The organism is Microbacterium sp. bgisy189 (assembly GCF_965345345.1).
Classification (GTDB): Bacteria; Actinomycetota; Actinomycetes; order Actinomycetales; family Microbacteriaceae; genus Microbacterium.
Genome location: NZ_CBDRMZ010000002.1, coordinates 114,821 through 171,886 on the forward strand (window position 1 = coordinate 114,821; position 57,066 = coordinate 171,886).

Below are 57,066 nucleotides of genomic sequence, written 5' to 3' on the forward strand. Positions count from 1 at the left end.
CCGTCCATTCGCCCCAGGAGGACCGGGATCAGATCGCCGGTCGGATCGCACACACCCACGGCGTGCGGGTGCACATCGTCCCCGCCCCGGATCGCATGAGCGCGGCCGAACGACTCGACCGCACCGCACGCAGCGCTGCACGACTGGTCGCACTACATGCCGACAGCAACACCGTCATCGGCGTCGCCTGGGGCGCGACGCTGTCGGCGCTGTCGCGACACCTGCCGCAGAAGCCGCTGCACGGCGCGCGCGTGGTCCAGCTCAACGGCGCCGCGAACGAGGCGACCTCGGGGGTCCCGTACTCATCCGGCATCCTCCACGGGTTCGCGCATGCATTCGGCGCAGCCGTCGACCTGTTCCCGGTACCGGCACTGTTCGACGACCCGCTGACCAAGCGCGCCATGTGGAGCGAACGGGCGGTGCGGAGCGTCCTCGACGTGCAGGCCCGCGCCGACCTGTTGGTGTTCGGTCTCGGCTCTCCCCAGGCGGAGGTGCCGTCGCACGTCTACGCGGGCGGCTACCTCTCGCGCCGCGACCTCGCTGAGCTCGCGGCGCAGGGTGTCGTCGGAGACTGCGCGACGGTGTTTTTCCGTGCGGACGGGTCGACACAGGACATTCCGTTGAACAATCGCTCGAGCGGACCGTCGTTCGACACGCTGCGCGCCGCGTCGCGACGGATCTGCGTCGTCTCGAGCGGTTCGAAAGTGCCTGCACTTCGCGGCGCGTTGGCGGCGCGACTGGTGACCGATCTCGTCATCGAGGAGTCCGCGGCGCGGATGCTGCTGCAATGACCACCCACCACCACGGCGGGGCACGCCGCCGGCAGGTCATGCGCGGTCATGGGAATGCCAGTGCGTCGGTGCTGTTGAGTACACTCGAGAGCATCAACGTGCTCCGGGGTCGGTGAGAATCCGAACCGGCGGTGACAGTCCGCGAGCCCACAGCCGAAAGGCCTCGGGTTGACCCGGTGGAAATCCGGGACCGACGGTGATGCGACGCGAGTCGCGAGTCCGGATGGGAGGAAGCACGGGCGGTATCTGCTGTGGCGGAGCCGCCCAGCGACGCCTTGCGCACCCGGAGCCTGACGACAGGAACAACGGATGAGCGCGACAGCGGCGGAGCAGACCGCGATGCGGCGCGCCCTCGAGATCGCGCACAACGGTCCGCGGGGCGTGAACCCGCAGGTGGGCGCCGTCATCCTCTCCCCCGCCGGCGACGTGCTGGCCGAGGGCTGGCATCGCGGCGCCGGCACCGCGCACGCCGAGGTCGACGCCCTGTCTCAGCTGGCGCCCGGCGCCGCTCGCGGCGCGACCGCAGTCGTGACGCTGGAGCCCTGTAACCACACCGGCCGCACCGGCCCCTGCGCGCAGGCGCTCATCGACGCCGGCGTCGCCCGTGTCGTCTATGCCATCGACGACCCCGGTGCGCTCTCGCACGGCGGCGCTACCCGGCTGCGTGACGCGGGTGTCGACGTCGACGCGGGGGTGCTCGCAGATGAGGCGACCGACCTGCTCGCGTCATGGTTGACCGTGCAGCGCCTCGGGCGACCGCACATCACCGTCAAATGGGCCCAGTCCCTCGACGGGCGCGCCGCCGCAGCCGACGGCACGAGCCAATGGATCACCGGGCCCGCAGCCCGGGCCGACGTGCACGAGCGCCGCGCGAACGCCGACGCGATCGTGGTGGGCACCGGCACCGTCCTCGCCGATGACCCGGCACTCACCGCCCGCCGCCCCGACGGCTCCCTGTTCGCGCACCAGCCGCAGCCCATCGTGCTCGGTGAGCGCGACGTGCCCGCCGGCGCTGCCATCCGCCGCCACCCGCTGCCGTTCGCCCGGTTGGCCGGCGACCTCGAAACCGACGTGCTGCCGCAGCTGCGCGCGCTCGGCATCCACCGCGTGTTCGTCGAGGGCGGGCCGACCATCGCGTCGGCCTTCGTCGCCGCCGGGCTCGTCGACGACCTGCTCGTCTACCTCGCCCCCACGCTCATCGGGGGCGAGCGCCTCGCACTCGGCGACCTCGGCGTTGCGACGATCGACGCGCAGCACCGACTCGACATCTCCGCCGTCGAGCGCCTCGGCGACGACCTGCTCATCGTGGCCCACCCGAAGGCCCCCTCAGACGAAGAAGCCCGCTCGGACGAAGAGGAGACCCCCTGATGTTCACCGGACTGGTCGAAGAGATCGGCACCGTGACGGCTGTCGAGCCGTCCGGCGACGGGGTGCGCCTGACCGTGCGCGCACCGAAGGCGGTCTCGGATGCCGCGCACGGCGACTCCATCTCGATCTCCGGCGTCTGCCTGACCGTCGTCGATCAGGGCGACGACTGGTTCACCGCCGACGTCATGAAGCAGACCCTCGACATGTCGACGCACGCCACGATCGCCCCGGGTTCGACGGTCAACGTCGAGCGGGCGATGACGGCGCACGCCCGCCTGGGCGGCCACATCGTGCAGGGCCACATCGACGGCACCGGCGACGTGCTCGACGTGCGCCCCGGTGCGCAGTGGCGTGTGCTGCGCGTCTCGGTGCCGCAGGACCTCGCACCGCTGGTCGTCGACAAGGGTTCGATCGCCCTCGACGGCGTATCGCTGACCGTCAGCGCGGCCAGCCCCGCGGCGGCCGTCCCGGCCTGGTTCGAAGTCTCGCTCATCCCCGAAACCCTCGCCGCGACGACGCTCGGCGAGCGCACGGTCGGCGACACCGTCAACCTCGAGACCGACATCCTGGCGCGCCACGTGCGACGCCTGCTCGAATTCACCCCGAACACCCCCGAAGGAGGCTCCCGATGAGCCTTTCCACCATTGAAGAAGCGCTCGACGCACTGCGCGAGGGCCGCCCCGTCATCGTCGCCGACAACGAAGACCGTGAAAACGAAGGCGACGTCGTGCTGTCGGCGCAGCTCGCGACACCCGAGTGGATCGCCTGGACGGTGCGCCACTCCAGCGGGTTCCTGTGCGCCCCGATGCCCACCGATTGGGCGGACAACCTCGACCTGCCGCCCATGGTCGAGGTCAACGAAGACGCACGCGGCACCGCGTACACCGTCAGCGTCGACGCCGCCGAGGGCGTGACGACGGGCATCAGCGCGTCGGACCGCGCCCGCACCCTCAACGTGCTCGCCGACCCCACCTCGACGCCCGCGAGCCTCATCCGCCCCGGGCACATCCTGCCGCTGCGGGCCGTCGACGGCGGCGTGCGCGAACGCGGCGGACACACTGAGGCGTCGGTCGAACTCATGAAGCTCGCCGGGCTCGAGCCGGTCGCCGTGATCGGCGAGGTCGTCGCCGAAGACGGCTCGATGATGCGCCTGCCGGGGCTGCAGGAACTCGGCGCCGCCGACGGCATCCCCGTCATCACCATCGAGCAGCTGATCGCCCACCTCGACGCGATCGACCCGCAGCCGGTCGCCCCGGCATCCGCCCACCGTCGCCGCGTGAGCCTGCGCGCGGAGGCGAAGGTGCCCACGGCGCACGGCACGTTCCGCTTCCTCGCGTACAAGGACCGCGTCACGGGCACCGACCACATCGCCGTCGTCTCGGGCGAGCTGACCGATGCGACCGCGCTCGTGCGTGTGCACTCGGAGTGCCTCACCGGCGAAGCGTTCGGCTCACAGAAGTGCGAGTGCGGACCGCAGCTCGACGCAGCCCTCGACGCCATCGACCGTGACGGCGGTGTCGTCATCTACATGCGCGGCCACGAGGGACGCGGCATCGGCCTCATCAACAAGCTGCGCGCCTACAGCCTGCAGGAGCGCGGCCTCGACACGGTCGACGCGAACCTCGCGCTGGGTCTGCCCGCAGATGCCCGCGACTACGCCGCGGCAGCCGGCATCCTCGCCGACCTCGGCATCGACAAGGTGCGTCTGCTCACCAACAACACCGACAAGGTCGACCAGCTGCGCGGCCTCGGTCTCGACGTCGTCGAGCAGGTGCCGCTGCTGGTCGGCGTCGGCCCCAACAACCACCAGTACCTGGCCACCAAGCGTGACCGCATGGGCCACATCATCGGCGCCGACGAACTCGAGAGCGCACTGGCTTCGACCAAGGAGAACAACGCATGAGCGGACACGGCGCACCCCGCACCGAACAGATCGACGCACAGGGCCTGAACGTCGTGGTCGTCGCCGGCCAGTGGCACGACGTCATCACCGACGGGCTGATCGCGGGGGCGACCCGCACCCTCGAGGCCGCCGGTGCGACCTGGCGTCTCGTGCGGGTGCCGGGCTCGTTCGAACTGCCCGTGGCCTGCAAGGCCGCGCTGGATGCCGGTGCCGACGCGACCGTCGCACTCGGCGTCATCATCCGCGGCGGCACGCCGCACTTCGAGTACGTGTCGGCTGCCGCGACCGACGGCCTCACCCGCGTCGCGATCGACACGGGCAAGCCGGTCGGGTTCGGCGTGCTCACCCTCGACGACGAGCGGCAGGGGCTCGACCGTGCAGGGCTCGAGGGCTCGAAGGAGGACAAGGGGGCCGAGGCGGCCGACGCCGCGCTGCGAACCGCACTCCTGCTGCGCGACCTGCGCGCCTGAGCCGCCTCGCTAGGCTCGCTGGCATGCGAGCTCCTGCGACCCGCTTCTTGACGACCGTTGTCCTCGCGGCCGGTTTCGCGTTGGCATCCGCCGCGCCCGCCGTGGCGGCACCCCCGCTCGACCTCGATGGTGAGCAGGTCATCGACGAGGCGGGCGTCCTCTCGGCGGCCGAGGTCGCCGACATCGAACGCGCGATCGACGACCTGTCGAGCTCGACCGGAACCGGCTTGTACGTCGCGATCGTCGATGACTTCGACGACCCCTCGAGCGGCCCGTCGTGGGCGGACGAGACCGCGTTCGAGAGCGAGTTGGGCACGGACGACATGCTGCTGGCGATCGCCGTTGACGACCGCAACGTCGCGTACTCGGTCGACGTCGACTTCGCACTCTCGAACGACCGCATCGACGATGTCATGTCGGACTCGCTCATCCCGCGATTGCGCAACGGCGAGTGGGCGGCCGGTGTCGTCGACTTCGCGGCGGCGCTCGACGAGGCACAGCAGCCGGGCCCGCCCTGGCTGCTGATCATCGGCGGCGGGACGGTCGGCATCATCGCGGGGATCTTCGGCATCCGCTGGCTCTCGCAGCGCGTTGCACGTGTGAAGCGTGCACGCGAACTCGAAGAAGAACTCGACGCCCTCGACGAACGCGCCGACGGCATGCTCGTCGACATCGACGACGCGATCCGCACGGGCGACCAAGAAGTGGGGTTCGCTGCAGCCCAGTTCGGCGATGCCGCAGCCGCGCCCTTCCGCGAAGCACTCGAACGCGCGCGGCGGCTCGTCGCCGAAGCGTTCGCAACGCAGCGCGATGTGCAGGACGACACGCTCTCACCCACGCGGCGTCGAGAACTGCTCGACGCGATCATCGCCCGGTGCACCGAGGCCGACGCCCTCCTCGACGAGCAGGACGCCGCGTTCGACGCACTGCGCGACCTCGAACGTCAGGCGCCCGAACTGCGCGGGCCGCTGCGCGAGCACGCCCAGCGCGCCGCCGCCGAGGTCGAGGCTGTCACGCAGGTGCGCGCGGACCTGCAGCGGCGCTTCGGCGATGCCGCCGTCGCGTCGGTCGAGGGCTCGGCGGAGCAGGCGGGGCGGCTGCGGTCGTTCGCACTCGTCGAGCTCGACCGCGCCGACGCGGCGCTTGCCGAGGGGCGAAGCGGCATCGCGGCCGTCTCTGTGCGCAGCGCCCAGCAGGCACTCGGACAGCTCGAGACGCTCACGACCGGCATCCGATCGCTCGCAGAGACCCTCATCGCCGCCGATGCGCGTCGCACCGCTGCGATCGCCGATGCCGAGTCCGACATCAGCGATGCGCGGGCGCTCGTCCTCGACGACGCCGGGCACGCAGCGCGCGTCCGCGACGCGGCGACGGCGGCGGAACGTGCGATCGCTGAGGCACGCGTCGCATCCCCCGATGCGGGCGTCGTCGCCGTCGAAACGGCGGATGCCGCCCTCGGCGCCGTCGTCGCAGACGTCGTGGGCGCCGCGCGCCTGCTCGATCGCGCGCACGCACAGTACGACCGGGTGCGCGAGTCTGCCCAGGCGGAGGTCAAGCGCGCAGCGCTGTACATCGACACGCGACGCGGCGTCATCGGCTCCCGCGCGCGCACGATGCTCGCGCGCGCCAATGCGCTGCTGGCATCCGCGGTCGCCTCCGCGGCGATGTCCGACCTGTCGAGCGCGTTCGTCTCGCTGCAGCAGGCCTCGGACGAAGCGTCCCGCGCGCTCACGGCGGCGCGGGACGACGTCGCACGCGACGACCCGCTGCCGGCGCAGCACGACGGCGACGACGGCGCATTCCTGGGCGGCATCTTCGGGTTCTCGTCCGGGTCGTCGGGTTCGTCGCGGGCGTCGCGCAGCGGGTGGAGCAGTTCGTCTCGCAGTCGGTCGTCGAGCTCGTCGCGCAGATCGTCGTCACGGTCATCGAGTTCGTCACGCCGGTCGGGCGGGTCGCGCAGCAGTTCGCGGCGGTCGGGCGGGCGCCGGTTCTGAACGCGTTCCTGTTGCGCGACTCCTGATCAGCGGTGACACGGAACTATGAACATCGTAAAGTCCCGACCATGAACACACTCGATGAGGCCGCCGTCGACGCAGCGGCATCCGAGCGCCCCTTCTCCGGCGTGGTCACCATCGACGTCGGCGACGAGCGGGTGTTCGAGAAGACCTACGGATTCGCCCACCGCGCCCTGCAGGTGCCGATCACCCCCGACATGCAATTCGGCCTGGCCAGCGGCAACAAGATGTTCACCGCGCTCGCCGTCATGCGACTCGTCGAAGAGGGGCATCTGCTGCCGGCGCAACGCGTCCGTGACATCCTCGGCGACGACCTTCCCCTGATCGACGACGCGGTGACGATCGAGCACCTGCTCACGCACACGTCAGGGATCGGCGACTACCTCGACGAGGAGGCCGACTGGGACGTCGACGACTACATCCTCCCGGTACCCGTCCACACGCTGACCACCGCGCACGCCTTCCTGCCAGTGCTAGACGGCTTTCCGCAGCGAGCCACGCCCGGCGACGGGTTCACGTACTGCAACGGCGGGTACATGGTGCTCGCGGTGGTGCTCGAACGAGTCACCGGCGAAGCGCACCACGACTCCGTCCGCCGCCTGGTGCTCGACCCTGCCGGGTTGGAGCACACCGGGTTCCTTCGACTCGACGAGTTGCCTGCGGGTGCCGCCGTGGGCTACGTCTACGATCACGGCGACCGCGCGAACACGTTGCACCTGCCCGCACTCGGGAACGGCGACGGGGGTGCGTTCGCGACCGCGTCGGACCTGCACCGGTTCTGGCGCGCCTTCTTCGCCGGGAAGATCGTTGCTCCCGCCACGGTCGAGCAGATGCTGCTTCCCCGATTCGAGGTGCCCGAGGAGGATGCGCGGTTCGGTCTCGGCGTCTGGCTGCATGCGACTGGGGCGGCGGCGTTCATGGAGGGCTACGACGCCGGCGTGTCGATGCGCTCGACCCACATCCCGGCGGCTGCGACCACCGCGACCGTACTGGGCAACAGCTCCGAGGGCGCATGGCCGGTGATCGGCGTCATGGAGGAGTGGGTGGCTGCCGAGCTGCGCCAGTGAGCCGCGCGGCAATGCCCCGCGGCGCCGCTTCAACCTTCAGTCAGACATAAGGTAGCCTTGCTGCATGGAAACCCTGCGTCTTGTCGTTCTGCTCGTCCACCTCATCGGCTTCGCGGTGCTGTTCGGCGCGTGGGCCGTGGAGGCCTTCGGCGGCAGCCGGAAGTTCACCCGTCTGCAGAGCCTCGGCATGACGATCGCCGCCGTCGCCGGGCTCGCACTTGCCGCCCCGTGGGGCATGGGCGACCGCGAGTTCGACTACACGAAGATCGCCGTGAAGCTCGTCGTCCTGCTCGTCATCGGAGCGATCCTCGGCATCGGCACGGCGCGCCAGAAGCGCGGCGCCTCGATCGCCCCCGCACTGTTCTGGTCGGTCGGCGCACTCACGCTCGTGAACGCGGGCATCGCCGTCCTCTGGCGCTGACTCGGCGTCAGTCCAAGAAGAGGGCGCGTAGCCGCTTCGTCGTGAACACGAGCCCCACGGCGATCATGACGACGTAGTACAGCACGTGCCAGAGCATGCCGATCTCGAGCACGCCGGTCGTGAGGCCCCGGACGAGCTCGACGCCGTGCCACAGCGGGAGCGCCTGCACGATCCACTGGATCGCCTCGGGGTAGACGGTGATCGGGTAGAACGTCGCCGAGAACAGGAACATCGGCAGCAGCACGAAGTTGATCCAGTCCATGTGCTGAAAGGTCTTCATGTAGCTCGTGATGGCCATACCGACGCTCGCGAACCCGAAGGCGATCAACAGCACCGCCGGGATGGCGAGGATCGCGGTCGGCGCGAGGTTGAGGCCGAGCACCTGCATGATGATCATGAACCCGGTCGCGTACAAGAGGCCGCGCAGCAGGGCGTACAGGATCTCGCCGAGGGCGACATCGAGCGGCCCGAGCGAGGTCGACAGCATCCCCTCGTAGAGCTTGCCGTAGTTGAGCTTGAAGAAGACGTTCCAGGTGGAGTCGTAGACGGCCCCGTTCATCGCCGAGACGGCAAGCAGCGCCGGGGCGATGTAGGCGGCGTACGGCACGTCGACGCCCTGCGAGGTCTGCACATCGCCGACGAGTGCACCCAGGCCGATCCCCATGGATGCCAGGTAGAACACCGGCTCGAAGAACCCCGACAGCACGACGATCCAGCTTGAGGAGCGCGCCGCGATGAGCCCGCGCTGCACGACGGCCCACGGGTTGCCCGCCCACAGGGCGCGCACGCCGCCGCGACGGGTGGTCGGCGCCTCGGTGACGGCGGTCATTTCGCGAGCCTCTCGATGAACACGCGGCGTCCCCAGAGGTAGCCGACGAGCGACAGCACGACGAGGTAGGCGATGTGCACGCCCATCATCACCGGGGCGACGTCGGTGCCGTAGGTGGCCACGCGGCCGAGTTCAGCGCCATGCCACAACGGCGAGACCCAGCCGATCCACTGCAGCCACACGGGCAGCGTCTCGAGCGGGTAGAACGTGCCCGAGAACAGGAACATCGGCATGAACAGGAACCGCTGCACGAGGGCGAACTGCCCCTTGTCGTCTTCGATCGAGCCGGCGTATGCCATCAGCGGAATACCGAAGGCGACACCGGCGCCGAGCCCCGCGAGGATCGACAGCCAGCCCGTCGCCGGATCGTCGACGGCGCCGAAGATCCAGATGAACAGGTAGTAGGCGCCGATAGCGACCAGCATGCGAGCGGTGGCGCCGAGGATGACGCCGTTGGCGATCTGCGGGCTCGACAGCGGCGAGGCGTTGAAGCCGTAGAAATAGCGGCGCCACTTGAACCCGGCCATCACCGGGTAGGTCATCTCCTCGCTGGCCACGGCGATCGCCGCGGTCACGAGCAGCGCCGGGGCGACGAAGGTGAGATAGTCGACCTCGACGCCGTGGGCGACGATGGGTGCGTCGATGAGCGCCGCGAGGCCGACCGCGAGGCCCAGCAGGTACATGATCGGCTGCCCGAGGGCGCCGACGACGATCGTCCAGCCGTAGGCGCGCATGGCGCGCACCATGTGCTCGGTGACATACCAGCTGCCGCGGCTGCGCGGCTTGCGTGCCCACTCGATCGCTTCGGCACGCAGCTCGTCGAGCGAGGGATGGGTGGTCGCGGTCTCACTCATTCGATCAGCGACCGTCCCGTCAGGCGCAGGAAGACGTCTTCCAGGCTGGAGCGGCGCACGAGGCTCGTGAGCGGGTGCAGCCCCGCCGCGGTCACCTGTTCGAGGGCTGCCTCGCCGTCGCGCGCGTAGACGAGGATGCGGTCGGGCAGCACTTCGATCCGGTCGCCGATGCCCTGCAGCTGCGCCGCCGCCTGGTCGTTGCGGTCGGAGCCGAAGCGCACCTCGAGCACTTCGCGGCTGGAGTGCTCGCGGATGAGGGAGGCGGGCGTGCCCTCGGCCATGATGCGGCCCTTGTCGACGACGATCAGCCGGTCGCACAGCTGCTCGGCCTCATCCATATAGTGCGTGGTCAGCACGAGGGTCGTGCCGCGTTCCTTGAGACGGAACAGTCGGTCCCACAGCACGTGGCGCGCCTGTGGGTCCAGCCCCGTGGTCGGCTCGTCGAGCAGCAGGATGCGCGGGTCGTTGATGAGGCCGCGGGCGATCGTGAGACGCCGCTTCATGCCGCCGGAGAGCTGGTCGACCTTGTTCTTGGCCTTCTCCTCGAGCTGGGCGAACGCGAGCAGCTCGTCGGCCTTACGGTGGCATTCGGCGGTCGGCAGCCCGAAGTACCGGCCGTAGATGAAGAGGTTCTCGCGCGCGTTCAGCTCGCCGTCGAGGTTGTCCTGCTGCGGCACGACGCCCAGGCGCGAACGGATCTCGGGCCCGTACTGATCGGGGTCGAGCCCCAGGATCTGCAGGTCGCCGGCCGTGGGCGTGGATACGGCGCCGATCATCTTCATCGTCGTGGACTTGCCCGCGCCGTTGGGACCGAGCAGGCCGAACGACTCCCCCGGAGCGACCTCGAACGACAAGCCGTCGACAGCGACGAAGTCGGGCTTGCCCTTCACCTTGTAGGTCTTGCGGAGGTCGCGCGCTGCGATCACTGGTTCTGGCACCGCGCCAGCCTATCCGTGCCGTGCGACACCATCCGCTGCCCACGCGCGGTGACGACTGCGCGAGCACCGGGCGGAGTTCGCCCGCGCCGAGGCGGATGCCGGAGTCGGCGGCCGGTGCGGCCGCGTTCGGTTCAGACGGGAGAAGATAGAGGGGGCACCGTCGCCGCCGCTTCACCCGTCTCGACACCAGGACGCCACCATGTCATCCGACACCCGCCGCCGCTCGCCGTTCCGCCGCCCGACGAAGGACGACGGGCCCCGCGCGAGCCTGCGCCAGCTGCTGCCGTTCGTGTTCGAACACAAGGGCGTGCTGATCGTGGTCGCGATCCTGTCGGTGCTCGAAGCCGTCGCGACCCTCGCGCAGCCGCTGCTGGTGGGCGAACTCATCGACCGCGTGCAGCGCGACATCGCGCTCGGCGCGCTGGTGTGGATCCTCGTCGCACTCGTCGTGGCATCCTCGCTCATCGGCGGCTACCAGCACTACCTGCTGCAGCGCACCGGCACCGCCGTCGTCTATTCGAGCCGGCGCCGCCTCATCGCCCGCCTGTTGCACCTGCCGGTGCAGGAGTACGACGCGCGCCGCACCGGCGACCTCGTCTCACGCGTGGGCACTGACACGACGCTGCTGTACGCCGTGCTCACGCAGGGCCTGGCCGATTCGATCGGCAACGTGCTCATTTTCGTCGGCGCGATCGTCGCGATGGCCCTCATCGATCCGCTGCTGCTCACGCTGATCCTCGTCGTCGTCGGCGCGTCGGTGGCCGTCGTCGGGGCTCTCAGCACCCGCATTCGCACCGCCACCGCGACCCAGCAGGAGAAAGTCGGCGACCTCGCCAGCGGCGTCGAGCGCGCGATCGGGTCGATCCGCACCATCCGGGCCTCCGGCGCCGCCCAGCGCGAGCAGGAGGCGATCGCCGCGACCGCGCACGACGCCTACGACGCCGGCGTCAAGGTCGCGAAGGCCTCGGCGTTCGTCGTGCCGGTCGCCGGCATCGCACTGCAGGTGTCGCTGCTCGTGGTGCTGGGCGTCGGTGGGTTCCGCGTCGCGTCGGGTGCCATCACGATCGCGAGCCTTGTGACCTTCGTGATGTTCCTGTTCTTCCTCATCCAGCCGCTCGGCTCGTTCTTCGGGGCGATCACCTCGGTGAGCCAGGCCCTCGGCGCGCTCGGCCGCATCCAAGAGGTGCTCGATCTGCCGACCGAGACCGACCGTGACGTCGAGCTCGCGGCATCCGTCCCCGCCGGCGATGCAACCGAGGCCGCAGCGATCGAGTTCGTCGATGTGCAGTTCTCGTACCCACAGGCCGTCGTCGACGCGCGGCGCACGGCGGCGAGCGCGGCACGCCACGCCCTCACCGACGCGCACGCGACACTGCCCGAGGGCATGGATGCCGAGACCGAAGCGGCCGTGCTCCGCGGCGTCTCGTTCCGTGTGCCGCGCGGGGCCCGTGTCGCACTGGTCGGACCGTCGGGCGCCGGCAAGTCGACGACCCTCGCCCTCATCGAGCGGTTCTACGACCCGACCGCCGGCGCCGTGCTCGTCGGTGGCACCGACGCGCGAGCCCTCGACCGCCTCGCCCTGCGCGCCCAGCTCGGCTACGTCGAGCAGGACGCCCCGACCCTCGCGGGCACGATCGCCGACAACCTGCGCCTCGCGTCGCCCACCGCGAGCGACGAGGACTGCGAACGCGTGCTGCGCGCCGTCAACCTCGGCGACGTGCTCGAACGCAGCGACCTCGGCCTGCGGGCACCCGTCGGCGAAGCGGGCGTCATGCTCTCGGGCGGCGAACGCCAGCGCCTCGCGATCGCTCGCGCGCTGTTGGCCGCTCCCCCGATCCTGCTGCTCGACGAGTCGACATCGTCACTCGACGGGCTCAACGAGCAGCGCATGCGCGAGGCGATCGACGCCGTCGCGACCGGCCGCACGCTCGTCGTGATCGCGCACCGCCTGTCGACCGTCGTCGACAGCGACCTGATCATCGTGCTCGACAAGGGGCGTGTTGTCGGCCAGGGAACGCACGACGAACTCGTCGCGAGCGTGCCGCTGTACCGCGACCTCGCCGTCCGCCAGCTGCTGGTGTGACCCGGCCGGTGCAGGCAGCGTTTCGTCTCGTCGCTCCGCTCCGCGCTCAACGACCGGATCGGGTCGCTCTGCTCGCTCGCTCGCTCAACGACCGGATCGGTGGTCGTTGAGCGAGCGAAGCGGGTCAGGCGGCGGGCTGGGCCAGCTTCAGGCGGTAGCGCAGCGCGGCGAGCTCTGCGTACAGCGGTGCGGGCACCTTGCCCTCGAAGGTGCGGTAGAACTCCTCGGTGAGGTCGGCCTCGCTCAACCACAGGGCGGGGTCGACGGCGAAGAGCTCGTCGAGATCCGACGCCGGCACCTCGATGCCGTCGAGGTTGAGGTCTTCGAGCTTCGGCAGACGACCGATCGGGCTGTCGACGGCGCCGACCTCACCGTCGATGCGACGGATGATCCAGTCGATGACGCGCGAGTTGTCACCGAACCCGGGCCACAGGAACCGACCGTCGGCGCCCTTGCGGAACCAGTTCACCTGGAAGACGCGGGGAGCCCGGTCGAAGCGCAGCTTCTGGCCGACCTTGAGCCAGTGGCCGAAGTAGTCGGCCATGTTGTAGCCGCAGAACGGGAGCATCGCGAAGGGGTCACGGCGCAGCTCGCCGACAGTGCCCTCCTGCGCTGCCGTCTTCTCAGACGAGATGTTCGAGCCGATGAAGACGCCGTGGGTCCAGTCGGTGGCCTCGACGACGAGCGGCACGTTGGTGGCGCGGCGGCCACCGAAGAGGATGGCATCCAGCGGCACCCCCTCGGGCGCATCCCAGTCGTCGGCGATCTGCGGGCACTGCCCGGCGCTGACCGTGAAGCGCGAGTTGGGGTGGGCAGCCGGGCGACCCGAGTCGGGGGTCCAGGCGTTGCCCTGCCAGTCGGTGAGCTCGGCGGGTGCCTCGTCGGTGAGCCCCTCCCACCACACGTCGCCGTCGGGGCGCAGTGCGACGTTCGTGAAGATCGTGTTGCCCCACAGGGTCTCGACCGCGGTCACATTGGTCGACTCGCCGGTGCCCGGCGCGACGCCGAAGAAGCCGGCCTCGGGGTTGATCGCCCACAGGCGTCCGTCTTCACCGGGACGCAGCCACGCGATGTCGTCACCGAGGGTCTCGACCTTCCATCCGGGGATGGTGGGGCGCAGCATCGCGAGGTTCGTCTTGCCGCAGGCCGACGGGAACGCTGCGGCCACGTGGTAGGCCTTGCCCTTCGGGTCGATGACGCGGATGAGCAGCATGTGCTCGGCCAGCCACCCCTCGTCGCGACCGATGACCGACGCGATGCGCAGTGCGAAGCACTTCTTGGCGAGGATCGCGTTGCCGCCGTAGCCCGAACCGAACGACCACACTTCGAGCGTCTCGGGAAAGTGCACGATGTACTTCTCGTCGTTGCACGGCCACGCCTCGTCGGCCTGACCGGGCTCAAGCGGGGCGCCGACCGAGTGGACCGTCTTCACCCACGGCTTGCCTGCCGCGATCTCTTCGAGCACGGCCGTGCCGACGCGGGTCATGATGCCGATGGATGCCACGGCGTACGCGCTGTCGGTGACCTGCACACCGATGTGCGAGAGGGGGCCGCCGACGGCGCCCATCGAGAAGGGGACGACGTACATCGTGCGACCGCGCATCGATCCGTCGAACAGCGGGGTGATGGTGCCGCGGATCTCGTCGGGCGCGATCCAGTTGTTGGTGGGGCCGGCGTCTTCTTCGCGCTCGGACGCGATGAAAGTGCGCCCCTCGGTGCGGGCGACATCGCTCGGGTGCGAACGCGCCAGGTACGAACCGGGACGCCACTCGGGGTTGAGCTTGATGAGCTTGCCCTCGTCGACCATCTCGCGCAGCAGCGCATCATTCTCGGCGCGCGAACCGTCGACCCAGTGGATGCGGTCGGGCTTGGTGAGCGCGGCGATCTCGTCGACCCAGTCGATCAGGGCGCGCAGCTCGTCGCCGTCGACGGCCGGGCGTGCGCCGAAGCCACGCGGGGTGGATGCACCGGCACCGGCAACGGGGTTGGGTCGGGTGAAGATGTCGGCGAGGGCCATGTCAGGTCTCCTTCATCGGCTGCGGTCGTGTTTCCACTTTGCGGCCCCTGCAATGACTCTTATCGAGCTCAGGCGCCATAAGAAGTCGGTTTCTTTCGATATGCTCAAGGAATGAGCCCCTCCGCCCTCGAACTCTCGACACTCGGTCACCGCATCCGCCACCACCGGGTGGGTCGGGGCTACACGCTCGATGAGCTCGGGGCGCTCGTCGGCGTCGCCGGCAGCCAGCTCAGCCTCATCGAGAACGGCAAGCGCGAACCCAAGCTCTCGCTCCTGCAAGCGATCGCGGGCGCGACCGGCACCGACGTCACCGACCTGCTGTCGACCGAGCCCCCGAACCGCCGCGCGGCCCTCGAGCTCGAACTCGAACGCGCACAGTCGAGCCAGGTCTTCCAGCGTCTCGGCATCCCCGCGGTCAAGGTCGGCAAGACGATGGCAGACGACACGATCGAATCGATCCTCGGGTTGCACCGCGAACTGCAGCGCCGCGAACGCGAGGCGATCGCGACACCCGAAGAGGCGCGACGCGCCAACACGGAGTTGCGACTGCGCATGCGCGCCCACAACAACTACCTGCCCGAGATCGAGAAGCTCGCCGAACAGCAGTTGCGCGCCGCTGGCCACACCACCGGCGCGCTTACCCACCGCACCGTCAGCATCATGGCCGAAAAGCTCGGTTTCGAGCTCATCTACGTCTCCGACCTGCCGCATTCGACGCGCTCGGTCACCGACCTCGAGAACGGCCGCATCTACCTGCCACCGGCATCCATCCCCGGCGGTCACGGTCTGCGTTCGATGGCGCTGCAGGCGATGGCCCACCGGCTGCTCGACCACACACCCCCGACCGACTACGCCGACTTCTTGCAGCAGCGCCTCGAGATCAACTACTTCGCCGCCTGCTGCCTCATGCCCGAGACCGCTTCGGTGGGGTTCCTCTCGCAGGCCAAGAAGGATCGCAACCTCGCCGTAGAGGACTTCCGCGATGCGTTCGGCGTGACCCACGAAGCAGCCGGCATGCGGATGACGAACCTCATCACCGAGCACCTCGACATCCCGCTGCACTTCTTGCGCGTCGACGGCTCGGGCGCGATCAATCGTGTGTACGAGAACGACGAACTGCCGCTGCCGATGGACGTCACCGGTTCGGTCGAGGGGCAGATCGTCTGCCGCCGATTCGCGGCGCGATCCGCGTTCAGCCAGCAGAACCGCACGACCGAGCACTACCAGTACACCGACACCCCCGCCGGCACGTTCTGGTGCTCGAGCCAGACCGGCAGCACCTCAGACGGAGAGTTCTCGATCACCGTCGGTGTGCCCTTCGACGATGCGCGTTGGTTCCGGGGCCGCGAGACCGGCAAGCGGGCGACCTCGACCTGCCCCGACCGTTCGTGCTGCCGCCGCCCCGACGCCGAGATGACGGCCCGCTGGGAGGGCAAGGCGTGGCCGAGCGCACGCGTGCACATGCAGATGTTCTCGCCGCTGCCTTCCGGCGCGTTCCCCGGCGTCGACGACGGCGAGGTCTACGCGTTCCTCGACCGACACGCCGAGTGATCAGCCTTCGAGGGTGACCTCGCGCCGCGTCGGCACGACCGTAGGGTGCGTGCCCGACATCGCTTCGAGCACCCGCACGACCTGCATCGAATAGCCGAACTCGTTGTCGTACCAGACGTAGAGGATGAGAGTGTCGCCCTCGGCGATCGTCGCGAGCCCGTCGACGATGCCGGCGCGGTGCGAGCCGACGAAGTCCGTCGAGACGATCTCGGGCGACTCGACGTAATCGATCTGCTGGCGCAGCTTCGAATGCAGGGACGCCCGACGCAGGAAGTCGTTCGCCTGCTCCTTCGTCGCCGGACGCTGCAGGGTCAGGTGGAGCACCGCGAGCGAGACGTCGGGTGTGGGCACGCGGATCGCACTGCCCGTGAGCTTTCCCTCGAGTTGCGGCAGCGCCTTGGCGACGGCCTTGGCGGCGCCCGTCTCGGTGATGACCATGTTGAGCACGGCGGAGCGGCCGCGACGGTCGCCCTTGTGGAAGTTATCGATGAGGTTCTGATCGTTGGTGAACGAGTGCACCGTCTCGACGTGCCCGCGCACGATGCCGTACGCCTCGTCGATCGCTGCGAGCACCGGTGTGATCGCGTTGGTCGTGCACGAGGCCGCCGAGAGGATGCGGTCATCGTCGGTGATCGTGTCGTGGTTGATGCCGTGCACGATGTTCTTGAGCGGACTCTTGCCGGGGGCCGTCAGCAGCACGCGTCGCACGCCGGTCGAGCGCAGATGCTGCGACAGGCCGGCTTCGTCACGCCAGCGCCCGGTGTTGTCGACGACGATCGCGTCGCGGATGCCGTAGGCGGTGTAGTCGATCGCGGCGGGGTCGTCTGCGTGGATGACCTGGATGCGGGTGCCGTTCGCGATGATCTGCTTCGCGTCTTCGTCGATGTCGACCGTGCCCGCGAAGCGGCCGTGCACCGAATCGCGCAGCAGCAGGCTCGCCCGCTTCATCAGGTCGTTTGCACCACCGGAGCGCACGACGATCGCGCGCAGACGCAGGCCGCGACCCGCGGTGCCGTGCCCGATGAGGATGCGGGCGAGCAGCCGGCCGATGCGCCCGAACCCGTAGAGCACGACGTCGACGCCCTCGCCCCGGTTCGCGTCGCCGTCGAGGACGCCCGCAAGCTCGACCCGAAGCCGAGCCTCGAGGTCGTCGTCCTCGCGCTGGTCGGCGATGATGCGGGCCACGTCGATCGACGCCGGCCCCGGCGCGACGGCGCGCAGCCCCTCGAGGACGCGCAGCGTGTCTTCGAGCGGCACGGCGGCGTGGCCGAGCTGCGCAACCCGCTCGTGCGCCTCGATGATGCCGGTGACCGACAGATTGATGAGCCGGTGCCCGTGCAACGAGGTGACCACCCCGCGATCGCGGTAGAGGGCGCCGATGTGCGGGATCATGCGCTCGGCGAGCTGCTCCCGGGCGACCCAGGCGGCGCGGTGTTCGTCGTACGTGCTCAATGCGGCTCCTTCGCCGTCGGCGCGCGGGGTGTGCGCACCGGGTTGGTGCTGTGTTCGGGGGTGTTCGTCGCCTGCCACCGCCCTGCGACACCTCGAGCGTACGCGCGCGCGGGCGTCGCAGACCCGACTTCAGGATGTCAAGAATCGGCGGAATTGCTCCAGCGCCGCCTCGACGGCATCTTCGTCGGCTGCGGTGCCTGCGAAGACCTCGGGGACGGGCGACAAGTGGGACGCCCGACCGCCGAGGAGTGCGACCATGTGCCGACGATCTCGCCGTCTGCGACGAGCCGCCGCGCAGGACGGGCATGTGGGGCAGGCCTCCGACAGGGTCAGAACGGGTTCGGCGTCAGCGTGTACTTCGTCTGCAGGTACTCGTGGATGCCCTCGGCGCCGCCCTCACGGCCGAGGCCCGACATCTTCCAGCCGCCGAACGGCGCCGCCGCGTTCGAGACGACGCCGACGTTGAGCCCCATCATCCCCGTCTGCAGTCGCTCGATCATGCGCTGCCCACGGGCCAGGTTCTCGGTGTAGACGTAGGACACGAGCCCGTACTCGGTGTCGTTGGCGAGACGCACCGCGTCGGCCTCATCGTCGAATGGCACGATCGCGAGCACCGGGCCGAAGATCTCCTCGCGGAGGATCTCGCTGCCGGCCTGCACGTCCGAGAGGACGGTGGCCTGATAGAACGATCCGTCGCCGTCAATCGCAGACCCGCCGGTGCGCAGCGTGGCGCCGCGGCCCACGGCATCCTGCACGAGTTGGTCGGCCTTCGTGACCGCGCGGTTGTCGATGAGCGGACCGATCGTCACGCCTTCTTCCGTGCCGCGGCCGGTGCGGAACGCCTCGACCCGCTCGGTGACGCGGCGCGCGAACTCGTCCGCCACCGAACGGTGCACGATGAAGCGGTTCGCGGCGGTGCAGGCCTGGCCGATGTTGCGGAACTTCGCCGCGATCGCACCGTCGACGGCTTTGTCGAGGTCGGCGTCGTCGAACACGACGAACGGGGCGTTGCCGCCGAGCTCCATCGAAGTGCGCAGCACGCCCTGCGCCGCCTTCTGCAGCAACTGCTGGCCGACCGGGGTGGAGCCGGTGAACGAGAGCTTGCGAAGCCGCGGGTCGGCGATGATCGCATCCGACAGCGGCCCCGACGACGCGGTCGTCACGACGTTGACGACACCGGCCGGAACACCTGCGTCTTCAAGGATCTTGGCGAAGAAGAGCGTCGTGAGCGGTGTCAGCGCGGCGGGCTTGACGACGACGGTGCAGCCTGCGGCGAGCGCCGGTGCGATCTTGCGCGTCGCCATCGCGAGCGGGAAGTTCCACGGGGTGATGAGGAAGCACGGCCCGACGGGGTGGTGGGTCACGATCATGCGACCGGTGCCTTCGGGGTTGGCCCCGTAGCGACCCTGCACATGGGCGGCTTCTTCGCTGAACCAGCGCAGGAACTCGCCACCGTATGCGACCTCGCCGCGCGCTTCTGCGAGGGGCTTGCCCATCTCGATGGTCATCAGCAGGGCGATGTCTTCTTTGCGCTGCTGCAGGAGGTCGAATGCGCGGCGCAGGATGTCGGCGCGCTGCCGCACGGGTGTGGCGGCCCAGTCGTCCTGCGCGGCAGCTGCGGCATCGAGTGCGGCGACGCCGTCTGCGACAGTCGCGCTGGCGATGCGCTTGATCTCGCTGCCCGTCGAGGGGTCGTCGACGCCGAGGGTCGCGCCGTCGGATGCCGCACGCCACTGCCCGCCGATGAACAGGCCGTCGGGCACGGCCGCCAGCAGGTCGGATTCGCGATTCTCGCTCATGGGACTCCCTCGTCGTCATCGGTGCCGCCGGCTGTCACACCGGGGTCTTCTCGAATCGTATATGATCCACGCTCTGCCGTCACGCGGTCCGCATCCTCGGCGAGACGGTGCGCGTGCCGATGCTCGCCATCGACGGCTCGCGTGTCGACTGGGAGGGCTGGTCGATGCGCGTGGACTTCAACGCCCGCGAGGGCTCGTCCTGCACGATGTGACCTTCGGCGTGCGCTCCGTGCTGTCGCGGGCGAGCGTGCCCGAGATGGTCGTGCCGTACGGCGACACCGGCAACACCCGTGGCGAGTCAGAAGGGCGGTGGATCGTCGGGTGACCGTGGCCCGGGTGGGTCGCTGGTGTCGGGTGTGAAGTGGACGCCGAGGACGGGTGGCCGGTCGATGTAGACCCTGCCAAGGGGGCTGGTCCATTCCAGGATCCCTCCGCCGTGTTGTCGGACTTTCCAGGCCGTGAACTGCTTCATGCTGTGGTGTCGTTGACACAAGTGCTCGAGGTTGCAGACCTCGGTGGGCCCGTCGTGGGCGTGGTCGATGGTGTGATCCTGTTCGCAGCGGACGGCGGGCTGCCGGCACCCGGGGAACCGGCAGTGCCGGTCACGGGCGCGGAGGTGCCGGTCGATCGCCGCGGTCCGGTGGTAGGTGTCACAGTGGAGCACGGCCCCGGTGACGGGGTGGGTGATGACCCGTTCCCACGGCCCTTCGATCACGGTGGCGAGTTCGCGGGCGGTGGCGGGGTCGATGGGTGCGTGTCCGACGAGGTCGGCGGGTGCCCGGTCGTCGCCGAGGAGGGTGAGCGCGGGGACCAGGATCTGCACTCTGCCGCGGAGCGCACCCAGCACCCCGGGCCCGTCGTCGGTGCGGGTCGGATCCGCCGCGGGTGCGCCGGTGAGCAGCAGGTCGGCGAACACGTCCGCACGGAGCTGGTCCATCGTCCGCGTGTCCGGCTCGACCGGTTCCGGCGCCTCCGCATCAGCCGCGCCGGGTTCGACGGCGAACACGTTCAGCGTCGGGCGCTTCGCGGCGTCCTTCACCGCGCGGGCTTGCTGGGTGAGGCGGTCGTAGATCCCATCGGCCAGCGCCGACGGGACGATCGAAGTGACTTCCGACATGCCGTCACCGATCGGGGTGACACACACCCGCCGGGTCTCCCGTGCGTCGACATGTCGCTCTTGCAGGGTGCGGGGATGGAGGCGTTCTGCGAGCAGCCGGAGCTCATCGCGGATCCGCCCAGGGGTCTCCTCGACAGCGCGTTGCACGGCGTGGGTCTCGAACGGTTCCCGTTCCCCGGCCGGGATCACAGACCCGGTCTCGGTGATCACCCGCACATGCCCCTGCGTGATCGTCCCGGTCTCCCATGCGGTCATCGTGACCGGGAACTGCTCGACCAGGTCGAGGGCCTGCCCGATCCTGGCTTGCACGGTCCGGTCCGTCACCCGCAACACCCCGGCCACCTCCGCCGCGATGCCCCGGAGCGCCATGTCATGATCCCGCACCCGCTGCGACGACCCCGCAGCCTGCTTCCGCGCCAGGTCACCGGCAGCGGCCAGCGCCCGGGTCTGCCGGGACAGCACCTCGGTCAGGATCGCCTGGGTCTTCTCGATCTCCGCGACGATCTCGGCCAGGACGGCGGTCTCCCCGTCGCTGAACCCGATCACCCCGTTCGAAGACATGTTCGAATCATGTCACGGACCTCCGACACTCACGCCACGCTATCCACAACGGATCTCGATACACCGCGGCTGCGCCACGGCACTCGATCACCGGGAATGTGCGGCTCCGCCGCGGCGCCGCCGGCGCGTTTCGCCGCGCTGCGCTCGCTCGGACCCCGAACACCGGGCGCACACACCCGACCAACCGGTATCCTCGAGGTGTCCGGCGGCGTCGCATCGCGGCCGGTGCTCGGAAAAGGGGCACACAGCCACGCCGCATCGGTGCGGCGGCGCGAGACACATACGGCATCCATCCGTCCTGTCTCGAAGGAGCTTCGCCATGCCCACCGTCTCTTCCCACGTCGCCCAGACCCTCGCCCTGCACCTCGACCACGTCTTCGGGGTGATGGGAAACGGCAACGCCTACTTCCTCGATGCGATCGAGCGCGAAACGGATGCCGCGTTCACGGCCGTCCGCCACGAAGCCGGTGGCGTCGTCGCCGCCGACGCCTACCACCGCGCGGGCGGCGGGCTGGCGGCTGCGACGGCCACCTACGGGGCCGGATTCACCAACACCTTGACCGCCCTCGCGGAGGCGGTACAGGCCCACGTGCCGCTCGTGCTCGTGGTCGGCGACGAACCCACCTCGGGCCCCCGGCCGTGGGATGTCGACCAGATCGCCCTGGCGGCCGCAGTCGGCGCCCGCACCTACACGGTGGGCCGAGCGGATGCCGCCGCGACCACCGTCATCGCGATCGAGCACGCGCTGTCGTACCGGGTGCCGACGGTGCTCGCGATCCCCTATGACGTGGCCGCCCTCGAAGCGGGACCGGTGCCGTCCGCACCCGCGCCGCGACTGCCTGCACCGCTGGCTCCGACGCCGTTCGCGCGCGCCGCCGTGGCCGAGTTGGCGCAGGCGCTGGCGTCGGCACAGCGCCCGTTCCTGCTCGCCGGACGCGGTGCATGGCGCGCCGACGCGGGCGAGGCCCTGGGCCGCCTCGCCGATGCGACCGGCGCGATCACCGCGACCACCGCGCTCGGACGGGGCTTGTTCCCCCGCGACGAGTTCGACCTGGGCGTGACCGGCGGGTTCGGGGCCGAGGGCGCGATGGAGCTCATCCGCACCGCCGACGTCGCCGTCGTGTTCGGTGCGTCACTGAACCAGTTCACGATGCGCTTCGGCGACCTGTTCGCGCCCGGCACCCGGGTCGTGCAAGTCGATGTGGCGCCGGCCGCGACCCACCCGCACGTCGGCGGGTATCTGCGCGGGGATGCGTCACTGGTGGCGGCCGCGCTGGTCGACGACCTGGCAGCCCTGGGAGCGACGCCGAGCGGCTGGCGCGAGCGTGTCGACATCGCGCCGCTGCGGGCGCGTGAGAACGGCGACGAGCTGGCATCCGATGGTCGCCTGGACCCGCGTTCGGTCGCGCAGCGCATCGGCGACCTGCTGCCCGAGGACCGCGTCGTGGTCTCGGACGGCGGGCATTTCATCGGCTGGGCGAACATGTACTGGCCCGTGGCGTCGCCGGAGCGCATGATGATGATCGGCACCGCGTACCAGTCGATCGGGCTCGGCTTCCCGTCGGTACCGGGCGCGGCGCTCGCGCAGCCCGAGTCGACGGTGGTGCTCACGACCGGCGACGGCGGCGGCCTCATGGCCCTCGCCGATCTGGAGTCCGCGGTCCGGGTGGCCGGCGGCCGGGGCATCGCGGTGGTGTGGAACGACCGTGCGTACGGCGCCGAGGTGAATCTCTACGGACTGAAGGGTCTCGCTCCCGAGCCGATGCTCATCCCCGAGGTCGACTTCGCCGGGCTCGCCCGCTCGGTCGGCGCCGAGGGCGTCGTCGTGCGCACCCTCGCCGACCTCGACGCCCTCGCCGCCTGGGCACAGCGCCCGGCATCCGAGCGCCGCTTTCTGCTGCTGGACTGCCGCATCTCGACCAGCGTGATCGCCCCGTACCAGCAGGAGATCATCCGCGTGAACTCCTGACGCACAGCGGCGGATGAATCGAGATCCCGAGACGAAACGCGTCAGCGTGCCGGCAGCAGAACGCCGGCGAAGAACCCGGCCAGCTCGGCCGTCGCGCTCAGCGGGAAGATCCCGGCGACGTACTGATCTGGGCGCACCACGACCACCGCGCCGTCGCGCGAGATGCCGCGCTCGGTGAAGATGTCACTCTCGTTCCAGCGGGCAGGGCCGGCGGCGAACACCTTCTCCCAGTCCATGAGCCCCAACGGCCCGGTGTGGGGGCGGAAGATCTCCGGCACAGCCATGTAGTCGACGTCGTCGTAGGCCTGCTGGTAGACGACCTTGACGTCGAGGACCGCGTCGATGTCACCGGATGCCGGGGTGTGGCGCCGCAGCGGCGAGTCCTCGCCGTGCTGCATCCATTCCGCCCAGTCCGCCAGTACCGAGGCCTCACCCGCACGTGGCGCGTCGGCGAAGGCGTAGACGCGCCAGCGACCGTCGGCGCGGGCGTGGTGGCCGAGCTGAACGGCGTTGCCGTCGGCGACGAAAGTCACCGGCGAGCTCTTGAACCGCTTGCCCAGCGGGAAGCCCGACGCGAGGTCTTGGTGCGTGGCATCCCCGACGATTGGCGACGGACCGTACTGCGTCATGAACCCCGAGGGGAACTCCGCGGTGGCGAGGTAATACGTCGCAAGGTCCTGCTCGGCGCTGATCTCCTCCGGCTTGCGGGCCATGAGCGAGGACCACTCACGGTCGAAGTCGATGAGCTGCTGCGCGACGGGTCGGCGCTCTGCCCCGTAGGTCGCCAGCAGCGATGCCGGGCTGCGGCCGGTGAGCACCGATCCGAGCTTCCAGCCGAGGTTGAAGCCGTCCTGCATCGACACATTCATGCCCTGGCCGGCCTTCGCACTGTGCGTGTGGCAGGCATCGCCGGTAAGGAACACCCGCGGGTCGCGGTCCGTTCCGGCATCCACGTCGTCGAATCCGTCGGTGACGCGGTGGCCGACCTCGTACACGCTGTGCCAGGCGACCTCCTTGACGTCGAGGGAGTACGGATGCAGGATCTCGTTCGCCTTGCGGATGATCTCCTCGATCGGCGTCTGCCGCACCCGGTGGCCGTCGTCGGCGGCGACCTCACCCAGGTCGACGTAGACCCGGCTGAGGTATCCGCCCTCGCGCGGGATGTGGAGGATGTTGCCCGCCTCGGCATTGATCGCGCACTTGATGCGCCAGTCGGGGAAGTCGGTGTCGACCATGACGTCCATGACGCCCCAGGCGTGCTGCGACACATCGCCGACGTGCACCCTGCCGATCGCCGCACGAACCCCGCTGCGCGCACCGTCGCACCCGGCGACGTATTTCGCCCGTACGGTGCGCTCCTGCCCAGAGCGCTCGCCTGCCGTGTACCGCACCTGCACCTCGACGGGGTACTCGCCATGCTCGTGCACCGTGAGGCCGACGAACTCGACGCCGTAGTCGGGGACGATGCGACCCGGCCCGTGCGCCGCCGCTTCGGCGAAGTAGTCCAGCACCCGCGCCTGGTTCACGATCAGGTGCGGGAACTCGCTGATGTCGTAGGCATAGTCGGCCGTGCGCGAGGTCCGCACGATCCGGGTCGGGTCGTCAGGATCGGCGCCCCAGAAGTTCATCCACCCGATGTTGTAGGCCTCGGCGACGATCCGTTCGGCGAACCCGAACGCCTGGAACGTCTCGACGCTGCGCGGCTGGATGCCGTCGGCCTGACCCAGTTCGAGCCGGCCGGCGCGCTTCTCGATGAGCCGCGTGGTGACCGTCGGATACTGCGACATCTGCGCGGCCAGCAGCATGCCGGCCGGGCCCGAACCGACGATGAGCACGTCGATCTCGTCGGGCAGGTCATTCGGACGGTCGATCCCCCCGGCTGCGGCGGGGAGCACCCGCGGGTCACGGGAGACGTAGCCGTGGTGGTGGAACTGCATCGTCGTCGATCCCTTCCCGAATCAAGCCTTCGCGAGCCCGTAGATGGGGCTCTTCGCCTGCTCGGCCTCGTGGTCGGGGCCCAGCGGGATGCCGCTGCGGTCCTTCAGGAGGAGTGTCGCGATCAGTCCCAGCGCGGTCATGCCCGCGAGGTACCAGGTGACGGCGTCGGTCGATCCGGTCTGCTGCACGAGCGCCTGCGCGATGGTGGGGGCGAAGGCACCGCCGAGGATCGCGCCGATCGCGTAGGAGATCGAGACGCCCGAGAACCGGATCGATGCGGGGAACAGCTCGGTGTACAGGGCCGCCTGTGGCCCGTAGGTGAAGCCGAGCCCGGCGGTGAGGATCACGAGTCCGAGGGTCAGCATCCCGATGTCGCCGGTGTTCACCAGCGGGAACAGGAGGAAGACGCCGACCAGCTGCAGCACCCAGCCGATGAGGTAGGTGTTGCGGCGTCCGATCTTGTCACCGGTCCACCCCGCGATCCAGGTGAAGACCAGCCACGAGACACCCGAGACGGTGACCGCACCGAGCACCTCGGCGTTGGGCAGCCCGACGGGCCCGGCCGGGTCGGTCGCGTAGCGCTGCACGAACCCGCCGGTGGTCATGTATCCCACGGCGTTGTTACCGGCGAACACGAGCGCGGCGATCAGCACCAGCAGGGCGTGCTTGCGGAACAACTCGACGATCGGCATCCGGGTCTGCTCGCGCCGCTCGGCGAGTTCGGCGAACACCGGGCTCTCCTCGACGCGGCGACGGACGTAGTACCCGACCAGAATCAGCACGACCGACAGCAGGAACGGGATGCGCCAGCCCCACTCGAGGAACCAGGCCTCACCGGGCAGGTTCACCAGCGCCATGACACCCGAGGCCAGCAGCAGACCCAGCGGCACGCCGATCTGCGGCGACGCGCCGTAGAGGCTGCGCTTGTTTTTCGGGGCGTGCTCGACGGCCATGAGGACCGCGCCGCCCCACTCTCCGCCGGCCGAGATGCCCTGCATGATGCGCAGCAGGATGAGCAGGATGGGGGCGGCCAAGCCGATCATCGCGTAGGTGGGGAGCAGGCCCACGAGCGTGGTCGCCACCCCCATGAGGACGAGGGTGAGCATGAGCACGACCCGGCGGCCGTACTTGTCGCCGAAGTGGCCCGCCAGGAACGCACCGAGCGGACGGAACAGGAAGCTGATGCCGACCGTGAAGAACGAGAGAATCTGCGCGAACCCGTCACCCGCGGGGGCGAAGAACAGCTGGCCGAACACCAGGCCCGCGGCGAACGCGTAGATGAAGAAGTCGTACCACTCGACGGTGGTGCCGACGACGGTCGCGAACACGACGCGGCGGCGGTCGGTGGGTGATGCGATCGTGCCGGTGGGCGTGAACCCGTCGGGGATGGCGGATGGGGATTGTGCGCTCATGGGGCGACTCCTGTGTCGAGATGACGTCGTTGTCCGGGAAGGCGATTCGGTCTTGCCCGTTGAGACACGATCATATACGATTTCGAATACACCGCAAGAGCGAGGGAGCTCATGACCACCGAGAACGACACCACGACGGACCCGCGTTTCGCCGCGCTCCCCTGCCGGCCCGGAAAAATCGTCGCCGTCCACCTCAGCTACGAATCGCGCGCCGACCAGCGCGGCCGTCGCCCCGCTGCGCCTTCCTACTTCTTCAAAGCATCGAGCTCGGTCGCTGCCTCCGGCGGCACCGTCGAGCGCCCGGCCGGCACCGAACTGCTCGCCTTCGAGGGCGAGATCGCACTGGTGATCGGCACCGCCGGCCGCCGCATCCCGCTCGCACAGGCGTGGGATCACGTCGGGTGGGTGACCGCAGCCAACGACCTCGGGCTCTACGACCTGCGCGCGAACGACAAAGGCTCGAACGTCCGCTCCAAGGGCGGTGACGGCTTCACCCCGATCGGCCCACAGCTGATCGATGCCCGCACCGTCGACCCGGCAGGGCTGCGCGTGCGCACGTGGGTCGGCGAGGAGCTCGTGCAGGACGACACCGCGGCCGGGCTCATCTTCCCGCTCGCACAGTTCGTCGCCGACCTCTCCCAGCACTTCACCCTCGAGCGCGGCGACATCATCCTGACCGGAACACCGGCCGGCTCCTCGGTCATCGTGCCCGGCGATGTCGTGACCGTCGAAGTCGACGACCCCGCCACCGGCGCCACCAGCGGACGCCTGGTCACCACCGTCGTCGAGGGCGCGGATGCCGCGTTCGACGCGTCCATCGGATCCCTCCCCACCGTCGACGACACGCAGCGCGCCGAGGCCTGGGGGTCGGCGCCTCCCGTCGATGACGTTTCGTCTCGCTCCGCTCGCTCAACGACCGGGAGCCTCTCCCCCGCGCTGCGCGAGAAGCTGGAGCGCGTGCCTGTCGCGGGACTGTCGGCCCAGCTGCGCAAGCGCGGCATCGACAACGTCACGATCGACGGCGTCCGACCGCTGCATCCGGATGCCAAGCTCATCGGCACCGCCAAGACCCTCCGGTTCGTCCCCAACCGCGAAGACCTGTTCCGCTCCCACGGCGGCGGCTACAACGCGCAGAAGCGCGCCTTCGACGCCGTCGGCGATGGCGAAGTCATCGTCATCGAGGCGCGCGGCGAGTCCGGCTCGGGCACCCTCGGCGACATCCTCGCGATCCGCGCACACGCGAACGGCGCGGCCGGCATCGTGACCGACGGCGGCGTGCGAGACGCCGATGCCGTCACGGCCGTCGGCATCCCCGTGTACACGTCGGGCGCCCACCCCGCAGTCCTCGGCCGCAAGCACGTGCCGTGGGACCACGACATCACGATCGCGTGCGGCGGAACGACCGTGCAGCCCGGCGACGTGATCGTCGGTGACGCAGACGGCGTCATCGTCATCCCGCCCACCCTCGTCGAAGAAGTGGTCGACGCGGCGCTCGCCCAGGAGGACGAGGACGCGTGGATCGCGGCACGCGTCGCGGAAGGCCACCCGGTGGACGGCCTGTTCCCGATGAACGCCGACTGGCGCGCACGCTACGAGCAGGAGACGGGAGCCGGCGCATGAGCGACACCCTGATCGGCAGCAAGTCGCAGGTCGCGTACGACTGGATCCGCGAGCGTATCGCACGCCACGAGTTCAGCCCCGGCTACCGCCTCGTGCTGGGTTCGATCGCCGACGAACTGCAGATGAGCGTCGTGCCGGTGCGCGAAGCCATCCGCCGCCTCGAAGCCGAGCATCTCGTCACGTTCGAGAAGAACGTGGGCGCCCGGGTATCCGTCGTCGACGAAGACCAGTACATCTACACGATGCAGACCCTCGGCCTGCTCGAGGGGTACGCGACCGGCCTCGCCGCGCCGCACGTCACCGCAGACGACCTGGCGCGCGCCACGAAGGTCAACGAGCGGATGCACCGACTGCTCGACCATTTCGACGCGCACGCGTACACCCAGCTGAACCAGCAGTTCCACAGCATCCTGTTCGCGCCGTGCCCGAATCCGCACATCCTCGACCTCGTCGACCGTGCGTGGTCGCGGCTGGCCGGCCTGCGCGATACGTCGTTCTCCCTGATCCCCGGGCGCCCGCAGCACTCGGTGGAGGAGCACGATCAGATCCTCGACCTCATCCGCGACGGCGCGGACCCGGTCGAGATCGAGCTGCTCACCCGTACCCACCGCATGCGCACGCTGGACGCGTTCCTTGCCGCGCGGCACCCCGACACCCACGACACCGACACCGACACCGACTCGGAGGCATCATGACCGACACCACCGCCCCGGCACTCGATCAGCGTCACGTGCCGGCCGACCTGCCCGAGCGCATCCAGCACTACATCGATGGCGCGTTCGTCGACTCGCTCGATGGCGACACGTTCGACGTGCTCGAGCCGGTCACCAACGAGGTGTACGTCACCGCCGCCGCCGGCAAGAAGGCCGACATCGAGCGGGCCGTCGCCGCCGCCAAGCGCGCGTTCGACGAGGGCCCGTGGCCGCGGATGCTGCCGCGCGAGCGCTCGCGCGTGCTGCACCGGATCGCAGACATCGTCGAGTCCCGCGACGCACGGCTGGCCGAGCTCGAGTCGTTCGACTCCGGTCTGCCGATCACGCAGGCCCTCGGCCAGGCCCGCCGCGCGGCCGAGAACTTCCGGTTCTTCGCCGACCTGATCGTCGCGCAGGCCGACGACACCTTCAAGGTGCCCGGCCGTCAGATCAACTACGTCAACCGCAAGCCGATCGGCGTCGCAGGACTCATCACGCCCTGGAACACGCCCTTCATGCTCGAGTCCTGGAAGCTCGGCCCGGCGCTCGCGACCGGCAACACCGTCGTGCTCAAGCCCGCCGAGTTCACGCCGCTGTCCGCGTCGCTGTGGGCCGGCATCTTCGAAGAGGCGGGCCTGCCCCAGGGCGTGTTCAACCTCGTGAACGGCCTCGGTGAAGACGCCGGCGACGCGCTCGTGAAGCACCCCGATGTGCCGCTGATCTCGTTCACCGGCGAGAGCCGCACCGGGCAGATCATCTTCGGCAACGCCGCGCCGTACCTCAAGGGCCTGTCGATGGAACTCGGCGGCAAGAGCCCGGCGATCGTCTTCGCCGACGCCGACCTGGATGCCGCGATCGACGCGACCATCTTCGGTGTCTTCTCGCTCAACGGCGAACGCTGCACCGCCGGCAGCCGCATCCTCGTGCAGCGCGACATCTACGACGAGTTCGTGGAGCGCTATGCCGCGCAGGCCCAGCGGGTGAAGGTCGGCTACCCGCACGACCCCGACACCGAAGTCGGCGCGCTCGTGCACCCCGAGCACTTCGCGAAGGTCATGAGCTACGTCGAGATCGGCAAGGGCGAGGGCCGCCTCGTCGCCGGCGGCGGCCAGCCCGAGGGCTTCGCGTTCGGCAACTTCGTCGCACCCACCGTGTTCGCCGACGTGTCGCCGGATGCCCGCATCTTCCAGGAGGAGATCTTCGGTCCGGTCGTCGCGATCACCCCGTTCGACACCGACGAGGAGGCACTGGCCCTCGCCAACAACACGAACTACGGCCTCGCCGCCTACGTGTGGACCAACGACCTCAAGCGCGCCCACAACTTCGCGCAGTCGATCGATGCCGGCATGGTCTGGCTCAACTCGAACAACGTGCGGGACCTCCGCACCCCGTTCGGCGGCGTGAAGGCGTCCGGCCTCGGCCACGAGGGCGGCTACCGCTCGATCGACTTCTACACCGACCAGCAGGCCGTGCACATCACGCTCGGCAAGGTCCACAACCCCACCTTCGGCAAGAACTGACCCGCGAGACGACGAGCAAGGACGCTGACATGACACACCGCGACGGCATGACCCTCACTTCCTCCGGGTTCTACGTGAGCCAGGAGGCCCCCATCGAGGCGGCGAACGCCTTCCCCACCCCGACGAGCCCGGCCCCCGACATCCTGCGGTGCGCCTACATGGAGCTGATCGTCACCGATCTGGCGGCATCCCGTCAGTTCTACGTCGACATCCTCGGGCTGTATGTGACGTCGGAGGACGACGAGGCGATCTACCTGCGGTCCACCGAGGAGTTCATCCACCACAACCTCGTGCTGCGCAAGGGGCCGGTCGCGGCCGTCGCAGCGTTTTCGTACCGCGTGCGCACGCCCGAAGACCTCGACACTGCGGTCGCGTTCTTCACCGAACTCGGATGCCGCGTCGAACGCCGCCCCGAGGGATTCACGAAGGGCATCGGCGACTCGGTGCGCGTCGAGGACCCGCTCGGCTTTCCGTACGAGTTCTTCCACCAGACCGAGCACGTGGAGCGGATGTCGTGGCGCTACGACGTGCACATCCCCGGCGAGCTGGTGCGGCTGGATCACTTCAACCAGATCACCCCCGATGTGCCGCGCGCCGTCAAGTACATGCAGGACCTCGGCTTCCGCGTCACCGAAGACATCCAGGACGAAGAAGGCACTGTCTACGCGGCATGGATGCGGCGCAAGCCCACCGTGCACGACACCGCCATGACCGGCGGCGACGGCCCGCGCATGCACCACGTGTGCTTCGCGACGCACGAGAAGCACAACATCCTCGCGATCTGCGACAAGCTCGGCGCCCTGCGCCGCTCCGACGCGATCGAGCGCGGGCCGGGCCGCCACGGCGTCTCCAACGCGTTCTACCTGTACCTGCGCGACCCCGACGGGCACCGCGTCGAGGTGTACACGCAGGACTACTACACCGGCGACCCCGACAACCCCGTCGTCACGTGGGACGTGCACGACAACCAGCGCCGCGACTGGTGGGGCAACCCCGTCGTGCCCAGCTGGTACACCGACGGCAGCCTCGTGCTCGACCTCGACGGCAACCCGCAGCCGGTCATCGCCCGCACCGACTCGTCGGAGATGGCGGTCACGATCGGCGCCGACGGCTTCAGCTACACCCGCCCCGACGACACGGAGGCGATGCCGGAGTGGAAGCAGGGCGAGTACAAGCTCGGCAACCAGCTCTGATCATGCTCGACCCGCAAACCATCGACACGATCGCGGCGGAACTCGCCGAGGCCGACCGCACGCACGGGATCATCCCGCGCATCACGGCGCGCTACCCCGAGGCGACCGTCGAGGACTCGTATGCGATCCAGGGGGTGTGGCGCGACCGCATGATCGAGTCCGGCCGCACCCTCGTCGGCCGTAAAATCGGGCTCACCTCGAAGGCGATGCAGCAGGCGACCGGCATCGCCGAACCCGACTACGGCGTCATGTTCGACGACACCGTCTGGCAGGACGGGGCGGAGATCCCCGTCGACCTGTTCTCGAATGTGCGCATCGAGGTCGAACTCGCCTTCGTGCTGAAGACACCGCTCGAGGGCCCCGACTGCACGTTGGCGGACGCCCTGGCCGCGACCGACTACGTGGTGCCGGCGCTGGAGATCCTCAACTCCCACATCGAGATGGAGGGTCGCACGATCGTCGACACGATCAGCGACAACGCGGCCTACGGGGGCATGGTGCTCGGCGCCACCCGCAAGCGCGTCGACGAGGTCGACCTGCCGTGGGTGCCGGGCGTGCTCAGCCGCAACGGGGAGATCGAGGAGACCGGCGTGGCGGCCGGCGTACTCGGCAATCCCGCCACCGGCGTGGCGTGGCTGGCGAACAAGTTCCACCAGCACGGTGCAAGACTCGAGGCGGGCGAGATCATCCTCGCCGGCTCGTTCACGCGACCCATGTGGGTGCAGCGCGGCGACACCGTCCACTGCGACTACGGACCGATGGGAACCATCACATGCCGCTTCGTCTGACCTTCCGCGATCGTCTCTCCGCCGCCGACCGCCCCCTGGCAGGGCTGTGGACGTGCTCCGGGTCACCGCTGGCGGCCGAGATCCTCGCCGGCGCCGGCATGGACTGGATGCTCATCGACATGGAGCACTCCCCCCTCGACCTGCAGACGGTGCTCGCGCAGCTGCAGGCGATCGCGGCGTACGACACCACACCCGTCGTGCGGGTGCCGGTCGGCGACGTCGCGACGATCAAGCAGGTGCTCGACCTCGGCGCGCAGAACATCCTCGTGCCGATGATCTCCACCGCCGAAGAGGCAGAAGCCGTCATACGGGCAGTGCGGTACCCGCCGCGCGGCGTGCGCGGTGTCGGCTCGGCGCTGGCCCGCTCGGCCCGGTGGAACCGCGTCGACGACTACCTCACGAACACGGACGCCTACGTGTCGGTCTTCGTGCAGGTCGAAACCGCCCAGGGCGTCGACAACGCCGAAGCCATCGCGGCGGTCGACGGTGTCGACGGCGTCTTCGTCGGCCCGAGCGACCTCGCAGCGTCCATGGGGCTGATCGGACAGCAGACGCATCCTGATGTCGTGGCCGCCGTGCGCCGCGCGTTCGACGGCATCCGCGCCGCCGGCACGCCCGCCGGGGTCAACGCCTTCGATCCTGCAGCCGCCGACGCGTACGTCGAGGCCGGCGCATCCTTCCTGCTGGTCGGCGCCGACGTCGCGATGCTGGCCCGCGCCTCAGAGGCGCTCGCCGCCCGCTGGATCCCCGCATCCGACAACAGCACCCGCGCATCGTACTGACGAGCCCGCCGCACGAACAACCCCGCGAATGATGCTCGGACGCCGTGCGAACCTAGGGACATGAAGCGCGACGTGCACAGCCGCATCACCCTGTCGATCAGCGAGCCCGCCGATCTCGTGTTCGCCATCGCCGTGGCGGATGCCTACGACCCCGGCTCGGAGCGGATCACCGCGACCGTCGACGGGCAGCCGGTCGCAGTGCGGGAGCTGCCCGATGCACACGGCGGCCGGCTGCACCGCGTTCAGCCCACGGCCGGAACACTCGAGGTCGTCTACGACGCTTCCGTTTCGAGCCCGGGCTCGCCGCAGATCACCACTCCGACCGATCTGCTGGTCGCCACCCGTCCCAGCCGCTACGCCGAGTCCGACCGACTCGCCGCGACGGCCTTCTCGGCGTTCGGCGACCTCGAGCCCGCACGCGAACTGCTGCTCGCCGTATCGTCCTGGGTCGGCACCCGCTTGACGTATGTGCCCGGCTCGTCGCTGCCCACCGACGGTGCGGTGGAGACCCTGCTGGCGCGTAAGGGCGTCTGCCGGGACTACGCGCACCTGTGCGTCGCGCTGCTGCGCGCCTGCGGCGTGCCGGCGCGGCTGGTCTCCGTCTACGCACCCGGACTGGATCCCATGGATTTCCACGCCGTCGCGGAGGCCTGGGTCGACGGCCGCTGGTGCGTCGTCGATGCCACTGCCCTTGCGCCCCGGCAGAGCCTGGTGCGCATCGCGACCGGTCGGGATGCCGCAGACACCGCGTTCCTGAACGTCATCTCCGGCCGGTGCGAGTTGATCGACATGGAGGTCACCGCCGTCGCCGACGAGCTGCCCACCGATGATCTGGACGAACTCGTCACCATCAGCTGACACGTCGACTCAGTGCGGCCACGCAAGTGCTGACGGTGCTGTCGGCGGCATCCGCCGCGCTCGGCTTCTTCGTCGTCCTCGGCTGACCCCGCTCGGGCCCTGCCGCAGGGCGGCGCGACGTGGCACAGTTGTGGCATGAAGTCGTGGATCGTCCGGTTCGTGTCGCTGTACGTGTTCAACGTCGTCGTGCTGCTGCTGATCGGGCTGCTCACGCCGGCGCGCGTCGGGTGGGCCGCCGTCGTCGCCGCACTCGTGCTGACGCTCATCGAGCTGTTCGTGACGCCGCTCATCAAGCGCATGTTCACGGCGTTCGCGCGCACCGACCGTCGCCGTACGAAGGTCGGAGAATGGCTCGTCCAGCTCGTCGTCGCCCTCGCGGTCGCCTTCGCAGTGTGGCTGCTCACGCTTTGGCTCACCCCGGTGAACGCGGGCGGCAGCTGGTTCTGGGCGTACATCCTGCCACCGGTGATCATCTCGATCGGCTGGCTCGTCTACGCCAAGGTCGTCGGCCGCGTCGAGACCGAGGCGGGTTCGCTGTACGACCGCGCCGAAGCCGGCATCCGCGGACGCAAGAGCACGCCGGCTGCGACCGCCCCCTCCGCCGCAGCGCGGGAGGGGCGCGCCGAGCTCAACGACGGCCTCACCGCCGAACAGCGCCGCATGCTCGACGAGCTCGGCGGCTGAGCGCATGACGAGGGTGTAACAAAGCGTCGCTCGCGGCGCCCCAGTGACGTCAGGACGCGAGAGGATGGATGCGGCGCGTCGCACCGCACCGGTCCGCGCCAGGATTCCGGAGGCCCACATGTCGCGCATCGTCCTGCGTACCGCCCTTGTCGCCGCGGCGGCGACCACCGCCCTGCTGCTCGCCGGCTGCGCCACCTCGACGCCCGCCGAGGACACCACGCCGACGCCCGGTGAGGCCGCGGCGCCCGCACTCGAAGGCCTCGTCACCGAGGGCAAGCTCACGATCGCCACGGGTGAGACCGCGTACTACCCGTACGTGATCGACGACGACCCGAGCTCGGGAGAGGGCTTCGAAGCCGCCGTCGCCTACGCCGTCGCCGACAAGCTCGGCTTCGCCGCCGACGACGTCGAGTGGGTGCGCACGAGCTTCGAATCCGCGATCGCGCCTGGGCCGAAGTCGTTCGACTTCAACATCCAGCAGTACACGATCACCGAAGAGCGGGAGCAGGCCGTCGACTTCTCGTCGCCGTACTACGCGTCGAGCCAGGCGGTCGTCGCGATCAAGGGCAGCGCCGCCGACGGCGCCGACTCGATCGCCGAACTGAAGGATCTGACGCTGGGCGCCATGACCGGCTCGACCAGTGCCACGACGCTCGCCGAGGCGATCGCGCCGAACGTGACCCCCAAGCTGTACGCGAGCAACGAGGATGCCGTCGCAGCCCTCCAGGCGAACCAGATCGACGCGATCGTGCTCGACCTCCCCACCGCCTACTATGCGACGGGCGTCTACATCGAGGACTCGTTCATCGTGGGCGAACTGCCCGCCGCCGGCGTCCCCGACGAGTGGGGTCTGCTGCTGGCCAAGGACTCCCCCCTCACCGACGCCGTCACCGCCGCCGTCGACGAGTTGCGCGAGGACGGCACGCTCGATGCCATCACCGAGGAATGGCTCGGATCGGGCCAGGGCGTGACCCTGCTCGAGTGACCGCGCTAGCGTTCCAGGGGTGACCACCGACATCGCGCGCGAACCCAGCGCGCTCGAGCTCGACCGCAGGCGCTTCCGACGTGGGCGCGAACGCCGCTCGGTGCTCATCGCCGTGGCATCCACCCTCGCCTTCGCGGCGATCGTGTGGGTGACGGTGATCAACACCGAGGGGTGGGCGAAGGTCCAGCAGACCTTCTTCGACCTCGACGTCGCACTGCAGGCGCTGCCGAAGGTGTGGGACGGGTTCCTCATCAACCTGCAGGTGCTCGGCATCTCGGTGTTCACGGTCGCCGCCGTGGCGCTCGCCGTCGCGCTGCTGCGCACACTGCGCGGGCCGGTGTTCTTTCCGCTGCGGGTGCTCGCCGCCGGGTACACCGACCTGTTCCGCGGCATCCCGTTCATCATCGTGCTGTACCTGGTCGGCTTCGGGCTGCCGACGGTGACGAACACCCGCATCCCCGAAGTGCTGCTGGGCGTCATCGCCGTCACCCTCACCTACTCGTCGTACGTGGCCGAGGTGATCCGCGCCGGCATCGAGGCGGTGCACCCGTCGCAATGGCTCGCCGCCCGCGCGCTCGGACTCGGCTACGTGCAGACGCTGCGGCGCGTCATCCTGCCGCAGGCGCTGCGCAAGATGACCCCGCCGCTCATGAACGACTTCATCTCGATGCAGAAGGATGTCGGACTCATCTCGATCCTGGGCGCGATCGACGCGATCGCGGGTGCCCGGTCGGTCACGTCGCTCACCTACAACTTCACGCCGTACGTCGTGGCGGCGGTGCTGTTCGTGCTGCTGGCGATCCCGACGATCCGCCTCACCGACTGGTACACGGCGCGACTTCGGGCACGCGAGCAGACGGGGGCGATCGTGTGAGTGCCGTGCTGCGGGCCGAGGGGCTGTGGAAGTCGTTCGGCGACAACGCCGTGCTGCGCGGGGTGGATGTCGCGCTCGACGCGCACGAGGTCGTCGCGCTCATCGGCGCAAGCGGGTCGGGCAAATCGACGCTGCTGCGTTGTCTCGGGCTGCTGGAGCCAATCGACGACGGACAGATCTGGCTCGGCGACGAGGACATCTCCGACCCGCGAATCGACGCGAACCGGGTGCGGGCACGGTTCGGGGCCGTGTTCCAGAGCTACAACCTCTTTCCGCACCTGTCGGTGCTCGCCAACGTCACCCTCGCGTCGCGGGTCGTGCACAAGCGGTCGAAGCAGGATGCCGAGGCCCGCGCGCTCGAGCTGCTCGACCGCATCGGACTCGCCGACTTCGCCAAGGCCCACCCCGATCGCCTCTCCGGCGGGCAGCAGCAGCGCGCCGCGATCGTGCGGGCGCTCGCGACCGACCCCGAAGTGCTGCTGCTCGACGAGATCACCTCGGCGCTCGACCCCGAACTCGTCGGCGAGGTGCTCGAACTCGTCCGTCAGCTCGCCGACGACGGCCGCACGATCCTGATGGCCACGCACGAAATGGCCTTCGCACGTGACGTCGCCGACCGTGTGGTGTTCCTCGATCAGGGCGTCATCGTCGAGCAGGGCACGCCTGCCGAGGTCTTCGGCGCACCGCGCGAGGCTCGCACCCGCGCCTTCCTCTCCCGCTTCACCGGCTGACACTGCGCAAGTCAACCTGTTGACTCACGGCGAGTCAACTGGTTTACTCATGGCATGGCCGACCGCATCACCGTCACGCTCCACGAACTCGTCGCCGAGCTCGACCTCTACGCCGACGACTACCTGCAGCGCCACCACGGCATCTCGTTCAATCTCTTCGAGACGCTCGCCGTGCTCGTCGAGAAGGCGCCGATCGACATCACGGGTCTCGCTCGCTGCCTGCGCATCACGAAGGCGGCCGTCAGCAAGCGCCTCCCCCACCTGATCAGCGACGGCTGGATCTCAGCATCCCCAGGTCAGGGCCGGCAGATCATCCTCGCGCCGTCCGAGCAGACGATCGCGCTCGTCCGCGACGCGGGCGGCGAGCTCGAGGCGCACTTCGCAGCGATGCTCGCCGACCCGCGCGTGACCGCCGCGCCCGGCGCGGTCTCGCCGACGACACTCAACAACCAGCTGTCGGCACTCACCGACATCGTGATCGAAAAGGGCCAACGCACATGAACACTCGCATCCTCGTCATCATCGGCACACCGCTGCCCGACACCTACAACCACGCGCTCGCCCACGCCTACGCGACCGCCGCGACCGGCGCCGGTGCCGACGTGCGGGTGATCGACCTGGCAACGGACCCGATCCCCGACCACCCGCGCAGTCGCGATCAGCTGCGTGCACCGCGCAGCGAAGCCGACCGGGCGCTCGACCCCGATGTCGCCCGTTACCTCGATGACGTGCGGTGGGCCGAACACATCGCGGTCTTCCATCCGCAGTGGTGGGGAACCGCGCCCGCCGCACTGAAGGCGTTCATCGACCGTGTGTTCCTCTCGGGAGCGGCATTCCGCTACCGCGAGGGCAGTGCCATCTCCGAGCGGCTGCTCACCGGCCGCACCGGACGCATGGTCATGACGATGGACTCGCCGCGCTGGTGGAACCGCCTCGTCTACCGCGGCGCAGCCGAAGCCGCACTCACTCGCGCGACCTTCCGATACTGCGGCGTCCGCACCCTCGGCATCACGCGGCTGAGCCCGATCCGCCTCGGCGACGAGCGCCGCCGGCGCGACTGGATCGACCAGCTCGCGCGCCTCGGCGCCCGCGACGGGGCCCGGCCGGCGCGCACTGCACCGCCGGCATCCACCTCAACCCCCGACACCGCCGCCGTCGGCGCACGCTGAGCGGGCCCGGCGCTCAGCCGGCGAGACGCTCGGCAGTCTCGACGACGTTCGCGACCAGCAGGGCGCGGGTCATCGGACCGACGCCGCCGGGGTTCGGCGACAGCCACCCGGCGACCTCTGCGACGGCGGGGTCGACGTCGCCGGCGAGCTTCGCCTTGCCCGACTCGGTCGTGCCGACGCGGGTCACACCGACGTCGAGCACGGCGGCACCGGGCTTGATCCACTCGGCCTGCACGAGGTGCGGCTGGCCGACGGCTGCGACGACGATGTCCGCGCGCGACACCTCGGCGGCGAGATCGGGCGTTCGGGAGTGGGTCAGGGTGACCGTGGCATCGGTACCCTTGCGGGTCAGCAGCAGCCCGAGCGGGCGGCCCACTGTGATGCCGCGCCCGATCACGGTCACGTGCTTGCCGGCGATCTCGACCCCGTGGCGCGTCAGCAGCTCGATGATGCCCGCGGGCGTGCACGGCAGGGGCGCCGCGACTGCGGTGCGCGGGTCGACGCCCAGCACGAGGCGGCCGAGGTTCGTCGGGTGCAGGCCGTCGGCATCCTTCGCGGGGTCGACGAGTTCGAGGATCGCGTTCTCGTCGACGCCCTTCGGCAGCGGCAGCTGCACGATGAACCCGGTCACGGCGGGGTCGGCGTTCATGCCGCGCACGGCATCCGCGATCTCGTCCTGCGTCGCAGTCGCGGGCAGCTCGACCGAGATCGACGCGACACCGACCTCGGCGCAGTCGCGGTGCTTGCCCGTGACGTACGAGCGGGATGCCGGGTCGTCGCCGACCAGCAGCGTGCCGAGCCCGGGAACGATCCCCCGCTCGGCGAGCGCGGCCACGCGAACCCGCAGTTCGTCCTTGATGGCCGCCGCGGTCGCGACGCCGTCGAGCTTCTGAGCCGTCATGTCGTTCCTTCTCTCTGAGCCGAATCCCGCGAGAGAACACCTGCGCGCCGAGAGATCGGGTGAAACCCGTCGCCTCGGCGGCCTGATGTTCTCTCGCGGTCCAGTCGCGGGTTACTGCTGCAGGTCGGGGTACAGCGGGAAGGCGGATGCCAGGGCGTCGACGCGGGCACGCAGTGCGTCAAGGTCAGCACCGGGCTGCAGCGCGAGCGCGATGACGTCGGCGACCTCGGTGAATTCGGCGTCGCCGAACCCGCGGGTCGCGAGCGCGGGCGTGCCGATGCGCAGGCCCGAGGTGACCATCGGCGGGCGCGGGTCATTGGGCACGGCGTTGCGGTTGACGGTGATGTGGATCTCGTGCAGCAGGTCTTCGGCCTGCTTGCCGTCGATCTCGGCGTCGCGCAGGTCGACGAGCACGAGGTGCACGTCGGTGCCGCCGGAGCGCACCGCGATGCCGGCGCCGGCGACGTCGGGCTGTGCGAGGCGCTCAGCGAGAATCGCCGCACCGCGCACGACGCGCTCCTGACGCTCCTTGAACTCCGGCGTGCCGGCGAGCTTGAAGGCGGTCGCCTTCGCGGCGATCACGTGCATGAGCGGGCCGCCCTGCTGACCCGGGAAGACGGCCGTGTTGATCCCCTTCGCGATGTCGGCATCGTTGGTGAGGATGAAGCCCGAGCGCGGGCCGCCGATCGTCTTGTGCACGGTCGAGCTCACGACGTGGGCGTGCGGCACGGGCGAGGGGTGCAGGCCCGCGGCGACGAGCCCGGCGAAGTGTGCCATGTCGACCCACAGCAACGCACCGACCTCGTCGGCGATGGCACGGAACGCGGCGAAGTCGAGCTGGCGGGGGTAGGCCGACCAGCCGGCGATGATGACCTTCGGCTTGTGCTCGATGGCGAGGCTGCGCACCTCGTCCATGTCGATGACGCTCGTCTCGGGGTTCACGCCGTACGCGACGATGTTGTAGAGACGGCCCGAGAAGTTGATCTTCATGCCGTGGGTGAGGTGGCCGCCGTGGTCGAGCGAGAGACCGAGCAGCGTGTCGCCGGGGCGGGCGATCGCGTGCAGCACGGCAGCATTGGCCGAGGCGCCGGAGTGGGGCTGGACGTTGGCGAACTCGGCGCCGAACAGGTCCTTGGCGCGGGCGATCGCGAGCTCTTCGGCGACGTCGACCTCTTCGCAGCCGCCGTAGTAGCGACGGCCGGGGTAGCCCTCGGCGTACTTGTTGGTGAGCACCGAGCCCTGCGACTGCAGCACCGAGACGGGTACGAAGTTCTCGGACGCGATCATCTCGAGGAAGGTGCGCTGGCGGTTCAGCTCGCGCTCGAGCACCTCGGCGATCTCGGGGTCGACCTCGGACAGCGGGGCGTTGAAGTGGGGATCGGTCACGTTCTCTCCTGACGACGGGTTTGAGGATGCAGGTGCCGTCGCGCGCGGCGGCGTCTCGAACCCGACCCAGGCGTGCGGTCGAATGCCGTGTCGGTCGCTCCCCGGTGGTGGCCCACCTCAACGCCAGTCGCGACGGGTTCGAGCATACCGGATCGACCGCCGCTCTCACCGGTCGATCGAGCCCGCCACACCCGGCCCGCTGTGGCGGCGGAGCGGCATTGCGTTCACCGCGCTGCCCGTGGTGGACTGGGCGACCGAATGACGACACTCATCCATTCCGTCCGCCTCGTCGACGACGGCGCCGAGCACGACGACGCGTGGATCGCGTTCGACGGCGGTGTCGTCGCGGCTCGCGGCATGGGTGACGGATGGCGCACGAACCGCGCGGATGCCGTGGTCGACGGCGCCGGTCTCGTGCTGACGCCGGGGTTCATCGACATCCACACGCACGGAGGCGGGGGCGCGGCGTTCGACGATGGCGCGGACGCGATCGCCGTCGCTCGCGACCTGCATCGCACCCACGGCACGACCCGTTCGGTGATCTCGCTCGTGACGGCCTCGATCGAGCACCTCAGCGAACGCGTTGCGCTGATCGCCGACCTCGCCGAACGCGACCACACGATTCTCGGCAGCCACCTGGAGGGCCCGTTCCTCGAGCCGGCCTTCAGGGGTGCGCACACCGAAGCGCTGCTGCGGGCGCCGGACGCCGATGCGATCTCGCGCCTGCTCGACGCCGGCCGCGGCACGATCCGGCAGGTCACGCTCGCACCCGAACGCGACGGCGCGATGGATGCCATCGGCCGATTGGTCGCGGCGGGCACCGCCGTCGCGGTCGGTCACACCGCAGCGACGGCAGCGCAAGCCCGTGCCGCGTTCGACGCCGGCGCGACGCTGCTGACCCATGCGTTCAACGCGATGCCCGGCATCCATCACCGGGCGCCGGGACCGGTCGTCGCGGCGATGTCGGATGCCCGCGTGACCCTCGAACTCATCGCCGACGGCGTGCACGTGCACCCCGATGTCATGACGCTCGCCTTCGCGGGCGCGCCCGGCCGCATCGCACTGGTCACCGATGCGATGGCCGCCGCCGGCGCGGCAGACGGGGCGTATACGCTCGGCGGGCTCGCCGTCACGGTCGCCGATGGCACGGCCCGGCTCGCCGACAGCGGTGCGATCGCCGGGTCGACGCTCACGCAGGATGCCGCATTGCGTCGCATCGTCGAGATCGGCGTGCCACTGCCCGATGCCGTCGCCGCCGTGACCGCGGTACCCTCGCGCGCGATCGGTGTCGAGGACCGGTTCGGTTCGCTCGCCGTGGGCCGCGCGGCCGATGCCGTGCTGCTCGACGGACGCCTCGCCGTGCGTACCGTGTGGGTGGACGGCGCGCGCGTCTGACGGCGGTCCGTCTGCTGCCTGCGGAGTGAGCCGTAGACTGGAAGACATGGCAGATCTGCCCCACGTCTCCCCCGCGAAACCTGCCGAACCGCTCCCCGCAGACGCGCAGCCGGCCGGAACCCGGCCTGCGCTGACCGCGGTCGACCTGCTCGCCTTCCTGTGCGAACTGTTCGCGTTCTTCACGTTCGCCGTCTGGGGCTTCACGGCGTGGCCGTTCCCGTGGAACATCGTCGTCGGCATCGGCGCGCCCATCGTCGCGATCCTCGTCTGGGCGCTGTTCGTCTCGCCGCGCGCGGTCATTCCCGTGCACCCCTTCGTGCGGGCCCTCGTCGAACTGCTCGTCTACGCCGCCGCCACGATCGTGTGGTGGTCGGCCGGTCAGGCATGGATCGGCATCGCGTTCGCCGTCGTCGCCGTCACGGTCGGCCTCATCGCCGGTCGACGCCGCCTCACCGCATGAGCGACGACGCGATCCTCACCCTCCTGCGCGAGGCGCTGAGCGACCGCGTCGACACCACGCCGGCGACCCTCGACGCCGCGCGCGCCGACAAGTCGGGCCATGCGGCGGCGGGCGCTCCGCTGGCGGTCGTGCACGCGCGCTCCATCGACGACGTGCAGCACACGATGCGCATCGCCCACCGCACCGGCACACCTGTCGTCACGCGCGGCGCCGGTACGGGCCTCGCCGGCGGCGCCAACGCCGGGGCGGGCGAGATCGCACTGTCGGTGCGCGGCATGGACCGCATCCTCGAGGTGCGGCCCGATGATCTGCTCGCCGTCGTCGAACCCGGCATCATCAACGCCGACCTCAACAACGTCCTGGCGGCAGACGGGCTGTGGTGGGCACCCGATCCCGCCAGCCGCGCGATCTCGACGGTGGGCGGCAACATCGCCACCGGCGCGGGCGGTCTGCTGTGCGCGAAGTACGGCGTCGTGCGCGATGCGGTCCTCGGCGTCGACGTCGTGCTCGCCGACGGCACGCTGGTGCGGTTCGGGCACCGCAGCGTCAAGGGAGTCACGGGGCTCGATCTGACGTCGCTCATGATCGGATCCGAAGGCACCCTCGGCGTCATCGTCGGCGCCACCCTCAAGCTGCGCCGACGCGTGCCGGGCCATGCGCGCACGCTCACGGCCACGTTCCCAGACGTGCGCGCAGCAGCCGTCGCCTCCGCCGCCGTCACCGCGTCGGGCGTGCAGCCGGCGATCATGGAGCTGATGGATGCCGCATCCCTCGCCGCCGTCCACGCATTGCTCGAACTCCCCGCGCCGACGCCGGGCGAAGCCCAACTGACCGTGCAGACCGACGGTCCCGCAGCGGATGCCGAGGCTGAGTCGATCGCCGCGACCCTCGCCGCGGCGGGCGGGCTCGTGCGACTGGCCGCCGACCAAGCCGAGGGCGAGCGGCTGCTCGCGATCCGACGCTCCATGCACCCGGCGATGGAGACGCTCGGCACGACGCTCATCGAAGACGTCTCGGTGCCGCGCAGCATGCTGCCGGCGATGTTCGACGAGATCGCGCGCGTCGAACGCGAGCACGGCCTGCCGATCCCCACGGTCTGTCACGCCGGCGACGGCAACCTGCACCCGAACTTCGTCTTCGACGGCCCCGACGTGCCCGAAGAGGTGTGGCACGCAGCCGATGACCTGTTCCGGTCCGCGCTGCGCCTCGGCGGCACCCTCACGGGCGAACACGGCATCGGCGTGCTGAAGCGCCGCTGGCTCGCTGACGAACTCGGCGATGACCAGTGGCGCCTGCAGCGCGAGATCACGCGGGTGTTCGACCCGACCGGCATCCTCAATCCCGGCAAGGTCTTCACACACTGAACGGGATCAGCCGTTGAGGATGGCCTCGATCGCGGCGTCCAACTCGGTCGCGATCTCGGTGACGTCGCCGCCCTGCGCGATCTTCACGAGCGCGTCCGGGATCAGCTGGGCCTTCTCGACCTCACCCCAGTTGGGGCTGGCCGGGGTGCCCTTCGAGTTGGCCAGTGCCGCCGCCTGCGCCTGAGCCGACGGGGTGTCGGGCAGGAACTCGGCGGCCGAGACGGTCGCGGGGACCAGACCCTGCGCGGCCATCAGCTTCTGGTACCCCTCGGAGAGCATGATCTTCATCGCTGCCTTGGCCTTGCCCTGCGAGTCGCTCTTGAAGGGGATGGCGATGGTCGAGCCGCCCGCCAAGATCGGAGCCGTCTCGCCGGCGCTCGCGCCGGGCAGTGCGAAGGCGTTCAGGTCCTTGGCGTAGGTGTCGGGGCAGCCCTTCGAGACCTCTTCGCCGGCGGCCTCGTCGCCCCACGGCCATGCACCGGTCAGGTTGCCCTCGGCCCATGCGGGGCTGGAGAGGAAACCGACCTCGCCGGCGCAGAACGCGATGTTGCCGAGGCGCTCGTTGCCGTCGACGGGCGCGACGGAGGCGTTCTCGTACACGTCCTGCAGCATCTCGAGGCCCTTGACGGACTCGGCGCTGGAGAGCTGCGCATCCCAGGTCTCGCCGTCCTGCACGGCGATCTCGCCGCCGCCTGCCCACACGTAGGGAAGCGCGTTGTACCAGTCCTTGCCCGGGGCGAAGATGCCCGAGACGGTGTCGGACTTGAGCTCCTTGCCCTTCGCGACGTACTCCTCGAGGGTCGTCGGCAGGGTGTCGCCGACGACCTGCGGAGTGTAGAAGATGACACGGCCGCTTGCGTAGTATGGCGCCGCGTAGAAGGACCCGTCGAGGGTGCCGGCGTCGACCAGGCCACTCAGCAGGTCGTCGCCACCGAGTTCTTCCTTGATGTCGGTGAGGTCGAGCAGCAGACCGGCGTCTGCGAAGCCGATGGCCTGCGTGTTGCGGAACTCGACGACGTCGGGTGCGTCGTTGGACGAAAGGGCTGCCGTGTAGGTGTTGTCGGTGTCGTCCCAGGTCTTCTCTTCGATCGTGAGGGCCCAGCCCTCGTTCGCGGCTTCGAAGGTCTCCTTGAGGTAGTCACGGGCGGTGTCGGGGGTGTCGGATCCGACCAGCCAGACCGTGAGCTCACCGGTTGCCGCGTCGGTCTTTTCCGGGGCAGCGTTGCCCCCGGTCGAACAACCCGCGAACACGACAGCCGATGCGCCGAGCAGCGCGAACGCTCCCAGCTTCTTGTTCATGGTGGATCCTTTGTTCTTCTTGGTTCCCCAGGGGACGCACCCATCCGGCCGACGCAACCATTCGCCCCACTTCACGAGGGGTGTTTGTAAGACTGTTACATGCAGGCGGCAGGATCGTAGCCGGATCGAGTCCATTTCTCGGCATTCGCACGGTTGCGCTCCTCTACCATGGATGGAGCACAGAGACCGGGTGGGGGTGGTGTCAGTGACCGATGTGGTCGCGAAGCAGTCAGGGAATGCAGCCGAGTCGTCTGCATCTGAACCTTCGAAGGTCATGTGGGCTCCCACCGAGCCGCGCCCCGCCTCGAAGAAGCGCCTCGCGCTGGGCATCGGCATCCCCGCGGCCGTCCTCGTCGCCGGTGCCGTCGCGGCCTCACTCGTGCTCATCGCACCCGGCACCGCCGTCGCAGGCGTGCCGATCGGCTTCTTGACGCCCGGCGCCGCGACGGAGGCCATCGAGAACCGTCTCGCGCAGACCGAAATCACCCTCGGCGAAGGCGGCCCCACCGTCACCGGTGCGGAACTGGGCGCGACCGTCGACGCGGAAGCCCTCGCTGCGGCCGCGTTCGATGAGAACCCTATGTGGAACCTGACGTCGTGGTTCGGTGAGTCGTCGGCCGTTGAGGTCACAGTCGATCCCGAAGTCGCCACGGCCGCCCTTCGCACGGCCGCGCCCGACACCTACACGGCGCCGACGCCCGCGACCGTCGCATTCGAGGGCAAGACCTACGGCGTCACCGAGGCCGTCGACGGTGCGGGCATCGACGTCGACGCTGTTGCGGCTGCACTGCAGGATGCGTTCGCAGCCGGCGAGTCCGCGACGACCATCGAGGTCACGCTGGCGCCCGTCGCCTCCCCCACGACGACCGAGAAGGCGCAGGCGACCGCCGACCACCTGAACAGTCTGCTCAAGACCATCGGCTTTTACGTCGACGACGAGCGCACGGTGCCGATCTCGGCCGAGCGCGCCGCGACCTGGTTCACGATCGACACCGACGACGAGGGCGATTTCACGATCGCCGCCGACGAGGCGGAGATCCAGAAGGTCGTCGACACGCTGCCCGAGAAGGTCAACCAGGACCCGAAGAACGCGAACGTCATCGTCAACGCCGCGGGCACCGTACTGCGCACCAACCTCGAGGGGCAGGACGGCCGTGTCCTCGGCGCGACCGCCGGCGTTGCCGCCGCGTTTGCGACGCAGCTCACCGGCGGCGGCGACGCCGCATACGCACTGCCGGTGGAGGTGAGCCCGCACACCACGACCGAGGTCGCCCGACTGCTCGAGGTCGACATCAGCGAGCAGCGTCTGTACCTCAAGGAGAACGGGGCGGTCATCGACAGCTGGCTCGTCTCCACCGGGCGATACGGTGCCGACACCGTGTACGGGCGCTACAACATCGGCTGGAAGACCCCGATCCAGGACATGACCGGTACGGCGGCGGACTCCGGCAAGAAGTACATCCAGGAGGATGTGCGCTGGGCGATGTACTTCAACGGCGATCAGGCCTTCCACGGCGTGTACTGGCACAGCAATTGGGGCAATCGGATGAGCGCGGGATGCGTCGGCATGCCAGAGTGGCGCGCCGAGCAGATCTACGGTTGGGCCCCCGAAGGCACCGACGTGTGGATCCACGACTGACTCACCGTTCTAGAACGCTTTAGTCCCAGTGGACGCGGCGACTAGGCTCGGTGCATGCCGCGCTTCGACCTGTCCCCCGCCGAACTCACAACGTACGCACCACAGGTTCGCGAACCGGGCGATTTCGACGCGTTCTGGACCGATACGCTCGCAACGTCCCGCGCCGCCGCCGACGCACCGGTGATCACCCGCATCGACGCACCGTTCACGACGCTCGACGTCTTCGATGTGACGTTCTCAGGTTTCGCGGGCGACCCGGTCAAGGCGTGGCTCACGCTCCCCCGCGGCGTCGACGGTCCGCTACCGGCGGTCGTCGAGTACAACGGTTACGGCGGCGGCCGCGGCCTCCCCGTCGAACGCATCGGCTGGTCGTCCTCCGGCTATGCGCACCTGTTCATGGACACACGCGGCCAAGGGTCGATGTGGGGCTCAGGCGGCGAGACACCCGACCCGCACGGTACGGGGGCATCAGCATCCGGGTTCATGACACGGGGCATCGACGATCCCGCCGACTACTACTACCGGCGGGTGTACACCGATGCCGCCCTGGCCGTCGATGCGGTGCGATCGCTGGATGCCGTCGACGCTTCCAGAGTCGCTGTGACCGGCGGCAGCCAGGGCGGCGGCATCGCGATCGCCGCAGCGGGGCTCTCTGAGGGTTTGATCGCCGCGATGCCGGATGTGCCGTTCCTGTGCCACTTCGAGCGCGCTGTCGGACTCACCGACCGCGACCCGTACCAGGAGGTCGTGCGCTACCTGTCGGTGCACCGGGGCGCTGAGGAGCGTGTCTTCGAGACGCTGTCGTACTTCGACGGCGTGAACCTCGCACGTCGCGCGACAGCGGCCGGCCTGTTCTCTGTGGCCCTCATGGATCCGATCTGTCCGCCGTCGACCGTGTACGCGGCCTTCAACGCGTTCGGGGGCGCTGACAAGGCGATCGAGGTGTACGCCCACAACGAGCACGAGGGTGGCCAGTCCTACCAGTGGCTCGCGCAGACAGCGTTCCTCGGCGCGCGCGTCTGACTCAGATCGGGGCGGTCGAGCCCCGCACCCGCAGCGACGGGGTGGAGTCGAGGAATGCACCGGCATCCGCGCCGTCGATGACGTCGAACAGTCGGCGGGCGGCGTGCGCGCCGAAGGCGACGACGTCATGGCTGAGCGCCGTCAGGCGCGGCAGCGTGTGGTCGCACAGCACGGAGTCGTCCCACGCGATGATCGAGAGGTCTTCGGGCACACGCCTGCCCATCTCGAGCGCGACGTTCAGTCCCGCGACGGCCATGATGTCGTTGTCGTAGATGAACGCGGTGGGCGCATCGTCGCCGCTGCCGAGGGCTTCGCGGGTCACGCGTGCACCTTCGGGCATCGTGTAGTCGGTGCGCAGCACATCGGCCCGCAGCCCGCGCGCGGTCATTTCGGCGAGGAACGCCTCATTGCGGATGTGCGTGTGCGCGAGCAGCGCCAGACCCGACACGTGCGCGATGCGCCGGTGGCCGAGGCCGGCGAGGTGACCGACGGCTTCTCGCATGGATGCCGCATCGTCGGTCCACACGCACGTGAGACCGTCGGCGACACTCGGGTCGCCGACCACGACGGTCGGCAGGGCGCCGGGTTCGCCCGCCAGCGCCACGCGCGGGTCGTCGAGGGTCAGATCGACGAGCATGACACCGTCGACCTGGCGCGACCGGCGCCACTTCTCGATCGTCGCCAGTTCGCGCTCGCGAGAGGGCACCACCTGCAGCAGCAGACCGTACGAACGGCGCGAGAGCTCGGATTCGAGGCCCGCGAGAAACTGCATGTAGAACGACTCGACGCCCAGGTTGTGGGGGTCGCGAGAGAGCACCATGCCGAACGTGTCGTTGCTCGCACCCGCGAGCGAGCGCGCGGCGCTCGCCGGCGCCCAGCCCAGCTCGTCGGCCACCTGGAGCACGCGCTTGCGCGTCTGCTCCGAGACGCCCTTGCGGCCGTTGAGCGCGAACGACACGGCGCCGATCGAGACCCCCGCCCGTGCGGCGATGTCGCTGATGGTGACGCGGCGTGAACTCACCCGTTCAGCGTATATCCGCCACTCGGAACCGGCGGTCGATCGGGTGCGGATGCCGCGCGTCAGGCGGAACGCCCGGCATCCGCTGTCTGTGAATCAGTGGGCGTCGGCGACCGCGATCTGCGCGTGCAGCGGGTGCGCGTCCTCCAGTTCGGGCAGTGTGGCGGCGCCGTCGAGGCCCGTGCCCTGCGGCACGCGGATCTCGACCTCGGGCCACGACTCCCCCATGAGCTCTTCGAACCGCGAGCGGATGACGGGCGAGCGGAACACGCCGCCGACCATGCCGACGACACGGCCCTCACGGGAGTCCTCCGGGTCGGTGACACGCGACAACCCCGTGCTCACCGACAGCGCCAGTTCGCGTGCGGCCCGCAGGCTGATCTGCGCGGCGGCGGCGTCGGTGGCGGCGAGTTCGGTCACCGCCGCGGCGAACGACGCCACGATCCGCACCCGCTCGGGGTCGGACTGCAGCGCGATGTACGCCTGCTCGATGTCGGGCCACTGCTCCTTCACCACGCCGGTCAGTGCCGTCGGCGAGATGCGGCCGTCGTAGGCGCGCATCGCGGCGTCGAGCGCTTCGCGTCCGATCCAGTACGCGCTTCCGGCGTCGCCCATGATGTTGCCCCACCCATCGATCCGCGCGACGCGACGCGCGCCGACCGCGAGGGTGACCACGCCGGTGCCGGCCGCGACGACGGCGCCACGCGCGTCGCCGAGCGAACCGAGAAAGCTCGTCACCGAGTCGTGTGTGAGCAGCACGCGACGGGCCCCGAGGCCCGCCGTCAGCCGCAGCAGGGTGGCGGCATCGGCGTCGGCCGAGGTGAGCCCCGAGACGCCGACCGAGATGACGTCGAATCGCTGATCGATGTCGCCATGGAGGGCATGGGCGACCGACGCGAGCTGCGGCATGAGCGGCTCGTGGGTGCGCACCCCAGGGTAGGTGAGCTCGACCGGCGCACCGCCGGTGCGCGTGAGACGGATCTTCGTGCCGGTCTGGCCGGCATCGACGGCGAGCGACGCGGTCATGCGCGAGCCTGCCACTGCGTGTACTGCTCGATCAGGTAGGGCGCGGCCGGCTTGCCGTAGGGGCAATAGTCGTCGTTGCCCGCGGCATCCTCACGTGCATAGAGGTTCGCCGGCCAGTCCCACAGCATCAGTCCGTCGACCCAGTCGCGGGCGCGGACGGCGCGGAACATCTCGCGGTAGTACGTGAGCTGCTCCTGGCCGGACGGGTCGCCGACGAGATTCCAGTCGTTCGGAAGCTGGGCCGAGCCCTCGCGCGAGGGGCAGCCGGCCTCCATGAAGAAGAACGGCTTGCCCGATGCCTCGACCACCGGGGCGATGCGGTCCAGCTGCGCATCCCACGTGTGAACCGGGTAGTACCCGCTCGACGAGATGACATCGACCGCGTCCCACCAGGTGACGCGGTCCTCCTGATACTTGTCGCAGTTGTAGGTGATGAGCCCCGAGTAGACCTCGCGCACCTTCGAGATCAGGGCACGCCAGTGCGCCTCCTGACCGTCGGCGCGCACCATCTCGCAGCCGATGCAGAGCATCTCGCAGCCCTCCGCCTCCGCGATGCGGGCGGCGTGCAGGATGAACTCGGTGTACGACGCGAACCACTGCGTCCAGCTCGGCTCGCCGGGCACGTCCCAGTCGAAGAAGCCGATGAAGGCGCGCCAGGTGCCGTCTTCGACGTTCACGACCGGCTTGAGGCAGACCTTCATGCCGAGCGCCTTCGCCTCGCGGATCGCCCACACGATCTCGTCGTCGGTCACGGTCGGCTCGTCGCGGAACCCGATCTCGGTCGAGAACGCGGTGGCCTGCAGCGCCGAGTAGGCGATCGCCGTCCACGACACCGCGTGCTCGGACATGAGGCGCATCGAGTCCGCGGCGGCGGGTGTCGCCCACTCACCGCGGGTGCCGACCCACCCCCACGTCATGCCGCAGACGGGTCCGCCGGCCACACCGTTCATGCCGTCACCACCAGGTCGTTGCCCGAGCGCGCCACGCCGGATGCCAGCACCTGCTCAGCGGTCAGCGATGAGAGCCCGGTGACCCGGAACACGTGCTGCTCACCAGGGAGCAGCGTGATCAGCCCGCCGTCGACGACCGCCGTCGGTGCGATCTTGTCGACCAGCAACGTGAGGTCGCGCACGACGGCGCCTGCCGTGACCTGCACGTCGAACCCGTCGCCGACAGCGACGACCTCGGCGGACAGCGCAGGGTCGGCCAGCGCCGAATCGCGCGGTTCGCCGTGGAACCAGAAGCCGCGCACATCGATCGCGTCGACGACGACCAGTTCGGAGCCCGCTTGGTCGGGCTGTGCGAGTGTCAGCGGCACGCGCACCGTCTCGCGCGCGGCGACGGTCAGATCGACCGTGGTGCGCTCGAGTTCGGTGCCGTCGTAGGCGACGCGGCGAGCGACGAGCTCACCGCTCCATGCTTCGTCGGTGTCGTTGCCGACCGCGGCGAACAGGGCATCCGCCGAGCCATCGTCGCCACTGGGCAGCACGGTGACGGTGCGCGGCGCGAAGGCGTTGCGGATCGCGTGCAGGAGCGGCTTCTCGCGCCCCTCCCCGTCGATCGCAGCCCACGACGTGACCGGCCAGCAGTCGTTGATCTGCCAGACGACGGCGCCCGAGGTGTGCGGCGCGTGGCCGCGGAACCAGTCGAGTGCACACGTGACGGCGTTCGCCTGGTTGAGCTGCATGGCCCAGTGCCAGTCCTCCATCACCTCGGGCACGCGGTAGTGCCCGACGAGACCGCTGGTGAGCTTGGAGTTGCCGTCGATCGCCTTCTGGTGCACGACCATGCCCGGCGATTCGGGCGTGAGCGGGTCGTCGCTGATCGAGCCGGTGAGGGTCGTCCAGGTCGGCGGGCCCTGCCAACCGAACTCGGCGACGAAGCGCGGCTTCTGGTCGCGGTAGGTCGGCCAGTCGAGTCGGTTCCACTGCTCCCACAGGTGCATCGTGCCGTGGTCGACCTCGTTGGGGTGCCGGCCCTCGCCCGGGCTGAACGGGCTGCCGGGCGCGTACGGCACGTGCGGTGCGATCTCGCCCACGAGCGCGGGGAACAGCTCGTAGTAGTAGTACGCGCCCCACGACTTGCCGTCGAGCACCTTCTTCCAGCCCCAGTCCTCGTAGCCCCACAGGTTCTCGTTGTTGCCGGTGAGCAGCACGAGGGAGGCACGGTGACCGAGGCGGGCGATGTTCTCGCGCGCTTCGGCTTCGATCTCGCCGCGCAGCGGCTCGTCTTCGGAGTACGCGGCGCAGGCGAAGAGGAAGTCCTGCCAGGTGAGCAGGCCGAGCTCGTCGCACGCGTCGTAGAAGTCCTCGGACTCGTAGATGCCGCCGCCCCACACGCGGATGAGGTTGAGGTTGGCATCCTTCGCCTGCTGCAGACGGTGACGGTAGCGGGCGGCGTCGACACGTGTCGGGAACGCGTCGTCGGGAATCCAGTTGACGCCCTTCACGAACACGGGGCGGTCGTTGACCTCGAGCTGGAAGGGGGTGCCGGCCGCATCGGGCTCGGTGTTCCACCGCACGGTGCGGAAGCCGACGCGGCGGGTGGCCTCATCTACGGTTGCGGATGCCGCGTCCAGGCGAACGGCGACGTCGTACAGCGGCTGCGCGCCGTGCCCCGCGGGCCACCAGCGGTCGACGGCCTCGAGTTCGACGGTCGCCTCGGCGGTCGTGGCACCTGCCGGAAGCGTCACTTCGGCGGAGGTGCCTGCGACGTCCAGCACGAGCGTGAGCTCGGCATCCGTGATGCGCTCGACAGTGACGGATGCCGTGACCCGGCCGCCGTCACCGGTGGGCATCGCGACGACACGCACGTCTGCGAGTCGTGCCGTGTTCCAGGACTCGAGGCGCACACCACGCCACAGCCCGCTCGTGAAGGTCGCGATGCCCCAGTCCCAGCCGAAGCTGCACGCCGACTTGCGGATGGCGTCGTAGGGCAGCGGGTACGGACGCGGCCGGGTGCCGAGTTCGAGGCTCTGCGCGTTCGCGTGCCGCACGGGGCTGCGGAACGCGACCGTGAGGGTGTGCGCCCCTACGGTGAGCGCGTCGGCTGCGTCGATGCGGTACGAGCGGTGCTGGTTGGCGACCTCGGCGATCGGCGAGCCGTCGAGGAGGACGGTCGCGACGGTGTCGATGCCGTCGAAGACGAGCTGCATCCGCTCGGCGCGGTCGGCCTCGGTGATCTCGAACGACGTCTCATACGTCCAGTCGACGAGCCCGATCCATGCCAGCGCCGACTCGTTGTCGTCGAGGTACGGGTCGGGGATGAGGCCTGCGGCCAGCAGGTCGAGGTGCACGACGCCCGGCACGGTGGCCGGCACGGTCTGCTCGATCTGGGTGGGGCCGCCCGCTGCGCGGACGCTCCACCCGGTGTGCAGGTCGCGGCTGCGCACGGCGAGGGGTGCGATGGCGGGGGCGCTCACTTGACCGCTCCAGCCACGAGGCCCTTGTAGATCCAGCGCTGCAGGAACAGGAAGGCGATGACGGTCGGCACGATGACGAGGATCGTCGCAGCGGTGATGAGCTCCCACTGCGCGCCGAACGGTCCCTTGAACCGGTAGAGCGCGGTCGAGATGAGGTTCTCGGACTGCAGGTAGAGCGAGGGGAGGTAGAACTCGTTGTAGATGGCGATTCCCTTGATGATGACGACGGTCGCGATGGCGGGCTTGAGCAGCGGCAGCACCACTCGCCAGTAGATCGTCCAGCGGTTGGCACCGTCGATCATGGCGGCCTCGTCGAGCGAGACCGGGATCGACTGCATGAACTGAATGAAGATGTAGATGGCGATGATGTCGGTGCCCATGAACAGCAGCACGAGGGCAGCCTTCGTGTTGTAGAGCCCGAGACCGCTGATGAGCTGGAAGGTGGCGACCTGGCTGGTGACGCTGGGGATCAGCGTGGCGATGAGGAACATCACCATGATGAGCTTCTTGCCGCGGAAGTTGAACCGGTCGATGGCGTAGGCGGCCATCGTGCCGATCAGGATCGTTCCGGTCAGCGAGATCACGAGGATGATCGTGGTGTTGATGAAGCCGCCGACCATGTCACTCTTCTGCGCGGCTTCAATGAAGTTCGCGAAGTTGAGCCAGTTCTGGGGCGGGTCGAGCGGACCGGAGTTGGCGTACTCCTCCTTGGTCTTGAAGCTCGCGAAGAGCACGACCGACAGCGGCAGCAGGACGACCAGCGCCGCTCCGATGAGGGACGCGTACTTCAGGACGTTTCCGAGTGTGCGGTTCACGACAGGTCCACCTTCTCGTCGGGGAACACCTTGCGCTGGATCCAGGTGACGACCAGCACGATCGCGAGCAGGACGACGGCCATGGCTGAGGCCAACCCCACCTGCCGGAAGTTGAAGGCGGTCTGCAGGGTCTGGATCACGAACGTCGCGGTGCCGTTTGCGCCGGTGGTCATGATGTAGGGCACTTCGAACACGGACAGGCTGCCGGCGACGGCGAGGATGAACGAGAGGCCGATGATGCGGCGGATGCCGGGGAAGATGATGTGGCGGAACTGCTGCCAGCGGGTCGCACCGTCGAGCTCTGCGGCTTCGTAGAGCTCGGACGGGATCGACTGGATCGCACCGAGGAACAGGACGAAGTTGAGGCCCGTGTAGCGCCAGACCGACGTCGCAGCCAGCGAGTAGTTCGCGATCGAGGCGTCACCGATCCACTGCGGTGTCTCGGCCATGCCGAACCAGCCGAGCACGGTGTCGAGCGTTCCACCGGGCTGGAAGAGATAGAGGAAGACGAACCCGATGGCGACACCGTTGATCAGGTACGGGAAGAAGATGACGCCGCGGAAGAAGTTCGAGAACCGGGTGTTGAAGCTGAGCAGCGTCGCGAAGTAGAGGGCGATCGCCATCTGCACGAACGAGCCGATGAAGTAGTAGAGGCTCACGAAGAACACCGAGAAGATGTCGGGGTTCGTGAAGACTTCGATGTAGTTGTCGAGCCCGACGAAGTCGTCGACGGCGCCGAATCCGGTCCAGTTGTTGAGGCTGTACCAGATCATGTTGGCGGCCGGCAGGTAGGTCAGCAGCAGGAGCAGACCGAAGGCGGCGGCGATGAACAGGTACGGCGTGAGCGTGGCGAACAGGCTGCGGCCGGCCGGGCCCGCCGAGCCGCGTCGGCGGCTGCGGCGCGTGGTCGCCTGCGCGGCTGCCCCGGGAAGGGCGCCTGGGGTGCCGCTCGAAACGGATCCCGCGGTGACGGACATGGTGGTTCTCCTCTGTGTTCCGGCTGGGCCGGGGTGCCACGAGCGGAAGCGCGTGGCTGGGTGCCGTGCGGCGGCGGTCCGGGGGGCGCCGCCGCCGCACAGGCGGGGGATGTCAGCCTGCGAGCTCGCTCACGGCCGCGCCCCAGGCGTCGTTCAGCGACGAGAAGAAGGACTCCTTGTCGCCGTCGGCCTGACCGCGCGCGGTGTCGACGAGCTTCTGACGGTAGATGTTGCCCCAGATGTCGACCTGAGACTTGTCGGCGACGTTGTTGAACAGCGCCTCCTCACCGGCGACGGCCGGCTCGGACTCGATCAGCTCAACACCACCCTCGGACAGCGAGCTGAGGTTCGCGGGCAGGTCAGCAGCCTTGATTGCCGAGATCATGCCCTGCGACTCGGTGAAGCCCGAGTCCTCGACGAGCCAGTTCAGCCACGCGCGGGCGGCTTCCTTGTTCGACGAGTTCTTGTTGATGGCGAGGTTGTAGTCGCCGCCGATGGTGGCGTACTGCTTGCCGTCCTCAGCGGTGGCCGGGAAGGCCATGAAGCCCACGTTGTCAGCCGACTCACCGGCGGCCTCTGCCGCGGCGGCGAACTGCGAGATCGCCCACGAACCGAGCACCATGGTGCCGATCTTGCCGGTCGCGAAGTCGTTCTTCGACTGCTCCCAGTTCGTGGTGAGCGGGTCGGCCTCACTCAGGCCCTCCGAGACGATGTCGAACAGCAGCGAGTCGATCGCGTAGATGTCGCTGCCCTCGGTCCACGGCGACTCGTCATGGGCCATCTCGTTCTGCGCGGCCGCGTTGCCGGTGACCGCCCCGATGTTCGATGACCACTGGCCACCCAGCGGCCAGCCGTCCTTGTAGTTGGTGTAGTACGGCGTGGCGTCGGTGTTGTCGGCGATGGCCTGCAGCGCGTCGAGGAACTCGTCGTGCGTGGTCGGCAGTTCGGTGATGCCGGCCTCTTCGAAGACCGCCTTGTTGTACAGCACGCCGTTGGCGTTGCCGCCGAGCGCGATGCCGTACTGGGTACCGTCGAAGCTCGCCGGGGCCTGGAAGCGGTACGTGTCCGCCAGCTCGTCCACCGAACCGAGGGGCTCGAAGAAGTCGGCGAACTGGTCAGAGGGCACGTTCGGGATGAGCAGCACGTCGCCGTAGCCGTTCGGCGTGCTCATGCGGGTCTTGACGTCGTCGGCGTAGTTCGTGATGCCTTCGATCTTGACGTTGACCTCGGGGAACTCCTTCTGGAACTCCGCGACGTACTCGTCCCAGGTGCCGTCCGTCTCGAGGTCGGTGCGGTTGGTGAGGAACGTGATGTCGCCGGACACGGTGCCGTCGTCGTCAGCCTCGGGCGAGGTGCCGCCTGAGCAGGACGCCAGCGCCATGGTCGTTGCCGCGGCGATAGCGACAAGGCCGATGACCGCCTTGCGTGATGCCATGTGATTACTCCCTTGTATGTGTGACCCCGTCGTTGCGGTTCGAGTCCCTCGCCGCCGGGGGTTGGATGACAGCGTAGGACAGGACATGCGGAATTGTAAAGCGCTTTAGTCAGATCTGTCCTATGCTGTCTCTCACGACGGCTCCTGATATCCCGAGATATCCCGGGATTGGGCCCCAGCGCGGCCGTCAGAACCAGAGCAGATGTCCGCTCGATGTCCTTCGTGGTCATCCCGCGGACATCGAGCATCACAACGCAGTGAGGAGCAGGGATTGAGCGTTCAGCAGCGGGCGACATTGGCCGACGTTGCGGCACTCGCGGGAGTGAGCCCCAAGACCGTGTCGCGGGTGTTCAACCAGCGCGATCTGGTCGGCCCCGAGACGGTCGAGCGCGTCCTCGCGTCCGCCAAGCGGCTGCGATTCCGCCCCAACACGCTCGCCCGGGGGCTGCGCCGGGG

Annotated in this window: 50 protein-coding genes and 2 riboswitches (2 of these 52 only partly in view); of the genes, 30 read left to right on the top strand and 20 right to left on the bottom strand. The window is 69.4% G+C overall.

From position 1 onward, the window contains the following. The 8 genes from ACSF8R_RS03580 to ACSF8R_RS03615 form a co-directional block, all read left to right on the top strand. Positions 1-791, top strand: partial view of a sugar-binding transcriptional regulator gene (locus ACSF8R_RS03580; RefSeq protein ID WP_434810490.1) — the 3' portion only. Its footprint begins 160 nt before the window's first position; only the last 791 of its 951 coding nucleotides appear in the window; the start codon falls outside the window, past its left edge; its stop codon occupies positions 789-791. Positions 792-886: 95 nt separating this feature from the next. Beyond that, positions 887-1,031, top strand: a riboswitch (FMN riboswitch). Positions 1,032-1,100: 69 nt separating this feature from the next. After that, entirely contained in the window at positions 1,101-2,159 is a 1,059-nt protein-coding gene (ribD, locus tag ACSF8R_RS03585) for a bifunctional diaminohydroxyphosphoribosylaminopyrimidine deaminase/5-amino-6-(5-phosphoribosylamino)uracil reductase RibD (protein ID WP_434810491.1), read from the top strand. Continuing rightward, positions 2,159-2,791 (top strand): riboflavin synthase, encoded by a 633-nt coding sequence (locus tag ACSF8R_RS03590; RefSeq protein WP_434810492.1) that lies wholly within the window; start codon positions 2,159-2,161, stop codon positions 2,789-2,791. The genes ribD and ACSF8R_RS03590 overlap by 1 nt, the downstream gene beginning before the upstream one ends. After that, positions 2,788-4,062: a GTP cyclohydrolase II gene (ribA, locus tag ACSF8R_RS03595; RefSeq protein ID WP_434810493.1), complete on the top strand. Its 1,275-nt coding sequence runs from the start codon at positions 2,788-2,790 to the stop codon at positions 4,060-4,062. The genes ACSF8R_RS03590 and ribA overlap by 4 nt, the downstream gene beginning before the upstream one ends. Beyond that, a complete protein-coding gene (gene ribH / locus ACSF8R_RS03600) occupies positions 4,059-4,532 on the top strand; it encodes a 6,7-dimethyl-8-ribityllumazine synthase (RefSeq protein ID WP_434810494.1) in 474 nt (157 codons plus the stop codon). Before ribA ends, ribH begins: the two co-directional genes overlap by 4 nt. Before the next feature lie 23 nt (positions 4,533-4,555). After that, positions 4,556-6,526 (top strand): TPM domain-containing protein, encoded by a 1,971-nt coding sequence (locus tag ACSF8R_RS03605; RefSeq protein ID WP_434810495.1) that lies wholly within the window; start codon positions 4,556-4,558, stop codon positions 6,524-6,526. Between the two features lie 68 nt (positions 6,527-6,594). Further along, a complete protein-coding gene (locus ACSF8R_RS03610) occupies positions 6,595-7,614 on the top strand; it encodes a serine hydrolase domain-containing protein (protein WP_434810496.1) in 1,020 nt (339 codons plus the stop codon). Positions 7,615-7,678: 64 nt separating this feature from the next. Beyond that, positions 7,679-8,035 (top strand): Fe-S protein, encoded by a 357-nt coding sequence (locus ACSF8R_RS03615; RefSeq protein WP_434810497.1) that lies wholly within the window; start codon positions 7,679-7,681, stop codon positions 8,033-8,035. 7 nt (positions 8,036-8,042) lie between these two features. Here the strand turns inward: ACSF8R_RS03615 and ACSF8R_RS03620 are convergent, their stop codons facing one another. Genes ACSF8R_RS03620 through ACSF8R_RS03630 form a run of 3 tightly spaced genes read right to left on the bottom strand, consistent with a single transcriptional unit; the run spans position 8,043 to position 10,656 of the window. Beyond that, complete coding sequence (locus ACSF8R_RS03620) at positions 8,043-8,864, bottom strand: ABC transporter permease (protein ID WP_434810498.1); 822 nt, start codon at positions 8,862-8,864, stop codon at positions 8,043-8,045. After that, complete coding sequence (locus ACSF8R_RS03625; RefSeq protein WP_434810499.1) at positions 8,861-9,718, bottom strand: ABC transporter permease; 858 nt, start codon at positions 9,716-9,718, stop codon at positions 8,861-8,863. Before ACSF8R_RS03625 ends, ACSF8R_RS03620 begins: the two co-directional genes overlap by 4 nt. Beyond that, positions 9,715-10,656, bottom strand: coding sequence for an ABC transporter ATP-binding protein (locus ACSF8R_RS03630; protein ID WP_434810500.1), 942 nt, complete (start codon positions 10,654-10,656; stop codon positions 9,715-9,717). Before ACSF8R_RS03630 ends, ACSF8R_RS03625 begins: the two co-directional genes overlap by 4 nt. A 199-nt stretch (positions 10,657-10,855) precedes the next feature. Between ACSF8R_RS03630 and ACSF8R_RS03635 the strand changes: the two genes are divergently transcribed. Next, positions 10,856-12,739: an ABC transporter ATP-binding protein gene (locus ACSF8R_RS03635; protein ID WP_434810501.1), complete on the top strand. Its 1,884-nt coding sequence runs from the start codon at positions 10,856-10,858 to the stop codon at positions 12,737-12,739. A gap of 124 nt (positions 12,740-12,863) precedes the next feature. Here the strand turns inward: ACSF8R_RS03635 and ACSF8R_RS03640 are convergent, their stop codons facing one another. Next, positions 12,864-14,756 (bottom strand): phosphoenolpyruvate carboxykinase (GTP), encoded by a 1,893-nt coding sequence (locus tag ACSF8R_RS03640; protein WP_434810502.1) that lies wholly within the window; start codon positions 14,754-14,756, stop codon positions 12,864-12,866. Between the two features lie 111 nt (positions 14,757-14,867). Between ACSF8R_RS03640 and ACSF8R_RS03645 the strand changes: the two genes are divergently transcribed. Next, positions 14,868-16,307 carry a helix-turn-helix domain-containing protein gene (locus tag ACSF8R_RS03645; RefSeq protein WP_434810503.1) on the top strand — a complete coding sequence of 480 codons (1,440 nt, stop codon included), beginning with the start codon at positions 14,868-14,870 and terminating at the stop codon, positions 16,305-16,307. Here the strand turns inward: ACSF8R_RS03645 and ACSF8R_RS03650 are convergent, their stop codons facing one another. The 4 genes from ACSF8R_RS03650 to ACSF8R_RS03665 all read right to left on the bottom strand — a co-directional run bounded on the left by ACSF8R_RS03650 (position 16,308) and on the right by ACSF8R_RS03665 (position 21,236). Continuing rightward, complete coding sequence (locus ACSF8R_RS03650) at positions 16,308-17,759, bottom strand: glyceraldehyde-3-phosphate dehydrogenase (RefSeq protein ID WP_434810504.1); 1,452 nt, start codon at positions 17,757-17,759, stop codon at positions 16,308-16,310. It abuts the gene before it with no gap. 129 nt (positions 17,760-17,888) lie between these two features. Continuing rightward, positions 17,889-18,017 (bottom strand): hypothetical protein, encoded by a 129-nt coding sequence (locus tag ACSF8R_RS03655; RefSeq protein ID WP_434810505.1) that lies wholly within the window; start codon positions 18,015-18,017, stop codon positions 17,889-17,891. 71 nt (positions 18,018-18,088) lie between these two features. Beyond that, on the bottom strand, positions 18,089-19,558 hold the full coding sequence (locus tag ACSF8R_RS03660; protein WP_434810506.1) for an NAD-dependent succinate-semialdehyde dehydrogenase: 1,470 nt from the start codon (positions 19,556-19,558) through the stop codon (positions 18,089-18,091). A gap of 298 nt (positions 19,559-19,856) precedes the next feature. Beyond that, a complete protein-coding gene (locus ACSF8R_RS03665; protein WP_434810507.1) occupies positions 19,857-21,236 on the bottom strand; it encodes a DUF222 domain-containing protein in 1,380 nt (459 codons plus the stop codon). A 319-nt stretch (positions 21,237-21,555) separates the two neighbouring features. On the opposite strand from ACSF8R_RS03665, the gene ACSF8R_RS03670 reads away from it, so the two are divergent. Next, positions 21,556-23,205 carry a thiamine pyrophosphate-binding protein gene (locus ACSF8R_RS03670; RefSeq protein WP_434810508.1) on the top strand — a complete coding sequence of 550 codons (1,650 nt, stop codon included), beginning with the start codon at positions 21,556-21,558 and terminating at the stop codon, positions 23,203-23,205. Positions 23,206-23,246: 41 nt separating this feature from the next. Here the strand turns inward: ACSF8R_RS03670 and ACSF8R_RS03675 are convergent, their stop codons facing one another. Together ACSF8R_RS03675 and ACSF8R_RS03680 are read right to left on the bottom strand one after the other, a co-directional pair. Further along, complete coding sequence (locus tag ACSF8R_RS03675) at positions 23,247-25,142, bottom strand: FAD-dependent monooxygenase (protein WP_434810509.1); 1,896 nt, start codon at positions 25,140-25,142, stop codon at positions 23,247-23,249. Between the two features lie 21 nt (positions 25,143-25,163). Further along, positions 25,164-26,555, bottom strand: coding sequence for an MFS transporter (locus ACSF8R_RS03680; RefSeq protein WP_434810510.1), 1,392 nt, complete (start codon positions 26,553-26,555; stop codon positions 25,164-25,166). A 111-nt stretch (positions 26,556-26,666) separates the two neighbouring features. On the opposite strand from ACSF8R_RS03680, the gene ACSF8R_RS03685 reads away from it, so the two are divergent. The 13 genes from ACSF8R_RS03685 to ACSF8R_RS03745 all read left to right on the top strand — a co-directional run bounded on the left by ACSF8R_RS03685 (position 26,667) and on the right by ACSF8R_RS03745 (position 38,451). After that, positions 26,667-28,175 carry a fumarylacetoacetate hydrolase family protein gene (locus ACSF8R_RS03685; RefSeq protein ID WP_434810511.1) on the top strand — a complete coding sequence of 503 codons (1,509 nt, stop codon included), beginning with the start codon at positions 26,667-26,669 and terminating at the stop codon, positions 28,173-28,175. After that, positions 28,172-28,870 (top strand): GntR family transcriptional regulator, encoded by a 699-nt coding sequence (locus ACSF8R_RS03690; RefSeq protein WP_434810512.1) that lies wholly within the window; start codon positions 28,172-28,174, stop codon positions 28,868-28,870. Before ACSF8R_RS03685 ends, ACSF8R_RS03690 begins: the two co-directional genes overlap by 4 nt. After that, entirely contained in the window at positions 28,867-30,387 is a 1,521-nt protein-coding gene (gene hpaE / locus ACSF8R_RS03695) for a 5-carboxymethyl-2-hydroxymuconate semialdehyde dehydrogenase (protein WP_434810513.1), read from the top strand. The genes ACSF8R_RS03690 and hpaE overlap by 4 nt, the downstream gene beginning before the upstream one ends. 29 nt (positions 30,388-30,416) lie before the next feature. Then, the gene (hpaD, locus tag ACSF8R_RS03700; RefSeq protein WP_434810514.1) at positions 30,417-31,580 is read left to right on the top strand and encodes a 3,4-dihydroxyphenylacetate 2,3-dioxygenase; all 1,164 of its coding nucleotides are present in this window, start codon (positions 30,417-30,419) and stop codon (positions 31,578-31,580) included. 2 nt (positions 31,581-31,582) lie between these two features. Further along, positions 31,583-32,368, top strand: a complete 786-nt coding sequence (locus ACSF8R_RS03705) for a fumarylacetoacetate hydrolase family protein (RefSeq protein ID WP_434810515.1) — start codon at positions 31,583-31,585, stop codon at positions 32,366-32,368. After that, a complete protein-coding gene (locus ACSF8R_RS03710) occupies positions 32,353-33,150 on the top strand; it encodes an HpcH/HpaI aldolase family protein (protein ID WP_434810516.1) in 798 nt (265 codons plus the stop codon). Before ACSF8R_RS03705 ends, ACSF8R_RS03710 begins: the two co-directional genes overlap by 16 nt. 60 nt (positions 33,151-33,210) lie before the next feature. After that, positions 33,211-34,008, top strand: a complete 798-nt coding sequence (locus tag ACSF8R_RS03715; protein WP_434810517.1) for a transglutaminase-like domain-containing protein — start codon at positions 33,211-33,213, stop codon at positions 34,006-34,008. A gap of 135 nt (positions 34,009-34,143) precedes the next feature. Continuing rightward, positions 34,144-34,692 (top strand): hypothetical protein, encoded by a 549-nt coding sequence (locus tag ACSF8R_RS03720; RefSeq protein ID WP_434810518.1) that lies wholly within the window; start codon positions 34,144-34,146, stop codon positions 34,690-34,692. A gap of 118 nt (positions 34,693-34,810) precedes the next feature. Continuing rightward, positions 34,811-35,677 carry an ABC transporter substrate-binding protein gene (locus tag ACSF8R_RS03725; RefSeq protein WP_434810519.1) on the top strand — a complete coding sequence of 289 codons (867 nt, stop codon included), beginning with the start codon at positions 34,811-34,813 and terminating at the stop codon, positions 35,675-35,677. A gap of 19 nt (positions 35,678-35,696) precedes the next feature. After that, positions 35,697-36,551: an amino acid ABC transporter permease gene (locus ACSF8R_RS03730; RefSeq protein ID WP_434810520.1), complete on the top strand. Its 855-nt coding sequence runs from the start codon at positions 35,697-35,699 to the stop codon at positions 36,549-36,551. Next, complete coding sequence (locus ACSF8R_RS03735) at positions 36,548-37,282, top strand: amino acid ABC transporter ATP-binding protein (protein ID WP_434810521.1); 735 nt, start codon at positions 36,548-36,550, stop codon at positions 37,280-37,282. Before ACSF8R_RS03730 ends, ACSF8R_RS03735 begins: the two co-directional genes overlap by 4 nt. Before the next feature lie 54 nt (positions 37,283-37,336). After that, entirely contained in the window at positions 37,337-37,783 is a 447-nt protein-coding gene (locus tag ACSF8R_RS03740; RefSeq protein ID WP_434810522.1) for a MarR family winged helix-turn-helix transcriptional regulator, read from the top strand. Further along, complete coding sequence (locus ACSF8R_RS03745) at positions 37,780-38,451, top strand: NAD(P)H-dependent oxidoreductase (protein WP_434810523.1); 672 nt, start codon at positions 37,780-37,782, stop codon at positions 38,449-38,451. Before ACSF8R_RS03740 ends, ACSF8R_RS03745 begins: the two co-directional genes overlap by 4 nt. Positions 38,452-38,464: 13 nt before the next feature. Here the strand turns inward: ACSF8R_RS03745 and ACSF8R_RS03750 are convergent, their stop codons facing one another. Both ACSF8R_RS03750 and glyA read right to left on the bottom strand, forming a co-directional pair. Beyond that, positions 38,465-39,352, bottom strand: a complete 888-nt coding sequence (locus tag ACSF8R_RS03750; RefSeq protein ID WP_434810524.1) for a bifunctional methylenetetrahydrofolate dehydrogenase/methenyltetrahydrofolate cyclohydrolase — start codon at positions 39,350-39,352, stop codon at positions 38,465-38,467. Between the two features lie 111 nt (positions 39,353-39,463). Beyond that, positions 39,464-40,738, bottom strand: coding sequence for a serine hydroxymethyltransferase (gene glyA / locus ACSF8R_RS03755; protein ID WP_434810525.1), 1,275 nt, complete (start codon positions 40,736-40,738; stop codon positions 39,464-39,466). A gap of 57 nt (positions 40,739-40,795) precedes the next feature. Continuing rightward, positions 40,796-40,879: riboswitch (ZMP/ZTP riboswitch) on the bottom strand. A 117-nt stretch (positions 40,880-40,996) separates the two neighbouring features. On the opposite strand from glyA, the gene nagA reads away from it, so the two are divergent. The 3 genes from nagA to ACSF8R_RS03770 are packed head-to-tail and all read left to right on the top strand — an operon-like array spanning position 40,997 to position 43,957. Continuing rightward, complete coding sequence (nagA, locus tag ACSF8R_RS03760) at positions 40,997-42,133, top strand: N-acetylglucosamine-6-phosphate deacetylase (RefSeq protein ID WP_434810526.1); 1,137 nt, start codon at positions 40,997-40,999, stop codon at positions 42,131-42,133. Between the two features lie 46 nt (positions 42,134-42,179). Further along, positions 42,180-42,593 (top strand): YrdB family protein, encoded by a 414-nt coding sequence (locus ACSF8R_RS03765; protein ID WP_434810527.1) that lies wholly within the window; start codon positions 42,180-42,182, stop codon positions 42,591-42,593. Beyond that, positions 42,590-43,957, top strand: coding sequence for an FAD-binding oxidoreductase (locus ACSF8R_RS03770; protein WP_434810528.1), 1,368 nt, complete (start codon positions 42,590-42,592; stop codon positions 43,955-43,957). Before ACSF8R_RS03765 ends, ACSF8R_RS03770 begins: the two co-directional genes overlap by 4 nt. Positions 43,958-43,963: 6 nt before the next feature. Here the strand turns inward: ACSF8R_RS03770 and ACSF8R_RS03775 are convergent, their stop codons facing one another. Beyond that, on the bottom strand, positions 43,964-45,256 hold the full coding sequence (locus ACSF8R_RS03775) for an extracellular solute-binding protein (protein ID WP_434810529.1): 1,293 nt from the start codon (positions 45,254-45,256) through the stop codon (positions 43,964-43,966). Positions 45,257-45,530: 274 nt separating this feature from the next. On the opposite strand from ACSF8R_RS03775, the gene ACSF8R_RS03780 reads away from it, so the two are divergent. Then, positions 45,531-46,895, top strand: coding sequence for a L,D-transpeptidase family protein (locus tag ACSF8R_RS03780; RefSeq protein ID WP_434810530.1), 1,365 nt, complete (start codon positions 45,531-45,533; stop codon positions 46,893-46,895). A gap of 54 nt (positions 46,896-46,949) precedes the next feature. After that, on the top strand, positions 46,950-47,918 hold the full coding sequence (locus ACSF8R_RS03785) for an acetylxylan esterase (RefSeq protein WP_434810531.1): 969 nt from the start codon (positions 46,950-46,952) through the stop codon (positions 47,916-47,918). Position 47,919: 1 nt separating this feature from the next. On the opposite strand, the gene ACSF8R_RS03790 is transcribed toward ACSF8R_RS03785, so the two are convergent. The 7 genes from ACSF8R_RS03790 to ACSF8R_RS03820 all read right to left on the bottom strand — a co-directional run bounded on the left by ACSF8R_RS03790 (position 47,920) and on the right by ACSF8R_RS03820 (position 56,610). Then, positions 47,920-48,939 (bottom strand): LacI family DNA-binding transcriptional regulator, encoded by a 1,020-nt coding sequence (locus tag ACSF8R_RS03790; RefSeq protein ID WP_434810532.1) that lies wholly within the window; start codon positions 48,937-48,939, stop codon positions 47,920-47,922. A gap of 93 nt (positions 48,940-49,032) precedes the next feature. Then, the gene (locus ACSF8R_RS03795) at positions 49,033-49,962 is read right to left on the bottom strand and encodes an N-acetylglucosamine kinase (protein WP_434810533.1); all 930 of its coding nucleotides are present in this window, start codon (positions 49,960-49,962) and stop codon (positions 49,033-49,035) included. After that, positions 49,959-50,912, bottom strand: a complete 954-nt coding sequence (locus ACSF8R_RS03800; RefSeq protein ID WP_434810534.1) for a glycoside hydrolase family 113 — start codon at positions 50,910-50,912, stop codon at positions 49,959-49,961. The genes ACSF8R_RS03795 and ACSF8R_RS03800 overlap by 4 nt, the downstream gene beginning before the upstream one ends. Beyond that, entirely contained in the window at positions 50,909-53,383 is a 2,475-nt protein-coding gene (locus ACSF8R_RS03805; protein WP_434810535.1) for a glycoside hydrolase family 2 protein, read from the bottom strand. The genes ACSF8R_RS03800 and ACSF8R_RS03805 overlap by 4 nt, the downstream gene beginning before the upstream one ends. Next, entirely contained in the window at positions 53,380-54,198 is an 819-nt protein-coding gene (locus tag ACSF8R_RS03810) for a carbohydrate ABC transporter permease (protein WP_434810536.1), read from the bottom strand. Before ACSF8R_RS03810 ends, ACSF8R_RS03805 begins: the two co-directional genes overlap by 4 nt. Beyond that, entirely contained in the window at positions 54,195-55,175 is a 981-nt protein-coding gene (locus tag ACSF8R_RS03815) for a carbohydrate ABC transporter permease (RefSeq protein ID WP_434810537.1), read from the bottom strand. Before ACSF8R_RS03815 ends, ACSF8R_RS03810 begins: the two co-directional genes overlap by 4 nt. A gap of 112 nt (positions 55,176-55,287) precedes the next feature. Beyond that, positions 55,288-56,610 (bottom strand): ABC transporter substrate-binding protein, encoded by a 1,323-nt coding sequence (locus tag ACSF8R_RS03820; RefSeq protein WP_434810538.1) that lies wholly within the window; start codon positions 56,608-56,610, stop codon positions 55,288-55,290. Between the two features lie 271 nt (positions 56,611-56,881). Here ACSF8R_RS03820 and ACSF8R_RS03825 point away from each other — a divergent pair, with 271 nt between their 5' ends. Beyond that, positions 56,882-57,066 carry the start of a LacI family DNA-binding transcriptional regulator gene (locus tag ACSF8R_RS03825; RefSeq protein ID WP_434810539.1) on the top strand. The gene runs 832 nt beyond the window's last position, so the window shows 185 of its 1,017 coding nt (coding positions 1-185); it begins with the start codon at positions 56,882-56,884; its stop codon lies beyond the right edge, outside the window.

Bases quoted from the DNA above. Each gene is read 5' to 3' on its own strand.
- ribD (WP_434810491.1), top strand. From the start codon at position 1,101: ATGAGCGCGACAGCGGCGGAGCAGACCGCGATGCGGCGCGCCCTCGAG.
- ACSF8R_RS03775 (WP_434810529.1), bottom strand. From the start codon at position 45,256: ATGAACAAGAAGCTGGGAGCGTTCGCGCTGCTCGGCGCATCGGCTGTC.
- ACSF8R_RS03605 (WP_434810495.1), top strand. From the start codon at position 4,556: ATGCGAGCTCCTGCGACCCGCTTCTTGACGACCGTTGTCCTCGCGGCC.
- ACSF8R_RS03625 (WP_434810499.1), bottom strand. From the start codon at position 9,718: ATGAGTGAGACCGCGACCACCCATCCCTCGCTCGACGAGCTGCGTGCC.
- ACSF8R_RS03675 (WP_434810509.1), bottom strand. From the start codon at position 25,142: ATGCAGTTCCACCACCACGGCTACGTCTCCCGTGACCCGCGGGTGCTC.
- ACSF8R_RS03705 (WP_434810515.1), top strand. From the start codon at position 31,583: ATGCTCGACCCGCAAACCATCGACACGATCGCGGCGGAACTCGCCGAG.
- ACSF8R_RS03645 (WP_434810503.1), top strand. From the start codon at position 14,868: ATGAGCCCCTCCGCCCTCGAACTCTCGACACTCGGTCACCGCATCCGC.
- ACSF8R_RS03670 (WP_434810508.1), top strand. From the start codon at position 21,556: ATGCCCACCGTCTCTTCCCACGTCGCCCAGACCCTCGCCCTGCACCTC.
- ACSF8R_RS03655 (WP_434810505.1), bottom strand. From the start codon at position 18,017: ATGGTCGCACTCCTCGGCGGTCGGGCGTCCCACTTGTCGCCCGTCCCC.
- ACSF8R_RS03740 (WP_434810522.1), top strand. From the start codon at position 37,337: ATGGCCGACCGCATCACCGTCACGCTCCACGAACTCGTCGCCGAGCTC.
- ACSF8R_RS03820 (WP_434810538.1), bottom strand. From the start codon at position 56,610: ATGGCATCACGCAAGGCGGTCATCGGCCTTGTCGCTATCGCCGCGGCA.
- ACSF8R_RS03615 (WP_434810497.1), top strand. From the start codon at position 7,679: ATGGAAACCCTGCGTCTTGTCGTTCTGCTCGTCCACCTCATCGGCTTC.
- ACSF8R_RS03795 (WP_434810533.1), bottom strand. From the start codon at position 49,962: ATGACCGCGTCGCTCGCCGTCGATGCCGGCCAGACCGGCACGAAGATC.
- ACSF8R_RS03680 (WP_434810510.1), bottom strand. From the start codon at position 26,555: ATGAGCGCACAATCCCCATCCGCCATCCCCGACGGGTTCACGCCCACC.
- ACSF8R_RS03660 (WP_434810506.1), bottom strand. From the start codon at position 19,558: ATGAGCGAGAATCGCGAATCCGACCTGCTGGCGGCCGTGCCCGACGGC.
- ACSF8R_RS03785 (WP_434810531.1), top strand. From the start codon at position 46,950: ATGCCGCGCTTCGACCTGTCCCCCGCCGAACTCACAACGTACGCACCA.
- ACSF8R_RS03815 (WP_434810537.1), bottom strand. From the start codon at position 55,175: ATGTCCGTCACCGCGGGATCCGTTTCGAGCGGCACCCCAGGCGCCCTT.
- ACSF8R_RS03665 (WP_434810507.1), bottom strand. From the start codon at position 21,236: ATGTCTTCGAACGGGGTGATCGGGTTCAGCGACGGGGAGACCGCCGTC.
- ACSF8R_RS03590 (WP_434810492.1), top strand. From the start codon at position 2,159: ATGTTCACCGGACTGGTCGAAGAGATCGGCACCGTGACGGCTGTCGAG.
- ribA (WP_434810493.1), top strand. From the start codon at position 2,788: ATGAGCCTTTCCACCATTGAAGAAGCGCTCGACGCACTGCGCGAGGGC.
- ACSF8R_RS03715 (WP_434810517.1), top strand. From the start codon at position 33,211: ATGAAGCGCGACGTGCACAGCCGCATCACCCTGTCGATCAGCGAGCCC.
- hpaD (WP_434810514.1), top strand. From the start codon at position 30,417: ATGACACACCGCGACGGCATGACCCTCACTTCCTCCGGGTTCTACGTG.
- ACSF8R_RS03620 (WP_434810498.1), bottom strand. From the start codon at position 8,864: ATGACCGCCGTCACCGAGGCGCCGACCACCCGTCGCGGCGGCGTGCGC.
- ACSF8R_RS03720 (WP_434810518.1), top strand. From the start codon at position 34,144: ATGAAGTCGTGGATCGTCCGGTTCGTGTCGCTGTACGTGTTCAACGTC.
- ACSF8R_RS03640 (WP_434810502.1), bottom strand. From the start codon at position 14,756: ATGGCCCTCGCCGACATCTTCACCCGACCCAACCCCGTTGCCGGTGCC.
- ACSF8R_RS03800 (WP_434810534.1), bottom strand. From the start codon at position 50,912: ATGAACGGTGTGGCCGGCGGACCCGTCTGCGGCATGACGTGGGGGTGG.
- nagA (WP_434810526.1), top strand. From the start codon at position 40,997: ATGACGACACTCATCCATTCCGTCCGCCTCGTCGACGACGGCGCCGAG.
- ACSF8R_RS03710 (WP_434810516.1), top strand. From the start codon at position 32,353: ATGCCGCTTCGTCTGACCTTCCGCGATCGTCTCTCCGCCGCCGACCGC.
- ACSF8R_RS03765 (WP_434810527.1), top strand. From the start codon at position 42,180: ATGGCAGATCTGCCCCACGTCTCCCCCGCGAAACCTGCCGAACCGCTC.
- ACSF8R_RS03725 (WP_434810519.1), top strand. From the start codon at position 34,811: ATGTCGCGCATCGTCCTGCGTACCGCCCTTGTCGCCGCGGCGGCGACC.
- ribH (WP_434810494.1), top strand. From the start codon at position 4,059: ATGAGCGGACACGGCGCACCCCGCACCGAACAGATCGACGCACAGGGC.
- ACSF8R_RS03690 (WP_434810512.1), top strand. From the start codon at position 28,172: ATGAGCGACACCCTGATCGGCAGCAAGTCGCAGGTCGCGTACGACTGG.
- ACSF8R_RS03780 (WP_434810530.1), top strand. From the start codon at position 45,531: ATGTGGGCTCCCACCGAGCCGCGCCCCGCCTCGAAGAAGCGCCTCGCG.
- ACSF8R_RS03770 (WP_434810528.1), top strand. From the start codon at position 42,590: ATGAGCGACGACGCGATCCTCACCCTCCTGCGCGAGGCGCTGAGCGAC.
- ACSF8R_RS03745 (WP_434810523.1), top strand. From the start codon at position 37,780: ATGAACACTCGCATCCTCGTCATCATCGGCACACCGCTGCCCGACACC.
- ACSF8R_RS03750 (WP_434810524.1), bottom strand. From the start codon at position 39,352: ATGACGGCTCAGAAGCTCGACGGCGTCGCGACCGCGGCGGCCATCAAG.
- hpaE (WP_434810513.1), top strand. From the start codon at position 28,867: ATGACCGACACCACCGCCCCGGCACTCGATCAGCGTCACGTGCCGGCC.
- ACSF8R_RS03610 (WP_434810496.1), top strand. From the start codon at position 6,595: ATGAACACACTCGATGAGGCCGCCGTCGACGCAGCGGCATCCGAGCGC.
- ACSF8R_RS03635 (WP_434810501.1), top strand. From the start codon at position 10,856: ATGTCATCCGACACCCGCCGCCGCTCGCCGTTCCGCCGCCCGACGAAG.
- ACSF8R_RS03685 (WP_434810511.1), top strand. From the start codon at position 26,667: ATGACCACCGAGAACGACACCACGACGGACCCGCGTTTCGCCGCGCTC.